Source organism: Bacillus sp. CIS52 (genome assembly GCF_053545315.1).
Genome location: NZ_JBIUFR010000006.1, coordinates 115,344 through 165,987 on the forward strand (window position 1 = coordinate 115,344; position 50,644 = coordinate 165,987).

41 protein-coding genes and 2 pseudogenes (1 of these 43 running past the window's edge) are annotated in these 50,644 nt (G+C 47.7%); 30 read left to right on the forward strand and 13 right to left on the reverse strand.

Going from position 1 to position 50,644, the window contains the following annotated elements:
* The 5 genes from ACH32G_RS17695 to ACH32G_RS17715 all read left to right on the forward strand — a co-directional run.
* Nucleotides 1–631, forward strand: partial view of a toxic anion resistance protein gene (locus ACH32G_RS17695; RefSeq protein ID WP_064777966.1) — the 3' portion only. It extends 458 nt beyond the left edge of the window; 631 of the gene's 1,089 nt are visible here — the last part of the coding sequence; its start codon lies off the left edge, out of view; the stop codon is at nt 629–631.
* Between the two features lie 114 nt (nt 632–745).
* A complete protein-coding gene (locus ACH32G_RS17700) occupies nt 746–1,948 on the forward strand; it encodes an MFS transporter (protein ID WP_448814660.1) in 1,203 nt (400 codons plus the stop codon).
* A gap of 365 nt (nt 1,949–2,313) precedes the next feature.
* Entirely contained in the window at nt 2,314–3,570 is a 1,257-nt protein-coding gene (gene opuAA, locus ACH32G_RS17705) for a glycine/proline betaine ABC transporter ATP-binding protein OpuAA (protein WP_016936830.1), read from the forward strand.
* Nucleotides 3,571–4,419 carry a glycine/proline betaine ABC transporter permease subunit OpuAB gene (gene opuAB, locus ACH32G_RS17710; protein WP_003156639.1) on the forward strand — a complete coding sequence of 283 codons (849 nt, stop codon included), beginning with the start codon at nt 3,571–3,573 and terminating at the stop codon, nt 4,417–4,419.
* Nucleotides 4,419–5,300 (forward strand): glycine betaine ABC transporter substrate-binding protein, encoded by an 882-nt coding sequence (locus ACH32G_RS17715; RefSeq protein WP_448814661.1) that lies wholly within the window; start codon nt 4,419–4,421, stop codon nt 5,298–5,300. The genes opuAB and ACH32G_RS17715 overlap by 1 nt, the downstream gene beginning before the upstream one ends.
* 34 nt (nt 5,301–5,334) lie before the next feature.
* On the opposite strand, the gene ACH32G_RS17720 is transcribed toward ACH32G_RS17715, so the two are convergent.
* Nucleotides 5,335–6,456, reverse strand: coding sequence for a M20 peptidase aminoacylase family protein (locus tag ACH32G_RS17720; protein WP_448814662.1), 1,122 nt, complete (start codon nt 6,454–6,456; stop codon nt 5,335–5,337).
* Between the two features lie 133 nt (nt 6,457–6,589).
* Between ACH32G_RS17720 and ACH32G_RS17725 the strand changes: the two genes are divergently transcribed.
* The 4 genes from ACH32G_RS17725 to ACH32G_RS17740 all read left to right on the forward strand — a co-directional run bounded on the left by ACH32G_RS17725 (nt 6,590) and on the right by ACH32G_RS17740 (nt 11,994).
* Complete coding sequence (locus ACH32G_RS17725) at nt 6,590–8,023, forward strand: YfcC family protein (RefSeq protein ID WP_016936827.1); 1,434 nt, start codon at nt 6,590–6,592, stop codon at nt 8,021–8,023.
* Between the two features lie 92 nt (nt 8,024–8,115).
* On the forward strand, nt 8,116–8,604 hold the full coding sequence (locus tag ACH32G_RS17730; protein WP_016936826.1) for a DUF6773 family protein: 489 nt from the start codon (nt 8,116–8,118) through the stop codon (nt 8,602–8,604).
* Nucleotides 8,605–8,819: 215 nt separating this feature from the next.
* Complete coding sequence (gene amyE / locus ACH32G_RS17735; protein ID WP_448814663.1) at nt 8,820–10,799, forward strand: alpha-amylase; 1,980 nt, start codon at nt 8,820–8,822, stop codon at nt 10,797–10,799.
* A 241-nt stretch (nt 10,800–11,040) separates the two neighbouring features.
* Entirely contained in the window at nt 11,041–11,994 is a 954-nt protein-coding gene (locus tag ACH32G_RS17740) for an L-lactate dehydrogenase (protein WP_016936824.1), read from the forward strand.
* A 41-nt stretch (nt 11,995–12,035) separates the two neighbouring features.
* On the opposite strand, the gene ACH32G_RS17745 is transcribed toward ACH32G_RS17740, so the two are convergent.
* Nucleotides 12,036–13,568, reverse strand: coding sequence for an MDR family MFS transporter (locus tag ACH32G_RS17745; RefSeq protein ID WP_016936823.1), 1,533 nt, complete (start codon nt 13,566–13,568; stop codon nt 12,036–12,038).
* Between the two features lie 113 nt (nt 13,569–13,681).
* On the opposite strand from ACH32G_RS17745, the gene ACH32G_RS17750 reads away from it, so the two are divergent.
* From ACH32G_RS17750 to ACH32G_RS17760, 3 genes are all read left to right on the forward strand, one after another.
* A complete protein-coding gene (locus ACH32G_RS17750; protein ID WP_016936822.1) occupies nt 13,682–14,143 on the forward strand; it encodes a MarR family transcriptional regulator in 462 nt (153 codons plus the stop codon).
* 63 nt (nt 14,144–14,206) lie between these two features.
* A complete protein-coding gene (locus tag ACH32G_RS17755) occupies nt 14,207–14,836 on the forward strand; it encodes a LysE family translocator (protein WP_014469715.1) in 630 nt (209 codons plus the stop codon).
* 67 nt (nt 14,837–14,903) lie between these two features.
* Nucleotides 14,904–15,659 (forward strand): YqcI/YcgG family protein, encoded by a 756-nt coding sequence (locus tag ACH32G_RS17760; RefSeq protein ID WP_448814664.1) that lies wholly within the window; start codon nt 14,904–14,906, stop codon nt 15,657–15,659.
* Here ACH32G_RS17760 and ACH32G_RS17765 read toward each other — a convergent pair.
* Nucleotides 15,654–16,982 (reverse strand): amino acid permease, encoded by a 1,329-nt coding sequence (locus tag ACH32G_RS17765; protein WP_099744962.1) that lies wholly within the window; start codon nt 16,980–16,982, stop codon nt 15,654–15,656. The genes ACH32G_RS17760 and ACH32G_RS17765 overlap by 6 nt on opposite strands.
* 123 nt (nt 16,983–17,105) lie before the next feature.
* On the opposite strand from ACH32G_RS17765, the gene ACH32G_RS17770 reads away from it, so the two are divergent.
* Nucleotides 17,106–17,702 (forward strand): DUF1989 domain-containing protein, encoded by a 597-nt coding sequence (locus tag ACH32G_RS17770; protein WP_011996295.1) that lies wholly within the window; start codon nt 17,106–17,108, stop codon nt 17,700–17,702.
* Nucleotides 17,703–17,836: 134 nt separating this feature from the next.
* On the forward strand, nt 17,837–18,655 hold the full coding sequence (gene nadE, locus ACH32G_RS17775; protein WP_016936819.1) for an ammonia-dependent NAD(+) synthetase: 819 nt from the start codon (nt 17,837–17,839) through the stop codon (nt 18,653–18,655).
* Nucleotides 18,656–18,705: 50 nt separating this feature from the next.
* On the opposite strand, the gene ACH32G_RS17780 is transcribed toward nadE, so the two are convergent.
* Nucleotides 18,706–18,990 carry an antimicrobial peptide LCI gene (locus tag ACH32G_RS17780; RefSeq protein ID WP_099744961.1) on the reverse strand — a complete coding sequence of 95 codons (285 nt, stop codon included), beginning with the start codon at nt 18,988–18,990 and terminating at the stop codon, nt 18,706–18,708.
* A gap of 131 nt (nt 18,991–19,121) precedes the next feature.
* Nucleotides 19,122–19,910, reverse strand: a complete 789-nt coding sequence (locus ACH32G_RS17785; RefSeq protein WP_448814665.1) for a sugar phosphate isomerase/epimerase family protein — start codon at nt 19,908–19,910, stop codon at nt 19,122–19,124.
* Between the two features lie 214 nt (nt 19,911–20,124).
* On the opposite strand from ACH32G_RS17785, the gene ACH32G_RS17790 reads away from it, so the two are divergent.
* The 9 genes from ACH32G_RS17790 (at nt 20,125) to ACH32G_RS17830 (ending at nt 30,893) form a co-directional block, all read left to right on the forward strand.
* On the forward strand, nt 20,125–21,435 hold the full coding sequence (locus ACH32G_RS17790; RefSeq protein WP_326351705.1) for an MFS transporter: 1,311 nt from the start codon (nt 20,125–20,127) through the stop codon (nt 21,433–21,435).
* A 94-nt stretch (nt 21,436–21,529) separates the two neighbouring features.
* Nucleotides 21,530–22,090, forward strand: a complete 561-nt coding sequence (locus tag ACH32G_RS17795) for a shikimate kinase (protein WP_003156609.1) — start codon at nt 21,530–21,532, stop codon at nt 22,088–22,090.
* Nucleotides 22,091–22,266: 176 nt separating this feature from the next.
* Nucleotides 22,267–23,223: a cephalosporin C deacetylase gene (gene cah, locus ACH32G_RS17800; RefSeq protein WP_016936815.1), complete on the forward strand. Its 957-nt coding sequence runs from the start codon at nt 22,267–22,269 to the stop codon at nt 23,221–23,223.
* Nucleotides 23,224–23,288: 65 nt separating this feature from the next.
* Nucleotides 23,289–24,074, forward strand: a complete 786-nt coding sequence (locus ACH32G_RS17805) for a nucleotidyltransferase domain-containing protein (RefSeq protein ID WP_095241790.1) — start codon at nt 23,289–23,291, stop codon at nt 24,072–24,074.
* 187 nt (nt 24,075–24,261) lie between these two features.
* The gene (locus ACH32G_RS17810; RefSeq protein WP_095241879.1) at nt 24,262–25,173 is read left to right on the forward strand and encodes a proline dehydrogenase family protein; all 912 of its coding nucleotides are present in this window, start codon (nt 24,262–24,264) and stop codon (nt 25,171–25,173) included.
* A 17-nt stretch (nt 25,174–25,190) separates the two neighbouring features.
* Nucleotides 25,191–26,738, forward strand: a complete 1,548-nt coding sequence (gene pruA, locus ACH32G_RS17815) for an L-glutamate gamma-semialdehyde dehydrogenase (protein ID WP_064777953.1) — start codon at nt 25,191–25,193, stop codon at nt 26,736–26,738.
* A 91-nt stretch (nt 26,739–26,829) separates the two neighbouring features.
* On the forward strand, nt 26,830–28,284 hold the full coding sequence (gene putP / locus ACH32G_RS17820) for a sodium/proline symporter PutP (RefSeq protein WP_095241788.1): 1,455 nt from the start codon (nt 26,830–26,832) through the stop codon (nt 28,282–28,284).
* 157 nt (nt 28,285–28,441) lie between these two features.
* Nucleotides 28,442–29,677 (forward strand): PucR family transcriptional regulator, encoded by a 1,236-nt coding sequence (locus ACH32G_RS17825; RefSeq protein WP_016936810.1) that lies wholly within the window; start codon nt 28,442–28,444, stop codon nt 29,675–29,677.
* Between the two features lie 205 nt (nt 29,678–29,882).
* Nucleotides 29,883–30,893 (forward strand): NAD(P)/FAD-dependent oxidoreductase, encoded by a 1,011-nt coding sequence (locus ACH32G_RS17830; protein WP_414831394.1) that lies wholly within the window; start codon nt 29,883–29,885, stop codon nt 30,891–30,893.
* A gap of 33 nt (nt 30,894–30,926) precedes the next feature.
* Here ACH32G_RS17830 and cobA read toward each other — a convergent pair whose 3' ends face one another.
* The 4 genes and pseudogenes from cobA to ACH32G_RS17850 form a co-directional block, all read right to left on the reverse strand.
* Nucleotides 30,927–32,366: a uroporphyrinogen-III C-methyltransferase gene (cobA, locus tag ACH32G_RS17835; RefSeq protein ID WP_448814666.1), complete on the reverse strand. Its 1,440-nt coding sequence runs from the start codon at nt 32,364–32,366 to the stop codon at nt 30,927–30,929.
* 47 nt (nt 32,367–32,413) lie between these two features.
* Entirely contained in the window at nt 32,414–32,734 is a 321-nt protein-coding gene (gene nirD, locus ACH32G_RS17840) for a nitrite reductase small subunit NirD (RefSeq protein WP_064777951.1), read from the reverse strand.
* Between the two features lie 20 nt (nt 32,735–32,754).
* On the reverse strand, nt 32,755–35,172 hold the full coding sequence (gene nasD / locus ACH32G_RS17845) for an NADPH-nitrite reductase (protein WP_448814667.1): 2,418 nt from the start codon (nt 35,170–35,172) through the stop codon (nt 32,755–32,757).
* Between the two features lie 119 nt (nt 35,173–35,291).
* A pseudogene (locus tag ACH32G_RS17850) lies at nt 35,292–35,420 on the reverse strand (hypothetical protein); the annotation flags it as partial.
* Nucleotides 35,421–35,567: 147 nt separating this feature from the next.
* On the opposite strand from ACH32G_RS17850, the gene ACH32G_RS17855 reads away from it, so the two are divergent.
* The 5 genes and pseudogenes from ACH32G_RS17855 to ACH32G_RS17875 all read left to right on the forward strand — a co-directional run.
* Nucleotides 35,568–36,770, forward strand: coding sequence for a GTP-binding protein (locus tag ACH32G_RS17855; RefSeq protein ID WP_415273296.1), 1,203 nt, complete (start codon nt 35,568–35,570; stop codon nt 36,768–36,770).
* 63 nt (nt 36,771–36,833) lie between these two features.
* Nucleotides 36,834–37,970 carry a zinc-dependent alcohol dehydrogenase gene (locus ACH32G_RS17860; RefSeq protein WP_029575240.1) on the forward strand — a complete coding sequence of 379 codons (1,137 nt, stop codon included), beginning with the start codon at nt 36,834–36,836 and terminating at the stop codon, nt 37,968–37,970.
* 16 nt (nt 37,971–37,986) lie between these two features.
* On the forward strand, nt 37,987–38,421 hold the full coding sequence (locus tag ACH32G_RS17865; RefSeq protein WP_448814668.1) for an RDD family protein: 435 nt from the start codon (nt 37,987–37,989) through the stop codon (nt 38,419–38,421).
* A gap of 72 nt (nt 38,422–38,493) precedes the next feature.
* A complete protein-coding gene (locus ACH32G_RS17870; RefSeq protein ID WP_448814669.1) occupies nt 38,494–38,817 on the forward strand; it encodes a YckD family protein in 324 nt (107 codons plus the stop codon).
* 54 nt (nt 38,818–38,871) lie between these two features.
* Nucleotides 38,872–39,014 (forward strand): annotated as a pseudogene (locus ACH32G_RS17875) (family 1 glycosylhydrolase); the annotation flags it as partial.
* Nucleotides 39,015–39,167: 153 nt separating this feature from the next.
* Here the strand turns inward: ACH32G_RS17875 and comJ are convergent.
* From comJ to hxlA, 4 genes are all read right to left on the reverse strand, one after another.
* On the reverse strand, nt 39,168–39,566 hold the full coding sequence (comJ, locus tag ACH32G_RS17880) for a competence protein ComJ (protein WP_047476185.1): 399 nt from the start codon (nt 39,564–39,566) through the stop codon (nt 39,168–39,170).
* Between the two features lie 21 nt (nt 39,567–39,587).
* Nucleotides 39,588–40,025, reverse strand: coding sequence for a NucA/NucB deoxyribonuclease domain-containing protein (locus ACH32G_RS17885; RefSeq protein WP_060963635.1), 438 nt, complete (start codon nt 40,023–40,025; stop codon nt 39,588–39,590).
* A 356-nt stretch (nt 40,026–40,381) separates the two neighbouring features.
* Nucleotides 40,382–40,939, reverse strand: a complete 558-nt coding sequence (hxlB, locus tag ACH32G_RS17890) for a 6-phospho-3-hexuloisomerase (protein WP_366969992.1) — start codon at nt 40,937–40,939, stop codon at nt 40,382–40,384.
* On the reverse strand, nt 40,936–41,571 hold the full coding sequence (gene hxlA / locus ACH32G_RS17895) for a 3-hexulose-6-phosphate synthase (protein ID WP_016936796.1): 636 nt from the start codon (nt 41,569–41,571) through the stop codon (nt 40,936–40,938). The genes hxlB and hxlA overlap by 4 nt, the downstream gene beginning before the upstream one ends.
* 232 nt (nt 41,572–41,803) lie before the next feature.
* Here hxlA and ACH32G_RS17900 point away from each other — a divergent pair, with 232 nt between their 5' ends.
* Both ACH32G_RS17900 and srfAA read left to right on the forward strand, forming a co-directional pair.
* Entirely contained in the window at nt 41,804–42,166 is a 363-nt protein-coding gene (locus ACH32G_RS17900) for a winged helix-turn-helix transcriptional regulator (protein ID WP_016936795.1), read from the forward strand.
* 591 nt (nt 42,167–42,757) lie between these two features.
* Nucleotides 42,758–50,644 (forward strand): surfactin non-ribosomal peptide synthetase SrfAA (gene srfAA, locus ACH32G_RS17905; protein ID WP_448814670.1); only part of this gene is annotated, 7,887 nt, incomplete at its 3' end.

A 50,644-nucleotide genomic window follows, 5' to 3' on the forward strand; every position in this document is an offset into this window, starting at 1 on the left:
GATGTACGAAAACAACATTAACTACTACATGGAGCTTGAAAAATATGTCGTTGCCGGGCAGATGAAGCTTGAGGAAATGCAGGCGCTCATTCCTTCTTATGAAGAAAAAGCGGCCGGCGGGAACCAGCTTGCGCAAATGCAGCTCGATACGCTGCGCGACGGGCTTCAAGCGCTTGAGGAACGTGTGTATGATTTAGATATGGCGCGGATGGTGGCGCTGCAAACGGCACCGCAGATCCGCCTCCTTCAGCGCGGGAATACGAAGCTCATCGGGAAAATCAATTCCGCATTCGTCATTACGATTCCGATTTTCAAAAACGGCATCATTCAGGCTGTCACCGTCAAACGCCAAAAGCTTGTGGCTGATTCAATGAGCGAACTGGACCGCCGCACGAATGAAATGCTGAAGCGCAACGCTGAAAATATTTCAAACCAAAGCGTGGAGATCGCCCGTATGGCAGGCCGTCCGAGCATTGACATTGAGACGATCGAAACGTCTTGGAATACGATTGTCAGCGGTATGCAGGAAACAAAACAGATCGAGGAAGAGAACAGACGTATCAGAGAAGACGGAGCGAAACGGATTCAACAGCTCCAGGATAATATTAAAAACGCAGTCTTAAAGAATTAATCTGCACCCCGCTTGCTTACGGCAAGCGGGATTTTTTTGTGAAAAAGATAATGACAATGTGTAAAGACAGATGTAAACTTATACGGTAATCATTATCGATTTGAGGTGCTGCTTATGAACAAACAACCTGCCGTTACTCCGCGCAAACTTCTGGCCATCGCCGGAATGGGCTGGCTGTTTGATGCAATGGATGTCGGAATTTTATCGTTTATTATCGCCGCGCTTCACGCTGATTGGAATTTAACGCCTGATCAAATGAAATGGATCGGAAGCGTCAATTCCATCGGTATGGCAGCGGGCGCCTTTGTATTCGGAATGCTGGCTGACAGGATCGGCCGGAAAAAAGTGTTTATGATCACGCTGTTGCTCTTTTCTGTCGGAAGCGGCATATCCGCTTTCGCAACGGGATTGACGGTTTTTCTCATATTGCGTTTTCTGATCGGAATGGGGCTTGGCGGGGAGCTGCCTGTCGCCTCGACGCTCGTGTCAGAAGCGTCCGCCCCTGAAAAGCGGGGGAGGATCATCGTGCTGCTTGAGAGCTTTTGGGCGGCGGGCTGGCTTCTTGCGGCGGTTATTTCTTACTTTGTCATACCGGCATTCGGGTGGCAGACCGCGCTGCTCTTAACGGCGCTGGCGGCGTTTTATGCGCTGTATTTGCGGAGAAGCCTTCCGGAATCACCCGCGCATCAGGCTTTATCGCAGAAAAAAAGTATACGCGGCCAGGCGGGAAGTGTCTGGGTGAAACCGTATATCCGGCCGACGGTGCTGCTGTCTGTCGTTTGGTTCTGCGTCGTCTTTTCCTATTACGGCATGTTTTTGTGGCTGCCGAGCGTGATGCTGATGAAAGGCTTCAGCATGATTGAGAGCTTTGAATACGTGCTGCTGATGACACTTGCTCAGCTTCCGGGCTATTTTTCCGCTGCATGGCTGATCGAAAAAGCGGGGCGGAAGACCATCTTAGTCATCTATTTGCTCGGAACGGCGGGCAGCGCTTATTTCTTCGGTGTCGCAGATTCATTGGGTATGTTATTGGCGGCCGGCATGCTGCTGTCCTTCTTCAATCTCGGCGCGTGGGGCGTGCTTTACGCCTATACACCGGAGCAGTATCCTGCGGCGATCCGTGCGACCGGCTCCGGGACAACGGCGGCCGTCGGCAGAATCGGCGGTATTTTCGGCCCGCTTCTCGTCGGATCTCTTGCAGCCCGGAACGTTTCGTTTACAGCTATTTTTGCCGTCTTTTGTGCGGCCATTCTGATTGCCGTCATCACCATTCTTATTCTCGGTAAAGAAACGAAACAGACAGAGCTTGCACAATGAGCACCCTTTTGGGGTGCTTTTTTTGGAGACCTATATTTTACCTTAATATTCCTTATTTTTAGGAGGAGGAAACTCCTTTAACTAGGACAATGTCTCAAAGAAATTCTTGTAATTGTAAAAAAAGGATAGGAAATCAGTTTGCAGCAGATTCGATGGAAACGTTCTCAAGCCTGATAAAAGCCCGGTTTCCTTTGTAATTTATCCTCATTAAGGAGGATTAGAGAGTATTTAGAAGCATACCAGAGGAAAATCAGACACATGGATGTTTTTAAAGTAATGATACAAAATAACAGGGATTATGATGTTTGTTTGACTTATTACAAACGTGTTACGGTATTAAGGATTGCTTATTATGGAGGGAAAATATGAGTGTAGATGAGAAACCAATTAAGATAAAAGTCGAAAATGTATCTAAAGTTTTCGGAAAACAGACAAAAAAAGCCATTCAGATGCTGTCCAGCGGAAAAAACAAAAAAGAGATCCTGAAAGCCACTGGATCAACCGTTGGTGTCAATCAAGCAAACTTTGATGTTTATGATGGGGAGATATTTGTCATCATGGGTCTATCGGGGAGCGGTAAATCAACTTTAGTTCGGCTGTTAAACCGGCTTATTGAACCGACTGCCGGGAATATCTATATTGATGGTGACATGATAACAAATATGTCAAAAGACCAGCTCCGGGAAGTGCGCCGGAAAAAAATCAGCATGGTCTTTCAAAAATTTGCGCTGTTTCCGCACAGAACGATTCTTGAAAATACGGAATACGGTTTGGAGCTTCAAGGCGTTGACAAAAAAGAGCGTGAGCAAAAAGCGCTTGATTCGCTTAAGCTTGTCGGTCTTGAAGGCTTTGAACACCAATTCCCCGATCAGCTCAGCGGAGGAATGCAGCAGCGTGTCGGCCTTGCCCGCGCATTAACGAATGATCCTGACATTCTTCTGATGGATGAAGCTTTCAGTGCGCTTGATCCGCTGATCCGTAAAGATATGCAGGATGAGCTTTTAGACCTTCATGACTCTGTCGGCAAAACGATCATCTTCATCACGCATGACCTTGATGAAGCATTGCGCATCGGCGACAGAATCGTGCTGATGAAAGACGGAAATATCGTTCAGATCGGGACACCTGAAGAAATTCTGATGAGCCCGTCCAATGAATACGTTGAAAAATTCGTTGAAGATGTAGATTTATCAAAAGTTCTGACAGCGGGCCATATCATGAAGCGCGCTGAAACTGTGCGGATTGACAAAGGGCCTCGTGTAGCGCTGCAGCTCATGAAGAATCTCGGTATTTCTTCCATTTACGCCGTTGATAAACAGAAACAGCTTCTCGGCGTCATTCATGCGGCGGATGCGAAAAAAGCGGTGGAATCCGACTTATCGCTTCAGGATATTTTAAATACTGAATTTACGACTGTGCACGAAAGCACCTACTTGACGGAAATTTTCGATGTCGTGTCTGATGCGAATATTCCAATCGCCGTCACGGACGATAAGGACCGCATGAAAGGCATTGTCGTAAAAGGCGCATTAATCGGCGCGCTTTCAGGTAATAACGATTATATAAATGTTGAAGATTCTGCTGAACAAGCTCAGGATTCTTCTGTTCAGGGGGTGAAGTAAATGGACAGATTGCCTAGAATTCCGTTAGCAGATATCGTTGACCGGTTTGTTGACTGGCTTACCATGACGTTCGGAGGTTTCTTTGACGGAATCTCAAACGGTTTGGCCGCTTTCGTAAACGCGATTGTGAGCGGATTGGGTTTCATCCCGTCTATTTTATTGACTGTTATTTTTGCAGCTCTCGCTTGGTGGATCAGTACGAGAGGAATTGCACTCTTTACGTTAATCGGATTCCTTGTTATTGATTATTTGGGTTATTGGTCGCCGATGCTGCAAACGCTGGCGCTTGTCGTCACATCTGTTTTGATTTCCATTATTATCGGGGTTCCGATCGGCATATGGGCGTCTCAGAAAGAAACGGTCCGCCGCATTGTCACACCGATTCTGGATTTAATGCAGACCATGCCGGCTTTCGTATACCTGCTGCCTGCCATTTTCTTCTTTAATATCGGGGTTGTGCCAGGCGTTGTGGCATCTGTTATTTTCGCGATGCCTCCGACGATCCGTATGACGGTTCTCGGTATTAAACAAGTTCCGGCTGATCTGATTGAAGCGACGGAAGCATTCGGTTCAACGACGTCTCAGCGTCTGTTCAAGGTTCAGCTTCCGCTTGCCACAAAAACCATTCTTGCCGGTATTAACCAAAGCATCATGCTTGCTTTGTCAATGGTCGTTATCGCGGCCATGGTCGGAGCGCCGGGTCTCGGTTCTGAAGTATACAGCGCCGTGACACAGTTGAAAACCGGTGTCGGAGTGGAAGCGGGTATCGCGATCGTTATCGTAGCGATTACACTCGACCGTATCACGCAAAACATTAAAGTGAAGAAGAAGAGCAGGGGGAATGCCTGATGCTTAAGAAAATCATCGGTGTCGGCGTTGCCGCTGCGCTGGCTCTTTCTTTGGCTGCCTGCGGTTCGCAGACTGATGGTCAGGCAACGGCTGCGGATCAGGTGAACAAAACCATTATCGGCATTGATCCGGGATCGGGGATCATGGCCCTGACGGATGAGGCCGTGAAGGATTACGGATTGAAAGACTGGAATGTCGTCACAGCATCAAGCGCCGCCATGACGGCGACATTGAAAAAATCATATGACCGGAAAAAGCCGATCATCGTAACGGGCTGGACGCCGCACTGGATGTTCTCCAGATATAAGCTGAAGTTCCTCGATGATCCGAAAAAAACGTACGGAACTGCCGAGCAGATTCATACGATTACAAGAACCGGTTTCAGTAAGGAACAGCCTAACGCGGCCAAGGTTCTCAGCCAGTTCAACTGGACGCAGGACGATATGGGAGAAGTCATGATTGCCGTTGAAGAAGGCGAAAAGCCGGCCAAAGCCGCTGCTGAATATGTGAAAAAACATAAAGATCAAGTAGCTCAATGGACAAAAGGCGCTCATAAAGTAAAAGGTGATAAAATCAACCTGGCTTATGTGGCGTGGGACAGTGAAATCGCAAGTACGAACGTGATCGGAAAAGTATTTCAAGACCTCGGCTATGACGTGAAGCTGACGCAAGTGGAGGCAGGCCCGATGTGGACTGCGATTGCGACAGGCAGCGCGGATGCGTCACTGTCTGCTTGGCTTCCGAACACTCATAAAGCATATGCGTCTAAATATAAAGGCAAATATGAAGATGTGGGAACGAGTCTGACAGGCGTCAAGATGGGTCTGGTCGTTCCTCAGTATATGAAAAACGTCAATTCAATTGAAGATTTGAAGAAATAACGAAGAAAAGCAGCCCTGTAACGGGCTGCTTTTTTTATGCTTCAAACGATGCGAGGACGGCGGCTGTTAATATCTCAACACCTGTAAAGATGGCGCTTCGGTCAAATGTCATATGAGGATGGTGAAGACCCGGCTGAAGTCCGCACCCGAGGCCGAGCATCGTCGTTTTCAAGTTCGGCACCTTCAGTCCGTAGAAATGAAAATCCTCTCCTCCGGTTGTCACGAGAGGCTCATCCACATGTTCTTCTCCGAGAATGCCGCTTATCGCAGACGCCATGATGGCTTCCGCTTCTTTGTTTCGCTCGGCTGCCGGGAGGCTGTGTTCTTTTTGCAGTTCGATCTTTGCGCCGAATGCGGCAGCTGCCGCCTCGCAGGCTCTTTCGGTTTCGGCGGTTAATTTCTCCATGGCGGCATTGGTTTGCGCGCGGAGATCAAGGCTGAAGGAGGCTTTTCCCGGGATGATATTGGAACTCTCTCCGCCTGCCTGAAGCTTTGTCATCTTCACCGAATGCGGAATGCCGGGATCGAGATGAATGAAGCTGAGTTTCTGCACGAGAAGGGCGGCGATTTCAATACTGTTAAGCCCGAGATGCGGTCTCGCGCCGTGGGCTTCTTCTCCGATAATCTGGCCTTCAATATGCTGGCTTGAGCCATGCAGAATGGAGGGGGCGCATCGGCCGTTTGCCGTTTCCTGTACGGGGCGTACGTGCACACCGTATAAGTAGTCAACATCATCAAGCACGCCTTTTTCAATCATTTTCAGCGCCCCGCCGCCTTTTTCTTCTGCCGGCTGAAAAATAAAGCGGATGGTTCCCTTCGGAAGCTTCGGCTGACTCTTTAAAAGCATCATCGTGCCGAGCGCCATCGTCATATGTGAATCATGTCCGCATGAATGGTTCGCCTGAAAAACACCGTCCACTTCCTGCCACAGCGCGTCAATATCCGCCCGGACCGCCACAACCGGGGAGCCTTCTCCGATTTCGCCGACAACTCCGGTACAATCATCAAACGTGCGGGTCCGGCAGCCGGCCGCTTTCAGTTTTTCAGCCAGATATTCAGTCGTTTGATATTCTTTCCAGCTTACTTCGGGATGGGCGTGCAGGTGGTTAAAAATATCCATAATGACTTGTTTGTCATGCTCTGTGAGTCTGTTCATGCCGTAAGTCCTCCTTCAAAAGCTGTCTGTTTTTTATTTTTGATATTGAAAACAGGCAATCGGTCTGTATATAATATAGCACATATCTGTATTTTCTGAATAGTTTATAAATTTAAAGCGGGATGGTGATGTTATGGCTGTGCCGAAGACCGAACCTGTATTGAAAAAGAAAAAAATGTTTGTCATGCCCGATGCTTATGTGCTGCTGTTCATTGTCGCTTTACTTTGCGCGATAGCGTCGTACATCGTTCCCGCTGGAGAATTCGACAGGGTGACAAAGGGAAGTGTGACGTCTGCCGTCCCTGGAAGTTATCATTCTCTGGATCAGTCCCCAGTCAGCCCGATCGCCTTTTTTACCGCGATTCAGGAAGGGATGACAAGTTCCGCACCGATTATCTTTCTGATCCTGTTTACGGGCGGCACCATTGCGATTTTAGAGAAAACGGGCGCCATCAATGGATTGATTAATAACGTGATCAGTACGTTCCGCACAAAACAGCTGCTGTTTATTGCGATTGTCGGATCTCTATTTTCGATTCTCGGCACAACCGGCATCGTCGTCAATTCCGTGATCGGTTTTATTCCGATCGGCCTGATCGTCGCCCGTTCGCTGAAATGGGATGCCGTGGCCGGAGCAGCCGTCATTTATATCGGCTGTTATGCGGGGTTTAACGCGACGATTCTATCACCTTCACCGCTCGGGTTATCACAAAGCATCGCGGAGCTGCCGATGTTTTCCGGCATCGGCCTGAGGATTGCCGTCTACATTTGTTTTCTGCTATCATCTATTTTATATATTTATCGGTATACGAGAAGACTCAGAAAAGCAAAGGACGCCAGTCTGCTGGGGAACGATTGGTTTCCGGCGGCAGGCTCAATCCGGCAGGTTTCTGATCAGGAGGACAAGCATGTCCCGTTTACTGTCCGCCATAAGCTGATTCTGGCTGTTGCGGCTTTGTCGCTTGCCGGCTTTTTGTACGGTGCGCTAACCCTTGGCTGGTCTGATTCAGAAATGGCCGCCGTGTTCATTTTCATCTCGATCGTCTCCGGACTGATTGCGGGGATGGCGGCAAATGATATCGCAAAAACGTTTATCACAGGCTGCCAGGGTCTCGTTTACGGCGCGCTGATCGTCGGAATGGCGAGAAGCATTTCCGTTATCCTTGAACACGGAAAGCTGCTTGATACGGTAGTCAATGGACTTGCGTCACTGCTCCACGGTTTCAGCCCGATGGCAGGCGCAATCGGAATGTATATTTCCAGTGCTCTGCTTCATTTTCTGATTTCATCAGGATCGGGGGAGGCGGTTGTATTTATACCGATTTTGGCTCCGCTTGCCGATCTGATGGGCATCACGAGACAGGTGGCGGTTGAAGCGGTCATGCTCGGAGAAGGCGTTGTAAACTGTGTCAATCCGACATCGGGCGTATTGATGGCCGTGCTGGCCGCAAGCGGTATTCCGTACGTAAAGTGGCTGCGCTTTATGGTTCCGCTGGCGCTGATCTGGTTTGTGATCGGCCTGGTGTTTATCTGCATAGGCGTTTTGATCAAATGGGGTCCCTATTAAACGTTTTTGTCAATGATATTTCGGTTTATCATTATGAATCGGCAAGATATAATGGGAGTTGTAAGCCATTCTTAAAAGTACGGGAGGAAGTCATGAATCAGCATCGGAACCGACTTTCAAACGTGAATGGAAAGAGTGAGAGTGTGAAAGAGAAAGAACGAATGATTTGGTCAGAAGTCGGAATGCTTGTGGGCACATTGTCTTTGCTTGATATCATTGTACGCGGGCTTGTCCTGAACTGTCCGTTTAGGGAATGGGCCGGAAGCTTGGCGGTTTTCTTCATTATAATTGTTTATTATTGTATCAGAGCAGGAGCGGCGGGAATGCTCATGCCGAGAATAGACACCAAGGAAGAACTGCGAAAACGAGTGAAGCAGCAGCGGATCGATTCAATTGCGGTCGCTTTTGCGGCAGCTGCGCTTACGATGTACGACAGGGGGCTGCCCCATACATTCTTTGCTTGGCTGAAAATGATCTTTCTTTTTATCGTCTGCGGAGGCGTTTTGTTTTTGCTTCGGTATGTCATTGTGAAGCTGTCTTACAGAAGAGCGATAAAAGAAGTGAAAAAGAAATCATCTTGATAGGTGGTTTCTTTTTTTGTTGATCTGATAGGAATATAGATTTGATTTCACTCTGACACGTTGCTTTGATAGAGAGTGTGTGATAAGTTGAAATGAAAGCGTTAACAAAATTCTCCAGTCTTCACAACATTCGAAAGGAGGAAGCTGAAGAAAGGGTAAGAGGAATTTTTGACTCCGCAGTCAGTCTTCAAAAAATCAAATAAGGAGTGTCAAAAATGTTTGAAAAACGATTCAAAACCTCTTTACTGCCGTTATTCGCCGGATTTTTATTGCTGTTTCATTTGGTTTTGTCAGGGCCTGCGACTGCAAACGCTGAAACCGCTGACAAATCAAATGAGGTGACCGCATCTTCAGTCAAAAGCGGAACCATCCTTCATGCCTGGAATTGGTCGTTCAATACGTTAACACAAAATATGAAAGATATTCGTGATGCAGGCTATGCAGCCATTCAGACGTCTCCGATTAACCAAGTAAAGGAAGGGAACCAAGGAGATAAGAGCATGAGGAATTGGTACTGGCTGTATCAGCCGACATCGTACCAAATCGGCAACCGTTACTTAGGAACTGAACAAGAATTTAAGGACATGTGCGCAGCCGCAGAAAAATATGGCGTAAAAGTCATTGTCGATGCGGTCATCAATCATACGACCAGTGATTATGGCGCGATTTCTGACGAGATTAAGCGTATTCCAAACTGGACCCATGGAAACACACAAATTAAAAATTGGTCGGACAGATGGGATGTCACTCAAAATTCACTATTGGGGCTGTATGATTGGAATACTCAAAATACTGAGGTGCAAACCTATCTGAAACGCTTCTTGGAAAGAGCATTGAATGACGGAGCGGACGGATTCCGCTATGATGCCGCCAAGCATATAGAGCTTCCGGATGACGGGAATTACGGCAGCCGATTTTGGCCGAATATCACAAATACAGCGGCGGAATTCCAATACGGAGAAATCCTGCAAGACAGCGCGTCCAGAGATACTGCTTATGCGAATTATATGAACGTGACCGCTTCAAATTATGGGCATTCCATCAGGTCCGCCTTGAAGAACCGCAATCTGAGTGTGTCGAATATTTCCCATTATGCATCTGATGTGTCTGCGGACAAGTTGGTCACATGGGTGGAATCACATGATACGTATGCCAATGATGAGGAAGAGTCTACATGGATGAGCGATGACGATATCCGTTTAGGCTGGGCAGTGATCGGTTCCCGCTCAGGAAGTACACCTCTTTTCTTTTCCAGACCTGAGGGCGGAGGAAATGGTGTAAGATTTCCCGGAAAAAGTCAAATAGGCGATCGCGGGAGTGCCTTATTTAAAGATCAGGCGATCACTGCGGTCAATCAATTTCACAACGAAATGGCCGGGCAGCCTGAGGAACTCTCAAATCCGAATGGCAACAATCAAATCTTTATGAATCAGCGCGGCTCAAAAGGCGTTGTGCTGGCAAATGCAGGATCGTCTGCCGTTGCCGTCAATACGTCAACGAAATTACCTGACGGCAGGTATGATAATAGAGCCGGCACCGGTTCATTTCAAGTAACGAACGGCAAACTGACAGGCACGATCAATGCCAGATCCGCGGCTGTTCTTTATCCGGACGATATCGGAAATGCGCCTCATGTCTTCCTTGAGAATTATCAAACGGGAGCAGTCCATTCTTTCAACGATCAGCTGACGGTCACCCTGCGTGCAAATGCGAAAACAACAAAAGCCGTTTATCAAATCAATAACGGGCAGCAGACGGGATTTAAGGACGGAGACCGATTAACGATCGGAAAAGGAGATCCAATCGGCACGGCATACGACATCAAGTTAACCGGAACGAACAGCGAGGGTGCAGCAAGAACCCAAGAATACACGTTTGTCAAAAAAGACCCGTCTCAAGCCAACATCATTGGCTATCAGAATCCGGACCATTGGGGCCAGGTAAATGCTTATATCTATAAACATGATGGAGGCAGGGCCATAGAATTAACCGGATCGTGGCCGGGGAAAGCCATGACTAAGAATGCAGATGGAATTTACACGCTGACGCTGCCTGAGAATGCGGATACGGCCAACGCCAAAGTGATTTTTAACAATGGCAGCGCCCAAGTGCCCGGACAGAACCAGCCCGGCTTTGATTATGTGAAGAATGGTTTGTATAACAATTCTGGTTTGAATGGCTATCTTCGGCATTAATGAATAGAGAAATCAGGATTTCTCAGAATGCCTGACTAAGCGCCGCCTTCAATGATTTTTAATCAAGCTGAAAAGATGACAGAATCCTAAAACCCAACCGTTTTAGGATTCTGTCAAAAATCTGGGGGGTTTTCAAGACAAAACTTTTCTCTTGCAAAAGTTTGTGAAATAGTGCACAATATAAATGTGAAATACTTCACAATAAAAACAGACACCACGAAACACTGGAGGATAAGCATACATGATGAACGAACGAGTGAACAAAGTAGCATTAATCGGAGCAGGTTTTGTTGGAAGCAGTTATGCATTTGCGTTAATTAATCAAGGGATCACAGATGAGCTTGTGATCATTGATGTAAATAGAGAAAAAGCCATGGGAGATGTCATGGATTTAAATCACGGAAAGGCATTTGCGCCTCATCCGGTGAAAACGTCTTACGGAACGTATGAAGATTGCAAGGATGCCGATATCGTGTGCATCTGTGCCGGAGCCAACCAAAAGCCGGGCGAAACGAGACTTGAGCTGGTTGAAAAAAACCTCGCCATTTTCAAAGGCATTGTCGGTGAAGTCATGGCAAGCGGATTTGACGGCATCTTCCTCGTTGCCACAAACCCAGTCGACATTCTCACTTATGCGACATGGAAATTCAGCGGTCTGCCGAAAGAACGCGTCATCGGCAGCGGCACGACACTGGATTCTGCGAGATTCCGTTATATGCTGAGTGAATATTTCGGAGCCGCTCCGCAAAACGTACACGCCCACATTATCGGCGAGCACGGCGATACCGAGCTTCCTGTATGGAGTCACGCTAATATCGGCGGAGTGCCGGTGCAGCAATTGCTGGAGAAAAATGCAGCTTACAAACAGGACGAGCTGGATCAGATCGTGGACGATGTGAAAAACGCCGCCTATCATATTATTGAGAAAAAAGGCGCGACATATTACGGAGTGGCGATGAGCCTCGCCCGCATCACAAAAGCGATTTTGCGTAATGAAAACAGTATTTTAACCGTCAGCACATATCTGGACGGGCAATACGGTGTAAACGACGTCTTTATCGGCATTCCGGCCGTCGTCAATCGGAACGGCATCGCCGGTGTGACGGAACTTGAACTGAACGAAACAGAACAGCGTCAATTCAGCCATAGCGCAAACGTGCTGAAAGACATTCTCGCTCCGCATTTCGCGGAGTAAACAAAAAAGCAGTACATGGCAAATGCCATGTACTGCTTTTTTTAATTCGCTTTTTTCGCCATTTCCTGAGAGGTTTTTACTCTCGCTTTTCCCATAAACAAAATGGTGATGGCTGCGATGACGATCGGCGCCAGAGCAAGCGTGAATACATACGTGATGCTCTGCGACATTGCGTCAATAATTTGGTCCAGAATGTGCGGCGGAATATGAGCGCGCGTGCCGGCCTGGAAAATGTCCTGAGGATTTCCGATGTTCTGCATCGCGCCGCCCGCTCCTTTCATGCCGCTGAATGAATCGGTCAGCTTGTTGGTAAACACATTCGTCTGGATGGTTCCGAAAATCGTCACACCGAGCGTCATGCCGAATGATCTCAAAAACGAGTTTGTTGAGTTGGCGCTCCCGCGGTAGCGCGGCTCGAGATCGTTCATGGACGCGGCCGGCAGCAGTGAAAAGTTGAAGCCGACGCCGAATCCTGAGATCAGCATGAATACCGTCAGCATCGTGCGCGCCGTATCCGGAGTCATATTGGAAAGCAGCAGCATTCCGATAAAGAAAGCGACCACGGAGATCAGCATCAAATTACGGAACCGTACTTTCGTCTGGAAAATTCCGCCGATCATACTTCCGATAACAGAACCGATCATCATCGGCGTCAAAATAAAGCCCGCGCTTGTCGCGGTGCTGCCGTACACAGCCTGAACGAAAATCGGGATAAATACCGCTAAAATCACAAATGTGGCTCCGTAAAGGAAAGCAAGAATCTGTGCCGTAGCAAATAAACGGTTTTTAAACATCCAAAAAGAAATAATCGGTTCTTCCGCTTTTCTTTCTACAATGAAAAAGGCGATAAAGAACACGGCGAACACAGCGAACAGACCGATGATCTGAACGGAGTCCCAATCATACGTTTTTCCGCCGAGCTCAAGAGCGAACATCAGACCGACAATGGAAACCACCAGCGTAATCGCGCCGGCCCAGTCGATTTTCTGTTTCTTGTGCTCAAGTGATTCTTTATAATAACGAAGAATGAAAAATAACGATAGAATGCCGATGGGCACGTTGATGTAAAATACCCAGTGCCAGCTGATGGAGTCGGTAATAAGCGCGCCTAAAAGCGGCCCGAGAACGCTGGACAGGCCGAAAACGGCGCCGAACATCCCCGACATTTTTCCGCGTTTTTCCGGCGGAAATAAATCAAAAATGATGGTGAAAGCGATCGGCATCAGCGCGCCTCCGCCGATTCCCTGAATGACGCGGTAAATAATGAGCTGGTCCATTGTTTGGGCAATTCCGCATAATGCCGATCCGATTAAGAAAAGAATGAGACCGAATAAAAAGAAACGTTTCCGCCCGTACATATCGGACAGTTTGCCGTAAATCGGCATACCGGCCATTACGGCTACCATGTATGATGCCGTCACCCATGCGAACTTATCGAAACTTCCGAGGTCCGCCACGATATTTCCCATCGCGGTGGCAACGATTGTATTGTCCATAGCCGACATTAAAATGCCCAGCAAAAGGCCGATGACGACAAACTTCGTCGAGGCGTCCTTCGCGGCTGTTTGTTCCATGCTTTTTCCTCCTATACTTACTTTTGATCATCAAATTTGCTATGATCATAATAGATTTGCCGAAAATTATCTTGATCGTCAAGATAAATTGATTTTATAGGGAGGCCTGTCAGTTGTCAACAAGAAATACCAGAAGCGAGACGGAGGAAACCGCGATACAGTTATTCCGGAAGATGGCCACAAGGACGATCCTGTTTCATCAGGCGGCCGCTCAATCTCTCGGTCTGTTTCCGACCGATTTGAAATCAGCTGATATTTTAAATGAAGCAGGCCCGATGACCGCGGGCGAGCTTGGGAAAAAAACCGGCCTCAGCACAGGTTCGGTAACGGCGCTCATTGACCGGCTCGAAAAAGCGGGATATGTCATGAGGAAAAAAGATCCTGAAGATAAACGGCGGGTGATCATTGTGCCGCTGACAGCCGGAAAAGCGAACGTGAAACAATTGTTCAGCTCCTTATCCCAGTCCACCATCAGCCTTTGCCGGCAATATAAAGAAGAAGAACTGCACCTGATATTCGATTTTCTCAAAAAAGTGACAGACATAATGGAAGATGAGCTTGAGAAATTAAAATAATATATCATAGCCCGGCCCATTCATGAATAATTTGTACAAGTTGCATGAATGAGGGGGAAGCCAATGAACATCTTTTTAAGCTACATCGTTCTCGGGCTGTCATTGTCAGCACCTGTCGGCCCGGTCAATGCGGCGCAAATTGACAAAGGCATCAAGAACGGCTTTTGGCATGCATGGATTTTCGGTCTTGGCGCCATGGCGGCAGACGGGCTGTATATGATTCTGATCTATTTCGGGCTGTCTCAATTTTTGACGGCGCCTTTCGTGAAAACGTTTTTGTGGCTTTTCGGTTTTTTCGTGCTGACCTACACGGGCGTCGAAACGTTAAAAAATATAAGGGAAGCCATGAACGTCAGAAGCGGAAAAGGAAAACCGGCTTTTTACAAAACATTCGGTGCGGGATTTTTTATTTCTCTTTCCAATCCGCTGAGCATTTTATTCTGGCTCGGCATATACGGCAGCATTCTCGCCAAAACCGCTGAATCCTTCGATGCAAACCAGCTTTTGATTTACAGCTCCGGCATTCTTCTCGGCATTTTGATCTGGGATTTCTGCATGGCGATTGCCGCAAGCACTTTCAGAAATCTTCTCCACGAAAAAGCGCTTCGCTGGCTGACGGGAGCGGCAGGTGTGTCTTTGATCGTTTTTGGTTTTTATTTCGGATGGCAGGGGATTCAAATGCTCATCTCATAAATAGAAGGACTGTCACCCATCGCCTATCCCCATCATAACGTATCATGACGATACTGGAGGTGGGGCGATGGCCAGCGGGCTGTACACAAAAAGTTGCCTTGAGGAAAAGTTATTGGATCTGCCAAATTGGCAGAGAATCGCTTTTGAGCTTCTATCAGAAAAAGTAGGCGATGAAGCGGACACCTTTCCGTGCATACCCGGACGTCAGGGATTTCTGACAGATCAGCTTCGGATATCCTTTGCGGGTGATCCCCGCGAGCAGGGAACCCCGGAGGAAGTGGGGCTGCTGCTGTCCGAATACGGAAAAATCTCAAGGGAAACCGGAAGATACGCGTCGCTGCTTGTGATTTTTGATACGCCTGAGGATTTAGCTGAGCATTATTCCATTGAGGCGTATGAAGAGCTGTTCTGGTCTTTTTTAAACCGGCTGAGCGGCTGCGACCCGAAAGACTGGCCGGAAGATATGCCGGAAGATCCTGAACATTATAAATGGGAGTTCTGCTTTGACGGCGAGCCGTATTTTATTCTGTGCGCAACGCCTGCGCATGAAGCGAGACAAAGCAGAAGCTTCCCGTTTTTTATGCTGGCGTTTCAGCCGAGATGGGTTTTCGAAGGGTTAAATGATTCAACCGCGTTCGGACGCAATATGAGCCGGCTGATCAGAAAACGTTTAGAGGCATACGACGAAGCCCCTCTTCATCCCCGATTGGGGTGGTACGGAGGAAAAGACAATTTAGAATGGAAGCAATATTTCCTCCGTGATGATGAGACGCAAGTGTCAAAATGTCCTTTTTCCTATTTGAAAAGATTGTTTAAGCTATGATCCGGCAGGGCTGTGTCCCTGCTTTTTTTGTACGATCCATGTCACGATCGCAATGACGGCGAGAAAACAAAGGCTGACCAGAAAACCGGGCCGGCTCGATTTCTCAAACAGCGTCCCGGAGACGGCGGCCGCAATCAGCACCAGGGCGATAAAAATCTGTGCCGTTCCCGATTTTGTCGGTTCGATCAGTTTCTTGCCTGAGAACAAAATGAACACCCATGTATACAGAAGCATGAGGCCTGCCGCGGTGGTCATGTGTTCATATATATTTTTCGGCAGCACCAAAGACAGGATGATGGAGACGATGAGTCCGGCGAATGTCAATCCGAGCGCAGGCCAGCAGATTTTTTTATTTTCCTTCAATCTGAAGCATTTCGGCGCATCTCCGTCATCAGCCATCGTACAAAGCAATGTCGTCACGGCAAACAGCGAGGCGACGAGCGTAGAAAACCCCGCAATAATAAAAATCCCGTTAAAAATATCAAGAATGACATCTAAATGAAAGCCTTTCAGAGATGTAATAAACGGGCTGTCCTGTTCGGTGAATTTACCCAGCGGCACTAACAATAACGCCAGGCCGAGAGAAATGACGTAAATCACCGCAAGAACGATAAGCATCAGTCTGCCTGATTTTGAGGCTTCCTCCGGCTTTTTCAAATGTACGGTCATCAGCCCCAAGACTTCAATTCCCCCGAAAGCGTAAAACGCATAAATCAGCCCCGTCCACAAACCCATCGCTCCGTGCGGGAACAAATCCTTTGATTCATTCGGCACCTGGACATCCGGTTTATGAGAAAATATACCGCACAGCGCCAAAATGGCGATGACGATAAACATAAAAATGGCCGCCGTCTTGACAACAGCGAGCACATTCTCCGTTTTTTGAAAAACGGACAGCCCCGTAAAAATAATTAAAAGACCGAGCACCGCATAGATGGAGGCGAGAATCCACAGCGGCATATTCGGAAACCAATGCTTCGTAAACAGCGAGATGGCTGTCAGCTGGCTTCCCGTAATCAGCATTTCAGACGACCAGTACACCCAGCCGTTGCTGAAACCGGCCCAAGAGCCGAAAGCCTTTCTCGCATAAGCGCAAAAAGACCCCTTTTCGGGCTGCTTAGCCGAAAGCTTCGCGAGCTGCTCAAAGACAAAATAGGTGCCGAGCCCGGCAATAAGAAATGAGATCAGCGCGGAATATCCGCTTTTGACAATAGCGATACTGGACCCGAGAAAAAAGCCCGTCCCGATCGTGCAGCCGACGCCGATTAAAGAGAGCTGCCACCAAGCGAGATTTCCTTTAGGCTGGTCCTGTGATTTACCCATGTAATTCAACCCCTTTATCAAAGCTTAGATTGCGGCCGGCAGAACGGGAATATACATCCAATAAATTGCTTTACATGAAACAAACGGCCGGGGTTCATAATAGAAGAAAAAAGGAGCAGTCTGATGACACAGCAATTTATCGTACCGCCGAAAAAAGGGCTCGGCCTGAAGGTTCACAAAGGGCAGATTATAAAAGTAGTCGATGTGGAAGGGCAGCAGGTGGCTGATTTTACGGCGTATCATGCCAAAGACTTTTATGAGCATCTTGATCAGGGCGCGACGATTGATGCCAATCAGTCCATTCATGTGAAAACGGGCGATCATATTTATTCAAATTTATATAAGCCGATGCTGACGCTGATTGAAGATACTGTCGGCAAGCATGACCTGCTGCTTCCCGCCTGCCGCCCGGATATGAACAGGCTTTTATACGGAAAGCATAAAGACGAGCTCCAGGATACGTGCTATGACAATATGAGCGGGGCGCTTGAACCATTCGGGGTGCCGCGGCCGCATATGCATTACCCGTTTGCCATCTTTATGAATACGGTGCTTGATGAGAAGGGGAACTTGTCAGTCGAAACGCCTCTGTCTGACGCGGGTGATTACGTACGGCTCCGTGCGGAAATGGATCTCGTCGTCGCGTTTTCATCCTGCCCGATCGAAAAAGGAAAATGCAACGGAGACAGCATTACGGCGCTGCGGGTGGAAATCAGCTGATCCCGGTGTATTTGATTCACTTAAAAACTGCACCTGTGCTATATTTAACAGAGAGTCGTACATAGTGGCATGATTCATTTTCAGCATGAACGGGAAATGAATCATAAAGAAACAATGCAGGAGGAGTGATTGGGATGAGCATCCAGAAACAAATTATGAATGATCTCCACGTAAAACCCTCAATTGATCCGAAACAAGAAATTGAGGACAGAGTGAACTTTCTGAAACAATATTTGAAAAAAACAGGTGCCAAAGGCTTTGTGCTCGGCATCAGCGGGGGGCAGGATTCCACGCTTGCGGGACGCCTCGCCCAATTGGCGGCTGAACGCATCAGAGAGGAAGGCGGAGACGCGGAGTTTATCGCCGTCCGTCTTCCGCACGGCGCACAGCAGGATGAGGATGACGCCCAATTGGCACTCAAATTCATTAAGCCTGATAAATCATGGACGTTTGATATTAAGTCCGCTGTCAGCGCGTTCGCCGATCAGTACAAAAAAGAAACGGGCGATCAGCTGACTGATTTTAACAAAGGAAATGTAAAAGCCAGAATGAGAATGATCGCGCAATATGCCATCGGCGGACAAGAGGGGCTGCTTGTCATCGGTACCGACCATGCGGCTGAAGCGGTGACCGGTTTCTTCACGAAATACGGTGACGGCGGAGCTGACCTGCTGCCGCTGACCGGATTAACGAAACGACAGGGCAGACGTTTATTAGAAGAGCTCGGCGCACCGGAACGCCTGTATTTGAAATTACCGACAGCCGATCTGCTCGATGAAAAACCGCAGCAGACGGACGAGACAGAGCTCGGCATCACATACAATGACATTGATGATTATTTAGAAGGCAAGGACGTTTCTTCCGAAGTGATTGAGGCGCTGGAAAAACGCTATCTCAGTACGGAACATAAGCGTCAGGTGCCGGCATCAATGTTTGATGATTGGTGGAAATAAAAATAAAAAAACCTCCCTTTTGAAAGGGAGGTTTTTTGTTTATCTTATTTTTATTTATCTACACTTTCATAAATGCCTACCCAATACCCCTTACTGCTGTCATAGTATTTGCTTTTGAAAATCCACTTTGTTCCGTTTAAAACGAAAGAAGCAGCGAAATTGCCGTCAGGGCTTTGAACGAGTTTGATAGCATTAATGCCGGCATCTGCTTTTGTTGAGATTGGGCTATTTTCCACGGATGACGTTGCTGTTGGTGATGAGGCAAAGGCAGGAGCGGCAGACATCAGTAAGGCAAGAGACAGCGCAGAACCGGTTAACACTTTTTTGAATTTCATTTCGAACACTCCCTTTTCAAAAGAAATGTATTACAGTGTTAATAATTAGACTATTATCCATAAAATTCCTTCTCTGTTTCTGAAATTTTTTTCTTAATTTGAAAAAAACATCCCTTCAAAGGGGATGTTTTTTATTTCTTAAAGCAGTGTCTGATCTCATTCAGAGATTCTTTCATATGCGCTTCAGCATGACGGCCGAAGTATTCGAGTGACACGAATCCGCCGTACTGCCTGTTCAACAGTTCTTTCAGAAAGGGTTCCTGCCGTAAGTCGCCCTGCAGAACAGACACCGGCCTGCTGAGATACCAGTTGTCAAAATTCCAGTGATAGTTTTTCAGGTGGATATGGCTGACGGTATGATACAGTTTTTCTAAAGCGGGCATTTGGTCCACATGATTGACGTGAAGGTTGGAGCCGTCAAAAATAATGCGGACCCGCGGATGTCCGATATCCTCTAAAAATGCCAGCGCCGCCTCCGGTGTATCCGCGTACGTATCGTAATGAATCTCAAGCCCGATATTGACGTCATAGTCATCTGCGAGCCGTGCCGCCTGCTGAAATTGATCAACGGCGCTCTGCCACTTCTCTGGTGATGTGCGGCGAGAAGCCAGGTTGCCCGCAAAGACTCTGATCAGGGGACTGTGAAGCTGCCGTGCCGCGCTTAATGCCCTTTGAACATCTTTTAACGCCTGCCTTTCATCCTGAGTGGCGAAGTCAGTGTACAAGCTGACAGCCGGCACCTCGAAGCCTTCCTCCTGAAGCTGCTGATCAAGCCTATCGAGCGGGCCGATTTCTTTTATATATTGTTGGGCGTGCCCGTACCACAGTTCGATTCCGTCAAAGGAGTGCTCTTTTGCGAAAGAAATGACATCGAGAATATGCTTTTTTTTAAACCCTGTCGTGCAAAAGCTCAGTTTCATCGGTAATCCTCCCGTTAACTGTCTATCCTATATGTGTTTTTTCCCCGGATAAGCTGCGGATAAACAGACGAAAAGGGTAAACACTTTTTTTATGGAAGCGGTGCATCCGGTCAGTATTGAACACAAATTGTTTAGTGCTTTTTTGCGTCAAAGTATTAAATAATTGCTCGAAGTGTTGTACAATTAATTTCATTCGAGTAAGGGGGAGAAGCCATTGAAAAATGAAACGGAGCTGACGGACTTCAGGCCCGTCCGCAATAAACCGACTCGCGCTCGTTATGTGATACTGATTCTTTTGTTTTTTATCACTGCGATTAATTATATAGACCGTGCAAGTGTATCCATCGCCGCCCCGTCCATTCAGACTTCGCTGAACATAAGCCCCGCTCTTTTGGGCGTCGTATTTTCCGCATTCAGCTGGACCTATACGGGTATGCAGATTCCCGGCGGGCTCATTTTGGACAAATTCGGGTCAAAACGGACGTACGGAGTTTCTTTATTTGTCTGGTCGGTTTTCACCGGAGTGCAAGCTTTTGCGGCCAGTTTCGGATTTTTATTCGGCTGCCGCCTGATTATCGGACTGGCTGAATCGCCTGCCTTTCCCGCAAACAACCGGATTGTCACGACATGGTTTCCGAGGAGGGAACGCGCCTTTGCGACTGGGGTTTACACAGCGGGGGAATATGTCGGGCTGGCATTCGCCACACCGGTTTTATTTTGGGTGTTAACGGCATTCGACTGGCGAGCCGTCTTTATTTCCTCAGGGCTGCTCGGGCTTGTTTTCTCCGTTTTCTGGTTTAAGATGTATCAGGAGCCGAACCGGTATCGAAAAGTGAACCGGGAAGAGCTTGAATATATTAAAGAAGGCGGCGGGCTGACAGAGGTGTCTGAATCAGCCGGCAGGATCACGTGGCGGGATTTCGTCCAGCTTCTTAAATACCGCAAGCTTGTCGGCTTGTATATCGGCCAATTCGCCGTAGCGTCCACGCTGTTCTTCTTTTTGACATGGTTTCCGACTTATCTGGCGGAGGCAAAGCACATGGCTTTCTTAAAAGTCGGCTTCGCCGCATCAATCCCGTATATCGCCGCCTTTTTCGGCGTATTGTTCGGCGGATTTTGGTCTGACAGCATGATGAAGCGGGGCGTATCGGTGAACGTTGCCCGAAAGACGCCCGTTATCCTCGGTCTTCTGCTGACGGGCTCCATCGTGCTCGCGAATGTTACGGATTCTTCCCCGGCGGTTTTGGCGATCTTATCCATTGCTTCTTTTGCGCAGGGCATGTCCAATATTTCCTGGACGATGCTGAGTGAAGTGGCGCCAAGCGAGACAATCGGATTGGCAGGGGGCGTGTTTAACTTTTTCGCCAATATGGCCGGTATTATTACGCCGCTTATCATCGGGTTTATCGTCTCTGCGACCGGTTCATACAACGGAGCGATTCTGTTTGTCGGCGCTGTCGCCTTTATCGGGGCGTTTTCTTATATTTTCATTGTCGGAAAGGTGGAACGCATTACGCTCCGGTAGATCGAAAAACTCATCGCATTATCTCTATATTTCAATATGGAGTTATCATATAATAAACATAACTTTTTCATTCCTTAGGAGGATTTCGCCGAAGATGAACGCAAAACGTGCCATTCCCGTAAGAGAAAGAAATATCGTACTGATCGGATTCATGGGTGTCGGTAAGACAACAATCGGCCAGCTGGTCGCTAAAAAATTATACAGAGACTTCATTGATATTGATTTGCAGATTGAGAAAGATTTCAACATGTCCATCCCGGAAATGTTTGAGAAAAAGGGTGAAGCCTTTTTCCGTCAGACTGAAAAGGACTATATATTAGATATTTGCCGCAATACGAAATTCAAGATCGTGTCTCTTGGGGGCGGTTCGTTTAAACAAGAGGAAATCAGACAATGCTGCCTGGAAAACTGTCTCGTGCTCCATCTTGATTTATCATGGGAGAATTGGAAGCAGCGGGCTGACCTGCTGATTGAAAGCCGTCCCGTTCTGCATAACCGTTCAATGGATGAAATGCAGCAGCTCTTTAACGAGCGCCAAAGCATCTATGATAAACATAATTCAAAAGTGGCAACGGATAATCTGGAACCTGAAGAAATTGCCGATTATATCGTTGAAACGTTAAAAATCGGCTGGGACCTGTATCAGCCGATGTAAAAGAGCTGTGCCGCTGTGAGCGCACAGCTCTTTTTTGTTTTCTGTTAAACAAACGTTTGATAAAAAGTGAAAGCGTCCGCCGATCATTTATAAAAATTTTTAGAAAATAAGTGTAAAATCGTGTTAAGATAGAGTCAGAAAATTAAATCTTATAAAACAAAGGAGAATAATCGGATATGCAATTATACGACTTGCCGCTTGACCAACTGCAGACCTATAAACCAAATAAAACTGCTCCTCATGACTTTGCGGATTTTTGGGCATCATCATTACATGAGCTTGCAAAAGAAGAGGCAAAGCCTGATTTGACGCCTGAAAGCTACCCGGCTGACGGCGTGAAAGTATTCCGGCTGAAATACCGAAGCTTCGGCAAGGCGGAAATTGAGGGATGGTACGCCGTTCCCGACCGAAAAGGCCCGCATCCGGCCATCGTGAAATACCACGGCTACAACGCAAGCTATGACGGGGACATACATGACATCGTCAATTGGGCGCTTCACGGATATGCCGCGTTCGGGATGCTTGTCCGCGGCCAGCACAGCAGCACAGATACAAGCGTCTCACCGCACGGACACGTTCCCGGCTGGATGACGAAAGGGATTTTAGACAAAGATACATATTATTACCGCGGTGTGTACTTAGACGCAGTAAGGGCTCTTGAAGTCATCAGCAGCTTTGATGAAGTGGATGAAACGAGAATCGCTGTCATCGGGGGGAGCCAGGGAGGCGGGCTTTCCATCGCCGCGGCGGCGCTTTCCGACATTCCGAGAGCGGTTGCGGCTGATTATCCGTACTTAAGCAATTTTGAGCGGGCGATTGACGTCGCACTTGATGAGCCGTATCTTGAGATTAACTCCTTTTTCAGAAAAAACGGCAGCCCTGAAACGGAGAAAGCCGCGATGAATACACTGGCCTATTTTGATATCATGAATCTGGCGGACCGCGTAAAGGTGCCGGTTCTCATGTCCATCGGGCTGATTGACCGGGTGACTCCGCCGTCGACGGTATTTGCCGCTTACAATCATCTGGAAACGGAAAAAGAATTGAAGGTTTACCGGTATTTCGGCCATGAATATATACCTTCTTTCCATACGGAGAAGCTGGCCTTTCTGAAAGCGCATCTGAAAGGCTGACAGCAGTGAAAAGCCCAAGTACTTGGGCTTTTTTCATGAATGATGACGGAAAAGGACGGATACAAATGAAACAAAGGATCATCGAAGAATTAAAACGAATTGAGGCAAAGCACGACGTTAAGGTGCTCTACGCCGTAGAATCGGGAAGCCGCGCATGGGGATTTCCGTCAAGTGAAAGCGACTACGATGTACGGTTTCTCTATGTGCCGAAAAAAGAATGGTACTTTTCCATTGAACCGCATAGGGATGTCATAGAAGAGCCGATCCATGACATGCTTGACGTCAGCGGCTGGGAACTGAGAAAAGCCCTGCGGCTCTTTAAAAAATCAAATCCGCCTCTTTTGGAATGGCTTTCTTCGGAGATGATCTATTATGAAGCTTTCACAGCGGCTGAAAAGCTCCGAGAACTGAAAACCCGCGCCTTTTCGCCCGAAGCATCCCTCTATCATTATCTTAATATGACAAAGCGGAATGAAAAAACGGAATTGCGGGGCAGTGCAGTGAAGATTAAAAAGTATTTTTATGTCCTGCGGCCTCTCCTTGCCTGCAAGTGGATTGAAACGTTCGGCACCGTACCGCCGATGTCATTTCCCGTACTGGCAGATGCCCTATTGACGGATGAAGCGCTCATTTCTGAAATCAGCACACTGCTTACAAGGAAAAAAAGCGGACAGGAACTGGCTCCGGAACCCGGAAATACGATTATTCATGCCTTTATAGAAGAGGAAATAGAACGCATCGGTCAGTATGCCAAAACGGTCAAAACACCGAAACCGGATATAACGGACGAACTGAATCATCTTTTGATTCAGACTGTCGAAGAGGCTTGGGAAGAAAAAGGCGGGAATTGACGATTTCTGTCATTTCCGCCCGCCTTTTTTCGGCATGATCCGCCTGCTCTCTAAGAAGCTGATTGTGGAAAAACCACAAAAATTTATCAGAATCTTTGTATTTTTAGAATATTGTGAGAGGATGTTTTGTCCATTTACAATAGACTCATACAAATACTTCTTAGATTGCGGGGTGTTAAGGTTGGAAGTGATTACAAGAGATTTTTTCTTATTTTTATCCAAGAGCAGCTTTCTCAATAAGATGGCGCGAGGCTGGGGAAGCCGTGTGGCAGCCGGCAAAATCATCGGAGGAATGGATATCCGCAGTTCTATCCCGACAATCCGACATTTGAACAGCCAAGGGCTGTCAGTTACTGTCGATCATTTGGGTGAATTTGTCAACAGCGGTGATGTCGCGAAAGAACGCACCGAGGAGTGCATGCAGACCATCGCTTTAATCGCTGATGAACAGCTGAATTCCCAAGTGTCATTAAAAATGACGTCTTTAGGTCTTGATATAGATCTCGATCTCGTCTATGAAAATATGACGAAAATCCTCCAGACAGCGGAAAAACATAAAGTCATGGTGACGATTGACATGGAGGATGAGACGAGATGCCAGAAAACGCTGGATATCTTTAAAGACTTCCGAAGCCGGTATGAATACGTAAGCACCGTGGTGCAGGCTTATCTGTACAGAACGGAGAAGGACCTTGATGATCTTGACCCGCTGAATCCGTTTCTGCGCCTTGTCAAAGGAGCCTATAAAGAATCGGAAAAGGTGGCCTATCCTGAAAAAAGCGATGTAGATGAAAATTATAAAAGACTCATCCGCAAGCAGCTTTTAAAAGGACATTATACGGCAATTGCCACGCATGACGACAAGATGATCGAATTCACAAAGCAGCTTGTCAAAGAGCACGGCATTCCAAACGACCGCTTTGAGTTTCAGATGCTGTACGGTATGCGCTCGCAAACCCAGCTCAGCCTAGTAGAAGAAGGATACAACATGAGAGTCTACCTGCCTTACGGCGATGATTGGTACGGCTATTTCATGAGACGGCTCGCTGAACGCCCCTCAAATATCGCATTCGCCTTTAAAGGGATGACTAAGAAGTAAAAAAGGGAGAGATGACAATGACTACACCTTATAAACACGAACCATTCACGAATTTCCAAGATCAATCGAACGTTGAAGAATTCAAGAAAGCGCTTGCGAAGGTAAGCGAGTATCTGGGAAAAGATTATCCTCTTGTCATTAACGGTGAAAGAGTGGAAACAGAAGCGAAAATCGTTTCAATCAACCCGGCTGATAAAGAAGAAGTCGTCGGAAGAGTGTCAAAAGCTTCTCAAGAGCACGCTGAGCAAGCGATTGAAGCGGCTGCGAAAGCGTTCGAAGAGTGGAGATACACATCTCCTGAAGAAAGAGCGGCTGTCCTGTTCCGCGCGGCTGCCAAAGTCCGCAGAAGAAAACATGAATTCTCCGCTTTGCTTGTAAAAGAAGCAGGAAAGCCTTGGAACGAAGCTGATGCGGATACCGCTGAAGCCATCGACTTTATGGAATACTACGCGCGTCAGATGGTTGAATTGGCAAAAGGCAAGCCGGTCAACAGCCGCGAAGGCGAGAAAAACCAATATGTCTACACACCGACAGGCGTAACGGTCGTCATTCCGCCTTGGAACTTCCTCTTTGCAATTATGGCGGGTACGACGGTGGCACCGATCGTAACGGGCAACACGGTCGTTCTAAAACCGGCCAGCGCGACACCGGTCATCGCGGCGAAATTCGTAGAAGTGCTTGAAGAATCGGGCCTTCCGAAGGGCGTTGTCAACTTTGTGCCGGGAAGCGGGGCGGAAGTAGGAGACTATCTCGTCGATCACCCGAAAACAAGCATCATTACATTTACGGGATCACGTGAAGTCGGTACGAGAATTTTTGAACGCGCGGCAAAAGTGCAGCCGGGACAGCAGCATCTGAAACGCGTCATTGCAGAAATGGGCGGTAAAGATACGGTTGTCGTTGACGAAGATGCGGACATTGAATTGGCGGCTCAATCCATTTTCACATCAGCATTCGGCTTCGCGGGACAAAAATGTTCTGCCGGTTCCCGCGCGGTTGTGCATGAAAAAGTATACGATGCCGTCTTGGAGCGCGTCATCGAAATCACTGAATCAAAAGTGACGGCAAGCCCTGACAGCGCTGACGTGTATATGGGGCCTGTCATCGACCAAGGCTCTTACGATAAAATCATGAGCTACATTGAAATCGGAAAAGAAGAAGGCCGTTTAGTAAGCGGCGGCACCGGCGATGATTCAAAAGGCTACTTTATCAAGCCGACGATCTTCGCTGACCTTGATCCGAAAGCCAGACTCATGCAGGAAGAAATTTTCGGGCCGGTCGTCGGGTTTTCTAAAGTATCAAACTTTGATGAAGCGCTGGAAGTGGCAAACAATACTGAATACGGTTTGACAGGAGCGGTCATTACAAATAACCGCAAACATATTGAACGGGCGAAACAGGAATTCCATGTCGGCAACCTGTACTTCAACCGCAACTGTACGGGAGCGATTGTCGGATACCATCCGTTCGGAGGCTTTAAAATGTCCGGCACTGATTCAAAAGCGGGCGGCCCGGATTATTTGGCCCTCCACATGCAGGCGAAAACAATCAGTGAAATGTTTTAAGAGGGACTGAATGGGCATCCTCCTCGCGGGGGGTGTCCATTTCACCATAAACATATAAAGCGGAGGAGGAAATGCCATAGCAAACATTCAGTTGATTATATCCATTTGTATTTATATGGCGGGCATGCTGTTTATCGGTTATTTCGCCTACAGACGGACGTCAAATCTGACGGATTACATGCTCGGGGGGCGTTCTTTAGGTCCTGCCGTCACAGCGCTCAGCGCGGGAGCGGCGGATATGAGCGGATGGCTCTTGATGGGGCTTCCGGGCGCCATGTTCTCGACGGGATTAAGCGGCGCTTGGATTGTCATCGGCCTTGTGCTCGGAGCATGGGCGAACTGGCTTTTCGTGGCGCCGAGACTGAGAACGTATACTGAAAAAGCGGGGAATTCCATCACCATTCCGGGTTTCCTTGAAAATCGTTTCGGTGATCATACGAAGCTTCTCAGACTGTTTTCGGGTCTTGTCATTCTCGTCTTTTTCACATTTTACGTATCATCGGGCATGGTCTCAGGAGGCGTCTTATTCAACAGCATTTTAGGGTTGGACTATCACACCGGCCTGTGGGTTGTGACAGGCGTCGTTGTCGCCTACACCTTGTTCGGGGGCTTTTTGGCGGTAAGCTGGACGGACTTTGTCCAAGGGATCATCATGTTTGCGGCGCTTATTCTCGTGCCGATTGTGACGATTTTTCATACGGGCGGCCCGGGAGAAACCGTTGCCGATATCCGTTCCGTCAACCCGGAACTGTTTAACATGTTCAAAGGAACGACCGTCCTTGGCATTATTTCTTTATTTGCGTGGGGGCTCGGCTATTTCGGGCAGCCGCATATTATTGTGCGCTTTATGGCGATCACATCTGTGAAAGAAATCAAACGCGCCAGACGGATCGGCATGGGATGGATGATTTTGTCTGCAATAGGCGCGCTGTTTACGGGTCTTGCGGGAATCGCGTATTACCATCAGAACGGACTGAAGCTGGCTGATCCGGAAACCATTTTTATTCAGCTCGGCAACATTCTGTTCCACCCGATTATTACGGGATTTCTCATTTCTGCGATTTTAGCGGCCATTATGAGTACGATTTCGTCTCAGCTGCTCGTTACGTCCAGTTCTTTAGTAGAGGATTTGTATAAGTCCATGTTCAGACGTTCGGCTTCTGATAAGGAACTCGTATTTCTGGGGAGAATGGCAGTGCTTGCGGTGTCAATCATCGCCTTGGTGCTCGCCTGGGAGAAAAACAACACGATACTAGGTCTTGTCAGCTATGCATGGGCGGGATTCGGCGCGTCATTCGGGCCGGTCGTACTGCTCAGTTTATTTTGGAAACGGATGACGAAATGGGGGGCACTCGCCGGCATGATTGCGGGAGCGATTACCGTAATCATTTGGGCGAATGCCGGTCTTTCAGACTTTTTGTACGAAATCATTCCGGGGTTTGCTGTAAGCCTTGCCGCTGTATTTGTCGTCAGCTTGTTGACACATGCTCCGTCAAAAGATGTCACAGATCAGTTTCATGAGTACCGTGATACACTTTCTCAATAAAAGCAAGGAACGAGAGGAAGAAGGGACCGCCCTTTTTCCTCTTTTCACGATACAGAATTCCGGATTATGCCGTTTTGGGAATATATGAATTTTTTTCTATACAAAAAGTCACCCCTCAGAGTATGATAAAGATAAAAAGAGCATAGGAGAAATAGGTATGGAAGAGCTTTTAGAGAGAGTTTTTTCATTTACGGACATTGATAAATTAATTGATTTCATCAGTTACGAATTGCAGAAGCCCGTCATTCTGGAAAGTGCGGATTTCTTTTTGCTTGCCTATAATTCTTATTACATTAATCACTTCGACTCCGCCAACCAGCAGACGATATTTTCAAAAAAATGCCCCGTGCAGATTTTTGAGAGGTTTCTGAAGGACGGGGTGATCGAAAAACTGAAAACCGTTCCTGAACCGTTCCGTGTTGAAAAAATAGACAGTATCGGGCTGAATCAGAGAGTGGTCGTAAGCGCAAAACATAAAGGGGAAGTGATGGGCTACATCTGGATTCAGGAGCTCGACCGCGACTTGACGGACGAGGAGCTCGACTTTTTATATGAAACCTCATTCCATGTCGGAAAAATCATCTATAAAACGAACCGGCTGAAACAGGAAAAGGAAGAGAGAGCGGAAGACCTGGTGAAACGGGCAATCTTTCAGCAATTCTCCTCTGAAAAGGAGTTCAGGCGGGAGGCGGAAAAGATGAACGCCGTGCTGCCGTCGGTTTTCTCGGTGGTTGTCCTGCATGCCGCAAATGGGGATGGGGAGGCAGTCGAAGATTTGAAGGAAAATATCAAATCGTACTTGAATTTGCGGGATAAAGTCAGTCACGTCTTAACCATTGATTCCAATATTGTCATCGTCGTCGCAAGCTTCTCGCAAAAAAGCTCCGGCACTTCGGCAGCATCTGAATTCATCCACAAACTGCTGACTCATTTTCACTTTCAGAAGATCCCCACTCCCATCTATATCGGAATCGGCAATGAATACAGCAGCATCCTGAAGCTCGGGAAAAGTTATATAGAAGCCCTTGAAGTCATAAAGGCTGCAGAAATTACCGGAAACCAGGAAAATATCCCGTATGAATACAGCAAGCTCGGGATCTACCGCTATCTTGAAAGTATCGAAGAAAAAAACGCCTCACTGGAATATGTAAACCATGATTTAGCTTTATTAAAAGCCAAGGATAGAGAAAGCAGCACCGAACTGCTGAAAACGTTAGAAATCTATCTCCTCAATAACTGCAAAACAAAACCAGCCGCAGAACAGCTTTTTATTCATCAAAACACATTGAACTACCGTATCAAACAGATTCTTGACATGACATCAATTAATTTAAACGACTTCAGGACAAGGTGCCAGCTGTATCTTGATATCATGCTGATGAAAAAGAAATAAAAAAGAAACCAGTCTCCGTACTGGTTTCAGCTTTAATACCCTCCTCAACCTCAACATCTCATTGGACCGTGCTTCTTGAATCTCCATCCTTTTCCGCAAGATGAGAACTGAACAAACACTGTTTCCCGATGTATGGTATACTTTTATTGATATTGATTCTCAATTGAAAATGTTTGAAGTATAGATATAAACGGGAGGCAGAATAATGGCGGAAAATCATGAGGTGTATGACGTCACGATTATAGGCGGGGGCCCGATCGGCCTGTTTACGGCTTTTTATTGCGGGATGCGCGAGCTGAAAACGAAAGTGATTGAATTTTTGCCGCGGCTCGGGGGGAAAGTGTCTATGTTTTTCCCGGAAAAAATCATCCGTGATATCGGCGGAATTCCGGGGATCGCCGGGGAACAGCTGATTAAGCAGCTGATGGAGCAGGCGGCGACATTTGAGCCGGATATCGTGTTGAATCAGCGGGTGACCGGATTTGAGCGGCTGAATGACGGGACCATTGTGCTGGAAAGTTCCGAAGGGGAAAAGCACTATACACGCACCGTGATTTTGGCTGTCGGCATGGGAACGCTTGAGGTCAATGAGCTCAACAGCGCGGATGCGAGCCGTTATTCAGGGAAAAACCTTCATTATAAAGTGGAGAAGCTGGATGCGTTTGAAGGTAAGCATATCGTGATCTCCGGAGGGGGAGATACCGCGGTTGACTGGGCGAATGAGCTGGAACCGATTGCGGCGTCTGTTACCGTCTTGCACCGCCGTGAGGAGTTCGGCGGTTTAGAAAGCAGCGTGGCGAAAATGAAGCGGTCTTCCGTGCGGGTGTTTGCGCCGTATCGTCTGAAGCATCTCAACGGCACCGGGGAACGGATCGAGAGCGTCACCGTTTGTCATACTGAGTCTGGCCATTCTGAAGACATCAAGGTTGATGAGCTCATTATCAATCACGGGTTTAAAATTGATCTCGGCCCGATGAAGGATTGGGGGCTTGAGATAGAAGAAGGCCGGATTAAAGCCGACAGACATATGCGGACGAATCTTCCGGGCGTGTTTGTTGCAGGTGACGCCGCCCATTATGAAAGCAAGCTCAGATTGATTGCCGGCGGCTTCACGGAGGGACCGACCGCCGTGAACAGCGCCAAAGCCTATTTGGACCCGCAGGCGGATCAGATGGCGATGTATTCGACTCATCATAAGAAATTGGTGACACAATAAAAAAGGGAATGGCCCCCGATGTTGAGCCGGGGGTCAGCTGTGAACGAGCATGTCTTTCATTTCATTTTGTATAAACGCAAATAACTGTTCCTGATTTTTCACGGCGGTAAATCCGTAACCGGCGGGTATGTCTTCACCGATGCAGATGACGGGAGGGCGGTTTGCTGTCGGATTCGGTGATATGCCGATCTGTTTTCCGGCGCTGAGCAAATGCTGAGCGGATTCTTTGCCCGGACAGATAATCATTTGCAGAGGAGACTCACTGATTGTGCGTTCGATCATCGAAGTGAACCGCTCATCTGCGATATGTTCATGAGTGATATAAAACGGGCATGATACTGAGTCTGGCATATTTTCTGCTGCTTGACGGCTTCCTACAATGAGCGAATGCGGAGAATCACCTTGATGGCCGGATAGGCGGAAGCCCCGTTTTGTCAGTTCCGTCTTTGCCGCTTCAGTCGCTGCATTCAGGCTTGCTGTCACCCGGCGGATGTCAATCTGCTTGAAAGCCAGTGTGTCAAAAAATTCACAGACCGCGTGGCGTGATGTGAAAAAGATCTGTTCAAAAGTGCTGATCCGCTTCAGGATGTTTTCGTTAGCGGGCATTTTTTTAACAATCCGCTTCGGCCATTCGATAACATCAGCGCCATACTCGCGCAGCTTGCCTGTCAATGTATGTTCATCATCGCCATGAGTGATCACCATGATATGCCGCCCGATGAACGGTTTGCTTTCAAACCAGCTATATGTTTGAAGATTTACGATATCTCCGATGACGATAATGGCGGGGTTGGTGATGTTTTGGCTTTGTACTTTTTCATAAATATCCTGAAGCGTTCCTTTTACGCTGCGCTGGCGGCCCCATGTTCCCCATTGAATGACGAGTACGGGGACGGAGGGGGATTTCCCGTGCTCCATAAGCTGCCGGCATATAAATGACAGATTTTTAACCCCCATGTAAAACACAAGCGTTTGAACGCTTCGAGCCAGCCCTTCCCAATCGAGATTCGGCCGGCCTTGTAATGATGTATCATGAGCAGTGATCATGGCGAAGGACGAAGCGCAATCACGATGGGTGACGGGGACGCCCGCATACAGCGGCGCCGCGATTCCCGAGGTGATGCCGGGCACCATCTCGTAGCGGATGCCGTGCCGATGAAGCGCCTCCGCTTCTTCGCCGACTCTGCCGAACACGCTTGGATCTCCGCCTTTCAAGCGGACTACGGTGAAGCCTTCCGCCGCTTTTTCAATCAGCAGGGCATTTATCTCCGACTGTTTCATAAAATGGCGGTCGGGCAGTTTTCCGCAATAAATGAACCGGCAGTCTGGAGAGGCATATTCAAGAAACGTTGGGTTTGCAAGCCGGTCATACAAAATGATATCCGCTTTCTCCAGAACCTGTTTCCCTTTTACCGTAATCAGCCCCGGGTCTCCAGGTCCGGCACCGACAAAATATACAATTCCGTTTCTCATGATGACGTCATCCCTTCATCTGTTTAAAAAGTGATCCGACCCTTTGATCAATACAGGAGGTATACATTCTCTCCTTCGATCAGTGTTTCGTATGTTTTAATACAGCCATGATCCGGCTCTTGGACTTTTCCGTCTTCTAAGGAAATTTTCCAGTCATGCATCGGGCAGAAGACGTATTCTCCGCTGACGATGCCTTCAGCCAGGACGCCCCCTTTATGAGGGCAGCGGTTTTCGACGGCGCGGACGCTTCCGTCAGAAAGCTTAAATACAGCAAGTTCTTTCTCTTCTATATATACGGTTTTTCCTAACTCCTCAGGAAATTCGTTTAGCCTGCCTAAGCAAACCTTTGTCATATCTTTGTTAACCATGTCCGTTCCTCCTTACTGTTTTATGAAGTCGTGACGACATTTTCAAATAAATCTTTAGAAGCTTTTTTATCTTTAAGGAAATATTGCCACGGATCTTTGTGAACAGAGAGTGTTTCATTCATTCTGCCGTTGAGCTCCTGCCGTTTTTCCGGATCGTTCAATACAGATTGGACATGGGATAAACCGATGCGCTCAAGCCATGCGGATGTGCGCTCCAGATAGTTAGCCGTTTCTCTGTAGTACTGAAGGTAAGCGCCCGCGTATTCTAAGACTTCTTCATTCGTTTTCACTTTCATCAGCAAATCACCGGCTCGCAAATGTGTTCCGCCGTTCCCGCCGGCATAAAGCTCCCAGCCTCCGTCGATGCCGACAACACCAAGGTCTTTAATGCCGGACTCCGCACAGTTCCGCGGGCAGGCAGACACGGCCATTTTGACCTTATGAGGCGTATTGAGCCCTTCGAATTTTTTCTCAAGCGCAATGCCCAGTGCCATGGAGTCTTGCGTGCCGAAGCGGCAGAATTGTTCGCCTACGCATGTTTTTACCGTGCGGAGTGTTTTTCCGTACGCGTAGCCTGAAGGCATATCAAGCTCGGCCCATACTTTCGGCAGGTCTTCTTTTTTGACGCCGATGAGATCAATTCGCTGGCCGCCTGTCATTTTAACGAGCGGGATCTCATATTTGTCGACGACATCGGCGATCTTGCGGAGATCCTGAGAGTTGGTCACGCCGCCGTACATCCGGGGCACGACAGAGTATGTTCCGTCTTTTTGAATATTGGCGTGCATCCGTTCGTTCACAAAACGGGATGTTCTGTCATCCTCGTATGTAGACGGATTGATCATGCCCAAGTAGTAGTTGAGGGCAGGCCGGCATTTGGAGCAGCCCTCCGGCGTTTTCCAGCCGAGCACGTTCATGATTTCTCTCGTATGTGATAGCCCATTGGCTTTGATTTCTTCTACGACTTCATCTCTCGAAAGCGAGGTGCAGCCGCAAATCGCTTCTTTTTGCGCGGATGCGTCAAATTCTGAGCCCAGTGTATATTGAAGAATGTCTTCCACGAGCGGTTTACAGCCTCCGCAGGAACGGGATGCCCCAGTGCATGCTTTGATTTCGTCCGTTGATGTACAGCCTTTTTCCTGAATGGCTTGAATAATCGCGCCTTTTGATACACCGTTGCAGCCGCAGATGATTTCATCGCCGCTCATCGCCGCGGTCATGCTTGCGCCTGCTTCCTGGTCAAGAGGCTGTAAGATGGATATCTTGGAAGTTTCGGAGATATCGGCTTCTTTTTGAATCATTGAAAACAGGCGGCTGCCCTCGCTGCTGTCTCCGAATAAAACAGCGCCGACAATTTGATTGCCTCTCAGGACGATTTTTTTATAGATGCCGTCCTGCTCATCAAAAACTTTAATCGCTTTTTTCTCCTCTGATTCGTTAAAGTCACCGGCAGAGAATACCTCGACGCCTGATACCTTTAATTGAGTGGAGAGAACGGAGCCTTCATACGGTTTTGTTTCAATGCCGCAAATATGTTTGGCCAGCACTTTTGCCTGTTCATAGAGCGGCGCCACAAGACCGTATGCGATTCCGCGGTGCTCGGCACATTCACCGACAGCGTAAATGTGCGGGATTTCAGTCTGCATATAATCGTTAACAATGATTCCGCGGTTAACCGGAATGCCGCTTTCCGCGCCAAGCTGTGTATTCGGGCGGATGCCGACCGCCATGACGACTAAATCAGCTTCGATGCTTGTGCCGTCTTTAAAGCGTACGCCTTCGACACGGTCAGTACCGACAATTTCTTCGGTTTGCTTTTCAAGTAAAAAGGTCATGCCTTGTTTTTCTAATTCGTTTTGCAGCAGGCGCCCTGCAGTTGGATCAAGCTGGCGTTCCATTAGGTATGGAGAGAGGTGGATGACAGACACGTCCATTCCGAGATTCAGCAGCCCGCGAGCGGCTTCTAAACCAAGCAGTCCTCCGCCGATGACGGCTGCTTTTTTATATTGTTTTGACGCGGCGAGCATCGTGTCGGTATCTTTTATGTCCCGGAATGCCGTGACGCCTTTTTTATCTGCGCCCGGAATCGGAAGGATAAAAGGGACAGAGCCTGTCGCCAGGATGAGTTCATCATAGGGCTGGATTCTGTCTGCATCTGTAATGACGGTTTTGCTATCCTGGTCCACTTTGATGACTGTTTCACCGGTATGCAGCTGAATGTTGTTTTCTTTGTACCAGTCCCAATCGTTTAACGTAATATCTTTAATATCTGTATCGCCTTGAAGCACTTTTGACAGAAGGATTCGGTTATAGTTGGGATGAGGTTCGGCCCCGAATATTGTAATCTCGAATTCGTCTTTTGAAACACGCAGTATTTCTTCAATCGCTCTTACCCCGGCCATTCCATTTCCAACAAGGACTAGCTGTTTTTTTTCCATCAGATGATCCGCTCCTTATCTATGTTTTCTTTAGCGTAGCACAGCGAAAACAGATATTTAAGATACATGTTATGAGATGTAACAAAAAATACTAAAAAATCTAAAAATTTTATGAAAAATTATATTAGGCTGATACGTGCAGCGCACATCTTAAAACCGGGCATTTTACAGTCCGGATCCAAGGCTTCACCAATTAAATCGTTGACGTTTTGCGTGTCAGACCAATGGAAGGGGGCAAACAGTGTATGATGTCTGACTTTTACTTGATTTTAAATAGAGAATGCATCAGAATAAATAGTAACGATTACGATTTAATACACTGTACATATTAGTTGAACAGAGACAGTCACAGATAATAAATCGTAATCATTCTATTTTGTTGGGAGGCTATTTTTATGGTGAAAATTCCGGTTACAGTATTGAGCGGCTATCTTGGTGCTGGAAAGACGACAGTTTTGAATCATATTTTACAAAACCGCAACGGTTTAAAAATTGCCGTCATCGTTAATGACATGAGCGAAGTAAACATAGACGCTGGCCTGGTGAAACAGGGAGGGGGCTTATCACGGACAGACGAAAAACTCGTAGAATTATCCAACGGCTGTATCTGCTGCACGCTGCGTGAGGATCTATTAGTCGAAGTTGAGAAACTCGCCAAAGACGGCAGATTTGATTATATCGTGATTGAATCAACAGGGATCAGTGAACCGATTCCCATTGCCCAGACATTTTCTTATATAGATGAAGAAATGGGCATTGATCTGACAACATTCTGCAGGCTGGACACAATGGTTACCGTGGTAGATGCAAACCGATTCTGGCATGACTTCCAGTCCGGTGACAGCCTTCTTGACCGGAAAGAAGCTGCGGGAGAAGAGGATGAACGGGAGATTGCCGACCTATTAATTGATCAAATTGAGTTTTGTGATGTGCTTATTTTAAATAAGTGCGACATGGTGGGCGAAAAAGAGCTTGAACAGCTTGAAACAGTTCTTCGCGCATTACAGCCCCGTGCCAAGCTGATCCGATCCGTCCGCGGAGAAGTGCCTGCCGAATGCATTTTGAATACCGGTTTATTTGAGTTTGAAGAAGCGAGTTCATCAGCAGGATGGATAAAGGAGCTGACGGCAGGCCATGAAGCGCACACTCCGGAAACAGAAGAGTATGGAATCACTTCGTTTGTGTATTCACGGCGTCTGCCGTTTCATACCGTTCGTTTTGACAGCTGGCTGCATCACTCAATGCCTGACAGCATTGTGCGCGCAAAGGGAATTGCCTGGTGCGCAACCCACAACAGCTTCGCGCTGCTGATGTCTCAGGCGGGTCCGGCGGTCTCAGTTGAGCCTGTCTCTTATTGGGTGGCGGCGATGCCGAAACTTGAGCAGGAGCAGATCAAACAGCAGGAACCGGAGATTCTGGAGGATTGGGACGCTCAATTTGGAGACCGTCATACGAATCTGGTATTTATCGGGATTGATTTAGATGAAGCAGCCATTACAAAGGAATTAGATCAGTGTCTGCTCACGCCGTCTGAGTTCGATTCTGACTGGTCTCAATTTGAAGATCCTTTTCAATGGGACATTCAGCGGGCTGAATAACATACCAGCCAAGTTTAGAAGCATGTGAGAAGGGAAGGAGTGATGAAAAAGGAGCTGAACAATGTGAAAGCACTGACATACCAAGGAAAAGAACATATGGAAGTGAAAGAAGTCCCTGCACCCGTCATTCAAGATGAGAGGGATGTCATCGTTCGAATCACCGCAACCGGAATTTGCGGTTCAGACCTTCATTTATATAAAAACGGAATACCCGCTGATCCGGGTTACATCGTTGGACACGAGCCAATGGGAATCGTTGAAGAAACGGGCAGTCAAGTGAAAAAGCTGAAAAAAGGCGACCGGGTCGTGATTCCTTTTAACATCGGCTGCGGAGAATGTCATTATTGCAAGCACCAGATGGAAAGCCAGTGTGATGAATCAAATCCCAATCCTCATACAGATGCCGGCGGCTTATTCGGTTTCTCGGAGTTTAACGGTAATTATCCCGGCGGGCAGGCTGAATATTTACGAGTGCCCTATGCTGATTTCTCTTCTTTTCTGGTTCCGGCAGACAGCGAGCTAGAAGATGAACAGGTACTGCTTCTGTCAGATGTCATGCCGACCGCCTTTTGGAGCGTCCAGCACAGCGGAGTGAAAAAAGGGGACACAGTCGTTATTCTGGGCTCAGGTCCGATCGGTTTAATGGCGCAAAAATTCGCTTGGAAAAAAGGCGCAAAGCGGGTCATCGCAGTCGATCAAGTCCCGCACCGCCTTGAACATGCGAGACGCATAAACGGAGCAGAGACCTTCAATTTTTCAGAGCATGAAGAGATCGGGAAACTGCTGCATGAACAAACGTCAGGGGGCGCGGATGTTGTGATTGATTGTGTCGGAATGGACGGCACGCCGCTTTCAAAAGAAAAAGAAAAGCAAAAACCGAATCAGTTCGGAACCATCAGTCCGATTCTGACAGCGTCAGAAGCCGTTAAGAAGTTCGGTACTGTTCAGCTCACAGGCGCATATATTTCCGAAGCGGACGGTTTTCCGATCGGTGATTTTTTCACGCGCAACGTTTCTCTAAAAATGGGCCAGGCACCCGTTATCCATCTGATGCCGATGCTGTATCAAATGGTCGAACAAAATGAAATTGATCCGACGGATATTATTACGCACAAAATGAGTCTTGCGGAAGCCCCTGCTGCATATGATATATTTGACAAAAAAGAAGATGGCAACATTAAAGTGATTTTGAAGCCATAGAGCGAGGGGAAACACAATGAATACTTACAGACCGGCGGGATTTTGGATCAGATTGGGAGCCGCAGTACTCGACTATTTAATTATTTCAGTGCCTTTGGCGATTATTTATATGCTGGCAACGGGAAAAGATCCGGAGGAGAGCGCAATGATCAGCATCATTTTGACTCTTTATTCTATCTTGCTTCCTGTATACTGGAACGGTTATGTTATCGGCAAAAAGATCTGCGGTATCCGCATCGTCAAAAAAGACGGCACTCAGGTAGGCTTTCTCACTATGATTTTAAGAGTGCTTGTGGGCGCCTTAATTTATGGTGTGACGTTAGGAATCGGTGTGATCGTGAGCGCATTTATGGTCGGAATGAGAGAAGACAAACGGTCGATCCATGATTTTGTGGCAGGAACGTATGTTACATACGCATTGCCGGACGAATCGATTGAAAAGAGCGAATAATTTCGCTCTTTTTTTTGCATAAAAACTGGATGGAGGCACAACATATAACAAACGCTAAAGGAGGAAAAAGTCATGAAAAAAGCTGCGTTATCATTGGCTGCGTTTTTCATTACGGCAATGGTTTTCATAGTGCCGGCACATGCCGCTGAAACAAAAATGCCTTCAACAATGTCACTTACGGTACAGCAGAAAAAAGAAATTGAATCTCTTGAAAAGGAAATACTCAAAAAACGTAAACATGTCATTTCCAAATATGTTGAATACGGTGTCCTGCCGAAAGAAAAAGCAGAGCATATTAAACAGCATATGGACAGGCGCTTTAACATGATGAAACAAAATGGCTTTATCCCCAAGCCTCCCCCTCATAAATTGGAGAAGCGGCATCATCATTCTTAAGCATCCGGCAAGATGGGTGCTTTTTTTGTTTTATCGGGATTGCTCTGGAACGCAAAAATAACAGGTAAAACGTTTAAAGGCTCAAACGGCGATACAGCAGCCGGCCGTTATGAACGTTATAAAGAAGATGTCGCCTTGATGGCAGAAATGGGTTTGAAAGCTTACCGCTTTCTGTCAGCTGGCCGAGGATTTTTCCGAGCTTCGATTATTCACCGGCTTATCCGCTTACAAGTCACCCTGAAGACAAAATTGCATTTGAAGTTTTTACTGGTATCGGAACGTGATCGAAATAAACGGTAAGAGTTTATAAGAGTTCCCTGAGAGAAATATGTTTCTCTCAGGGTTTTCTTTTACATTGCGGCCGCATCGATAATATACGTATCTGCATGCAGATCGGATAATTCGGCAGGCACTGAATAACAAGTAAGGCTGTATCGGCCTTTCGGAAGATCGAAGAAAAGCCGTTTTGACATCACGCTTTCAATCTCAATTCCATCTTTTACAGCTTCAAAGGAAACAGCCGCTTTTTTCTCATAGGATGGTACCGGTTCATTTGTATTAAGCCTGAGGACAATAAATGCCTTCGTATTTCTCCTTGCTTCAAATGAAACAGCTCCGTCAGCCTCCGCAAATCCTTTTTCAATGGCTTCATCCGTCCAATCGATAACAGGCGGTTCGGAATCTTTTTGGAAGATTGTAAATTGATGATAAGAAATGATAAGTTCTTGCGGTTTCCATGATTTAATCAATGCGCTGCTCCTCCTGTTTCGTTACTTGATTTTAAATAATACTCTCGTTCCATCTGGATCATTGGTAAGCTGGTGTCCGACCCAAGAGCCGGCCCCGCGGTTGTCTGCCGGAGAAATATATTCTACGGAGGCATTGTTTCCGCCCTGTTTACAAACCGCCATCGGCCATTCATCTCTGTCGTACCCCGTTTTTACAGGCACATGTTTAAGAGATTGCTCACGCCGCTTATGTACTCCGTCTCTGTCAATGGTGCAAATGCTGGGATGTCCTTCTTTTATCGCGTCCTTAATATGCTTTGCTGTTTCCGGATATCGATCGGACGGAAATAGGATTACTTTGTCGTAATCGCTTTTCTGAACGGTCTGCTCGTTATCTGAGAAAATATCACCCTTGATCAGGGCCGCAACTGCTCCGGCAATGATGATAAGAACAAGCAGCAGTGCTTTTAATGTTTTCAAGAGTATCAATCACCTCCAGTTTTAAATTGCTGTAAAGCTGGTCCAAGAATAAAGCAGAATCGGCCCGCTGTAAAGCTGTTAAAATATATTTTTCAGCCTCAATTCAACTGAATATCTGTAAAACCGTCTGCACAAATTAGTTTTATCCAATAAAAAACCGGTCAGAAAGTCTTTTTTGCAGTTTCTCTATTCAGAAATGAATGATTGCGGCCGTCTGAATAATTGGCTATTATAGCGATAAGCTCACCAGCAGGGTATCTTCGTCAGCGAGTTTCCGGATGAAAACCTGGCCGGATGTAATCGAGCGCCGCAGGACGATAAAAAGACGGCCATCTGATAAGAAGGCCGCCAGTATATCATTCCAGATTTGCATGATTTGCAAACATGTCTGCCGAATTCAGTTCTTTTTTCTCCATGATTTTTAGAATAACCGCATCGTAAAACAGCAGGAGAGTCTGTTCAAATAAAGAACCCATCGGCTGAATCGTCTTTCTGTCTCCGCCGGTCTCATCCTTAGGAGAGCCGGGAATCGTTATCGTAAGATCCGCAAGTCTGCCGAGACTCGAGTCAGGATTAATCGTTAATGCAGTGATGATGCCATTAAGGCTTTTGGCTTTTTCAGCGGTATGAAGCAGGCTTTTTGTTTCGCCTGAGCCTGAGCCGATGATGACGAGACCGCCTTCTTTGAGGGGAGGGGCAAGCGTCTCACCGACGATGTAAGCGTTCAGCCCGATATGCATCATCCTCATGGCGAACGCTTTAGCCATAAAACCAGAACGGCCCGCTCCGGACGTGAAGATCTGATCTGCAGCTAAAATCTGATCCGCAAGCTTGTCAGCTTCATTGTCGGCTATTAACGCTGCAGTACGGGATAATTCATTTAGGATTTCATGTAAGTATTCCGTCGTTTTCATGATCCTTGTGTGATCAGCTGTTTCATTTTAGAAGCAGTATCCGCTTTATTGTCAGCTCCCGTAATGCCTCCGCCGACAATGATTAAATCTGGGTTTTGTTTGATGGCTTCAGGAAGCGTATCAAGTTTAATGCCTCCGGCAATTGCGGTTTTAGCGCTCTTGACTGCTTTTTTAATCGCCGTCAGTTCCTCGAATGAATTTTTTCCTTCTGCTTGAAGATCATAACCTGTGTGGACACAAATATAATCAACACCGAGTTGGTCAATTTCTTTTGCCCGTGTTTCAAGGTCTTTTACGTTGATCATATCGACGAGGATTTTTTTCTGCTGTTTTTTTGCTTCGGCAACAGCTCCTTTGATCGTCGAATCATCTGTCGCCCCTAAAACGGTGATGATGTCGGCGCCTGCTTCTGCCGCTTTCATAATCTCGTAACCGCCTGCATCCATGATTTTAAGATCGGCAAGCACTTTCAGGTGAGGAAAGGCTGTTTTCATTTCCTGCACGGCTTTCAGTCCTTCATTAATGACGACGGGAGTGCCGATTTCTACAACATCTATATATTGTTCGACCTCTTTCACAAGTTCAATTGCTTCAGGGATATTCACTAAGTCTAATGCCAGCTGTAATTCCACTGTATATTCACTCCTCTTCTTAATGTATCTACATTCTATAGAGTGCCCTGCATGTTGAAAAGTACGCACTTTAAAGTCTAATAGTTACTTTGAGGATACTGTCCCCCGCAGGCAATGTGTTTTGTCTCAGCAAAACTGCGTGGTAGTATAAATGGATGAAAGCTCTGTGAAAAAGTAAGCAAGTGTTTATAGATGATCAACGTACGAAAAGTAAGAGGAAGGAGAATAGCCCGTGAGCCGAATGGATAAGAAAACGTTTAATTGCGAAAAGGAATTGACGCTTGCCGTGATAGGCGGGAAGTGGAAAATGCTGATTATGTGGCACTTGGGAAAAGAAGGGACAAAACGATTTAATGAGCTGAAAGCTTTAATTCCTGATATTACGCACAAAATTCTTGTGAATCAGCTCAGGGAGCTGGAGCAGGATCTGATCGTTCATAGGGAAGTTTACCCTGTTGTTCCCCCGAAAGTGGAGTACTCATTAACGGAGCAAGGAGAGACCCTTATGCCGATTTTGGACGCTATGTATAAGTGGGGAAAAGAATATATGGAATTAATCAACATTGATAAAACTGCAATAAAGGAATCTTTTTGAAGCGCTCTATGTAAAATAGGGCGCTTTTTTTTGCGCGGTTTAATGAAATCATATTGCGAACGATTAAATCTCCTGTTTCGGTTCTTGCGCTGTTTTTTCCCCGTCAGCTAATATATGAAAACTATTTTCATTCTGCCATAACTGGATATTCGAAAGATTTATACTATAGTTTAAAGATTTTTAATTTTACATAAATAATATTTTTAAAAATAAATTGCGGGATGCCGCAAAATACCCTCTGGAATTGTCGGAATTTTTTTCGGTGTGCCGCATGAAACTTTTCACCCATTTTTCGGTGATAAAAACAATAATTTCATATAAAGTGAACGTAAGTAGATATATAGTAATTCATGAAGAAATAGGTAAACCCTGTTGCTTACAAACATTGGATTCTTGTCTTGATTTCTCATAAATTTGAGCCGAATTTCGGACTGTGCGGGTGAATGGATTGCGGATTTCGGCGGTGATTAAATCGGGATCGTTTTGGAGGTAAGTGGTTCTTTTGGCTTGATAATGAGTTAGGGACATTGAGGGAGGCTGTTTCTAAGGGAGAATTGACAAATTTATCTTAAAAAGGGGAGGCGCACACATATGGAAATAACTTTTTATCCTTTAACAAATGCACAAAAACGTATCTGGTATACAGAAAAATTCTATCCGAACACAAGTATTTCAAATCTTGCGGGTTTCGGAAAGCTCATTTCTGAGGACGGCGTACAAGCTCATATCGTTGAGAAAGCGATACAGGAATTTGTCCGTCGCCATGAGTCGATGAGAATCCGTCTTCGGCTTGATGATGAGGGGGAGCCTGTTCAATATGTGAGCGAATACCATCCGCTGACGATCGAGCATACAGACATCAGGCAAGCCGGCTGCTCTGCGGAAGAGCTGTCAAAATGGGGACGTGACGAGGCAAGCAAACCTCTGGCGTTATATGATCAGGATTTATTCCGTTTTTCCGTGTACACCATCAGCGAAAATGAGGTCTGGTTCTACGTTAATGTGCATCACGTTATTTCAGACGGAATTTCCATGACCATTCTGGGCAATACGATTACTGATATTTATTTGGAGCTTTCGGGCGGAGCAAGTGAGAACGAGGCGGAGATTCCTTCCTTTATCGAGCATGTGCTGACAGAGCAGGAATATGTGCAGTCGAAGCGGTTTAAAAAGGATCGGGATTTTTGGAACGGACAGTTTGAGACCGTACCGGAGCTTGTGTCTTTAAAACGGAGCCAGGCAGATGCGGGTCTTGATGCGAAACGGTTTTCTCAAGAAATTCCTCATGACCTGTACGGCCGGATTCAATCATTTTGCGGGGAGCATAAAGTCAGCGTTCTTTCCTTGTTCCAGTCAGCTCTGATCGCTTATCTCTACAAAGTGACAGGCCGGGATGATGTCGTCACGGGTACGTTTATGGGAAACCGGACGAATGCGAAAGAAAAGCAGATGCTCGGGATGTTCGTATCCACGGTGCCTGTGCGGACAAGTGTTGACGGAAGCCAGCCGTTCTTGGAATTCGTCAAAGGCCGGATGAAGGATCTGATGAAAATTCTTCGCCACCAAAAGTATCCGTATAACCTGCTTGTCAATGATTTGCGTGCTTCAAAAAGTTCGCTGAGCAGATTGTTTACGGTGGCTCTGGAGTATCAAGTGATGCAGTGGCAGAAAAAAGAGAATCTGTCCTTCCTGACGGACCCGATCTTCAGCGGAAGCGGAACAAATGATATATCGATTCACGTGAAGGAACGATGGGACACCGGGAAATTGACGATTGATTTTGACTATCGCAGTGACATATTCAAGGCGGACGAAATTGCTTCTGTTTCTGAACGTTTGATCACGCTGATTGAAGATGCGATATCATCTCCTGACCGTGTAATTGATGAGCTGGCTCTTCTTTCAGAATCCGAGAAAGAGCTGCTTCTGAAGCGTGCCTCCGGCAATCCGGTCGCTTATCGCAAGGAGATGACGATTCCGGCGCTGTTTGAAGAGAAAGCGAAGGCACTGACTGACAAACCCGCGGTTGTATATGAAGGCCGGACATTGTCCTATCGCACATTGCATGAACAGTCAGGCCGTATCGCCGGACGCCTTCTTAAAGCCGGGATATCAGCCGATTCTCCTGTCGCTGTGCTGCTTGGCCGATCTGACCGTGTTATTGCGGCAATATTGGGAATTTTGAAAGCGGGCGGCGCATATGTGCCGATTGATCCTGACTTTCCGGCGGATCGGATTCAGTACATCTTGGAGGACAGCGGAGCGAAGGCTGTTCTGACAGAGGCGGGAATACAGGCGCCTGAAACGAATGCCGAACAGATTGATTTTGATGAGGCCGTTCAGTATGAGACGGCCGCTGACGGTGTCTGCACACAATCAGACCGGCTGGCTTACATTATCTATACGTCCGGTACAACAGGGCGGCCGAAAGGCGTGATGATTGAACACCGGCAAGTTCATCACCTGGTTCAATCACTGCAGCAGGAGATTTATCAGTGCGGTGAACAGACATTAAGAATGGCGCTTTTGGCCCCGTTTCATTTTGATGCGTCCGTTAAACAGATTTTCGCCTCGCTTCTTTTAGGTCAGACGCTTTATATCGTGCCGAAAACAACTGTTACAAACGGCTCGGCACTGCTGGACTATTATCGTCAAAACCGGATTGAAGCCACTGACGGAACGCCTGCGCATCTGCAGATGATGGTCGCAACGGGAGATGTCAGCGGAATTGAACTGCGCCACATGCTCATTGGGGGAGAAGGCCTGTCCGCCGCTGTTGCTGAACAGCTGATGACGCTCTTTCATCAATCGGGCAAAGCGCCGCGGCTGACAAATGTCTACGGGCCGACGGAAACGTGCGTAGATGCGTCCGTGTATGAGGTGTCACAAGATAACGGAATGAATCAGCAGGCGGCGTACGTTCCGATCGGAAAACCGCTCGGCAACGCCCGGCTGTATATATTGGATAAGCACAAACGGCTTCAGCCTGACGGTACGGCTGGTGAGCTGTATATCGCGGGAGACGGTGTAGGCCGCGGCTATTTAAATCTTCCGGATTTGACCGCAGAGAAGTTTTTGCAGGATCCGTTCAACGAGAGCGGCCGCATGTACCGCACGGGTGATATGGCGCGCTGGCTGCCGGACGGAACAATCGAATATATCGGCCGAGAAGACGATCAAGTGAAAGTCCGCGGCTACCGTATTGAGCTGGGAGAAATTGAAACGGTGCTCAGAAAAGCTCCGGGCGCGGCGGAGGCCGTCGTACTGGCACGGCCGGATCAGCAGGGCAGCTTAGATGTTTGCGCATATATCGTTCAAGAAAAAGGAACTGAGTTTCATCCTGCCGAGTACCGGGAGTATGTGTCCAAACACCTTCCTGATTACATGGTGCCCGCTTACTTTACAAAAACGGATAAAATTCCGCTTACGCCGAGCGGGAAGGCAGACCGCAAAAAGCTGTTCGCGCTTGATGTGCAGGCTGTCAGTTCGTCAGAGTATGCGGCGCCGAGAAATGAGACGGAGAAAACGCTCGCCGTCATCTGGCAGGAAGTCCTCGGAATGGACAAGGCGGGTATTTATGACCATTTCTTCGAGTCTGGCGGTCATTCCTTAAAGGCAATGACGCTTTTGACGAAAATTCATAAGCAAATGGGCGTGGAAATCCCGCTGCAATACTTGTTTGAGCATCCGACAATCGCGGCGCTTGCCGATTATGCGGTAAGCCGAAACGAAGGGCCGGATTACAGTGCGATTAAGCCGGCTGAGAAGCAGGAGAGCTATCCGCTTTCGCTCGCCCAGCAGCGCATCTATATCGCGAGCCAATTTGAAGATGCGGGGGTCGGGTATAACATGCCGGCAGCAGCCGTTATCGAAGGCGCGTTAGACCGTGAAAAACTTGAGCGTGCATTTTCTGTCTTAATCAGCAGGCATGAAGCGCTCAGAACATCGTTTCAATCAGAGGACGGCACGCCGAGACAGGTGATTCACGAGCATGTTCCGTTTCATATTGAAATGATCGAAGCGAGCGGGAGAACGAATGAACAGGTAATGAAGGATTTTGTGCGCCGTTTTGAGCTGGCGGAGGCGCCTTTGTTCAGAATCGGCCTGCAAACGCTCGGTCACAATCGCCATATGCTGCTGTTTGATATGCATCACCTGATTTCAGACGGAGTATCAATTTCCATCATGCTGAAGGAACTGGCAGAGATCTATAGCGGAAAACAGCTGCCTGACTTGCATATTCAATATAAAGATTACGCCGTCTGGCAAGCGGAACGGGCGGAAGAAGGCTACAAGAAAGAGCGGGCGTATTGGAAAGAAGTCTTTAGCGGCGAACTGCCGGTGCTTCAGCTGCTCCCTGATTACCCGCGGCCGCAGGTGCAAAGCTTTGAGGGTGACCGCGTATCAGTCAAGCTGCCGAAAGAGCTGCGGGACCGGCTGCAGAAGCTCGCCGGGAAAAACGGAGCCACCCTTTATATGGTGCTGTTATCGGCATATTATACGCTGCTTTCTAAGTATTCAGGACAGGAAGACATCATCGTGGGAACACCATCGGCGGGAAGAAATCATTCCGATACCGAGGGACTGATCGGGATGTTTGTCAACACGCTTGCGCTGCGAAGCTCCGTGAAGCAGGATCAGACATTTACAGACTTGTTAGGTCATGTTCGCAAGCAGGTGCTGGACGCGTTTTCTCACCAGGACTATCCGTTTGAGTGGCTGACCGAGGAGCTGAATGTGCCCCGGGATATGAGCAGGCATCCGATATTTGATACGATGTTCAGTCTGCAAAATGCTTCGAACGGAATTCCGGAGATCGGCAATCTTACGCTGTCTCTTCATGAAACCAACTTCAATATCGCCAAATTCGATCTGACAATGCAGGCCCGGGAAACAGCGGAAGGCATTGCGCTTGATTTGGATTATTGCACGAAGCTGTTTAAGCGCTCGACGGCGGATCGCCTGCTTGCGCACTATGTCCGCCTGCTGGAGAGTGCGGCAGCTCAGCCGGATGCGAAAATCAGAGAATATGACCTGCTTTCTGAACGGGAGGCTTTGAATCAATTACAGCGGTTCAATCCGGAACGCACAGTGTACCCGAAAGAGCAAACGATCGTGCAGATCTTTGAAGAACAGGCCCGAAAGAACCCTGACCGGACGGCTCTTCAGTTCGAAGGGGAAACCCTGTCGTATCAGCAGCTGAATGAACGCGCCAACAGGCTTGCGCGGCATATTCTTTCGGTCGGTGGCGGCGGGAAAACCGCGGCTGTTTTATGTGAACGGTCAATGGACATGATTGTTTCCATTATGGCTGTGTTAAAAGCGGGGTCTGCCTATGTGCCGATTGATCCTGAGCATCCGGTTCAGCGGATTCAGCATTTCTTCCGCGACAGCGGGGCGAATGTGCTCCTGACTCAGCAAAGCCTCAAGCCGCTTGCGGAAAAGGCCGGTTTTCAAGGCGTCATTGTGCTTGCTGATGATGAGGCAAGCTATGAAAAGGACTCTCACAATCCAGCATTGCCGTTTGATTCCAAGACGATTGCCAATCTCACTTATACATCAGGAACGACGGGTACGCCGAAAGGAAACATCGTCACACATGCCAACATTTTGCGGACGGTAAAGAACACGAACTATTTGACCGTTTCTGAAGAAGATACTGTGCTCGGACTGTCAAACTACGTCTTTGACGCCTTTATGTTTGATATGTTCGGTTCGCTGTTAAACGGTGCAAAGCTTGTGATCGTCCCGAAAGATACGGTGCTGGACATGACGCGCCTGTCCCGCGTGATCAAACGGGAGAATGTAAGCATTCTGATGATTACGACGGCCCTGTTCCACCTGCTTGTTGATATGGAGCCGTCCTGTCTGACGACGCTTCGGAAAATCATGTTCGGGGGCGAAAGGGCGTCTGTTGAGCATGTCAAAAAGGCGCTGGCGGCAGTCGGAAAAGGAAAGCTGCTTCATATGTACGGTCCGTCTGAGAGCACGGTGTTTGCGACATACCATCCGGTGGATGTGATTGAAGAGGATACGCTCTCTGTTCCGATCGGAAAACCGGTCAGCAATACGGAAATCTTCATCATGAACACGGCCGGACGAATGCAGCCGGCAGGTATCCCGGGCGAGCTGTGCGTCAGCGGGGAAGGTCTCGTGGAAGGCTATTACAACCGTCCTGAACTGACGGAAGAAAAATTTGTAAAGCATCCGTTTAAGGAAGGGGAACGGATGTATAAAACGGGCGACTTGGCCAGATGGCTGCCGAATGGCGATATTGAGTTTATCGGACGTATCGACCATCAGGTGAAAATCCGCGGCCAGCGGATTGAGCTTGGCGAAATTGAGCACCAGATCCAAAGCCATGACCAGATTCAGGAATGCATCGTGCTCGCTGTGGACCAGGGAGCGGGTGACAAACTTCTTTGCGCGTATTTTGTCGGCCTCCGAGAAATCTCTTCCCGGGAGCTGAGGGAGCATACGGCGAAGGATCTTCCGGCTTATATGATTCCGGCCGTCTTTATTCAAATGGATGAACTGCCTCTTACAGGAAACGGGAAGATCGACAGACGGGCGCTGCCGATGCCTGATGTGACCGCAGCGAATGCTGTGTCATATACGGCGCCGAGCAATGAAACAGAACAAAAACTGGCGGATATTTGGGCTGAGGTGCTGCAAATGGAGCGGGTCGGCGTGCACGATCAGTTCTTTGAGATCGGAGGCCATTCGTTAGCGGGAATGAAACTGCTTGCTCTCATCCAGAAGACCTTCAGCGTGCAGCTTACATTAAAGGATCTGTTCACTTCTCCGACGGTTGCGGGACTGACGCAGCTGATTGAAGGCGCTGAGCGGAAGACGGCTGAAAGCATCGTACCGGCGGCTGTGCAGGAAACGTATCCGGTTTCTTCACCGCAGAAGCGGATGTTCGTGCTTCAGCAGCTGGAAGGCGCTGAAACAAGCTATAACATGCCGTCTGTGCTCCGCTTAAAAGGGAAGCTTGATGCAGAAAAGCTGAAATTTGTCATGAAACAGCTGACAGAACGCCATGAAGCCTTCAGAACGACGTTTGACATAAAGGATGGAGAAACAGTTCAGCGTATATGGGCCGAAGCTGATATTGACATGGAATATTACGAAGCCTCTGAGGAAGACGCTGGACAAATTATTCAGAGCTTTATCCGGCCGTTCCGCCTGGATCAGCTTCCTCTCGTCAGAACGGGGCTGGTTAAGCTGGCTGAACATGATCACCTGCTGCTGTTTGACATGCACCATATCATTTCAGACGGCGCTTCAGTCGGCGTGCTGATAGATGAACTGTCCCGCCTGTATGGCGGCGAAACGCTTGAGCCGCCGCGGATTCATTATAAAGACTATGCGGTATGGCAGCAGAAATTTATTCAATCAGAGCAATACCGCAAGCAGGAGGAGCATTGGCTTCGGGAGCTTGACGGCGAGCTTCCGGTATTGACGCTGCCGGCTGATTACAGCCGTCCGGCTGTGCAAACCTTTGAAGGAGACAAGCTGGTCTTTTCACTGACTGAAGAACAGACGTCGGCTCTTCGCAGTCTTGCGAAACAAACGGATTCTACCATGTACATGGTGCTGCTGGCGTCATACAGCGCTTTTCTCTCAAAATTGAGCGGACAGCATGACATCATTGTCGGCTCTCCGGTTGCGGGACGGTCACATGCGGATCTCGCTAACGTCATCGGTGTGTTTGTGAATACACTCGCGCTTCGGTCGTATCCGGAAGCGGACAAAACGTTCACAGATTATCTTGAAGAAGTAAAACAAACCGCTTTACGTGCATTTGATGCGCAGGATTATCCGCTTGAGGACCTTCTGCAAAAGATTGAGGTGCAGCGTGATACGAGCCGAAATCCGCTGTTCGATGCGGTATTCTCCATGCAAAACGCAAATGCTGAAGATCTGGTCATGGAAGGAATTGAGCTGAAGCACCATCCGTTTGACAGAAAAACAGCCAAGTTTGACCTGACGATGACGGCTGATGACACAGACGGAGGCTTAACGTTTGTGCTTGAATATAACACTGCGCTGTTTAAACCGGAAACGGCAGAGACGTGGAAGCATTATTGGCTTCATCTGTTAGAAGCCGCCGCGGAAAATCCGGCCGCGAAGCTTTCTGAGCTTTCATTGGTGAATGAAACAGAAAAACAAGCCCTTCTTGACGCATGGAAAGGAAAAACAATTTCCGTGCCGCGGGACAAAACGGTTCACCGTCTCTTTGAAGAAACGGCCGCCCGCCACGCGAACCGTCCGGCCGCGGCATACAACGGCGCGAAATGGACGTACGGCGAGCTGAACGCAAGGGCGAACCGCATCGCGCGCATTCTCATGGACTGCGGTGTTACAGCTGACGAACGTGTCGGCATTTTGACGAAACCGTCCTTGGAAATGGCTGCGGGCGTACTCGGCGTCCTGAAAGCGGGCGCGGCATTTGTGCCGATTGACCCGGATTAC

Excerpts from the sequence above, each read along its gene's own strand:
- ACH32G_RS17755 (WP_014469715.1), top strand. The coding sequence starts at position 14,207 with ATGAACATCTTTTTAAGCTACATCGTTCTCGGGCTGTCATTGTCAGCA.
- ACH32G_RS17730 (WP_016936826.1), top strand. The coding sequence starts at position 8,116 with ATGAATCAGCATCGGAACCGACTTTCAAACGTGAATGGAAAGAGTGAG.
- opuAA (WP_016936830.1), top strand. The coding sequence starts at position 2,314 with ATGAGTGTAGATGAGAAACCAATTAAGATAAAAGTCGAAAATGTATCT.
- ACH32G_RS17805 (WP_095241790.1), top strand. The coding sequence starts at position 23,289 with ATGAAACAAAGGATCATCGAAGAATTAAAACGAATTGAGGCAAAGCAC.
- ACH32G_RS17780 (WP_099744961.1), bottom strand. The coding sequence starts at position 18,990 with ATGAAATTCAAAAAAGTGTTAACCGGTTCTGCGCTGTCTCTTGCCTTA.
- ACH32G_RS17865 (WP_448814668.1), top strand. The coding sequence starts at position 37,987 with ATGAATACTTACAGACCGGCGGGATTTTGGATCAGATTGGGAGCCGCA.
- nasD (WP_448814667.1), bottom strand. The coding sequence starts at position 35,172 with ATGGAAAAAAAACAGCTAGTCCTTGTTGGAAATGGAATGGCCGGGGTA.
- ACH32G_RS17770 (WP_011996295.1), top strand. The coding sequence starts at position 17,106 with ATGACACAGCAATTTATCGTACCGCCGAAAAAAGGGCTCGGCCTGAAG.
- ACH32G_RS17760 (WP_448814664.1), top strand. The coding sequence starts at position 14,904 with ATGGCCAGCGGGCTGTACACAAAAAGTTGCCTTGAGGAAAAGTTATTG.
- nadE (WP_016936819.1), top strand. The coding sequence starts at position 17,837 with ATGAGCATCCAGAAACAAATTATGAATGATCTCCACGTAAAACCCTCA.
- ACH32G_RS17725 (WP_016936827.1), top strand. The coding sequence starts at position 6,590 with ATGGCTGTGCCGAAGACCGAACCTGTATTGAAAAAGAAAAAAATGTTT.
- amyE (WP_448814663.1), top strand. The coding sequence starts at position 8,820 with ATGTTTGAAAAACGATTCAAAACCTCTTTACTGCCGTTATTCGCCGGA.
- ACH32G_RS17740 (WP_016936824.1), top strand. The coding sequence starts at position 11,041 with ATGATGAACGAACGAGTGAACAAAGTAGCATTAATCGGAGCAGGTTTT.
- ACH32G_RS17765 (WP_099744962.1), bottom strand. The coding sequence starts at position 16,982 with ATGGGTAAATCACAGGACCAGCCTAAAGGAAATCTCGCTTGGTGGCAG.
- cah (WP_016936815.1), top strand. The coding sequence starts at position 22,267 with ATGCAATTATACGACTTGCCGCTTGACCAACTGCAGACCTATAAACCA.
- ACH32G_RS17795 (WP_003156609.1), top strand. The coding sequence starts at position 21,530 with ATGAACGCAAAACGTGCCATTCCCGTAAGAGAAAGAAATATCGTACTG.
- nirD (WP_064777951.1), bottom strand. The coding sequence starts at position 32,734 with ATGGTTAACAAAGATATGACAAAGGTTTGCTTAGGCAGGCTAAACGAA.
- ACH32G_RS17700 (WP_448814660.1), top strand. The coding sequence starts at position 746 with ATGAACAAACAACCTGCCGTTACTCCGCGCAAACTTCTGGCCATCGCC.
- hxlB (WP_366969992.1), bottom strand. The coding sequence starts at position 40,939 with ATGAAAACGACGGAATACTTACATGAAATCCTAAATGAATTATCCCGT.
- ACH32G_RS17715 (WP_448814661.1), top strand. The coding sequence starts at position 4,419 with ATGCTTAAGAAAATCATCGGTGTCGGCGTTGCCGCTGCGCTGGCTCTT.
- pruA (WP_064777953.1), top strand. The coding sequence starts at position 25,191 with ATGACTACACCTTATAAACACGAACCATTCACGAATTTCCAAGATCAA.
- ACH32G_RS17830 (WP_414831394.1), top strand. The coding sequence starts at position 29,883 with ATGGCGGAAAATCATGAGGTGTATGACGTCACGATTATAGGCGGGGGC.
- ACH32G_RS17745 (WP_016936823.1), bottom strand. The coding sequence starts at position 13,568 with ATGGAACAAACAGCCGCGAAGGACGCCTCGACGAAGTTTGTCGTCATC.
- cobA (WP_448814666.1), bottom strand. The coding sequence starts at position 32,366 with ATGAGAAACGGAATTGTATATTTTGTCGGTGCCGGACCTGGAGACCCG.
- ACH32G_RS17785 (WP_448814665.1), bottom strand. The coding sequence starts at position 19,910 with ATGAAACTGAGCTTTTGCACGACAGGGTTTAAAAAAAAGCATATTCTC.
- ACH32G_RS17825 (WP_016936810.1), top strand. The coding sequence starts at position 28,442 with ATGGAAGAGCTTTTAGAGAGAGTTTTTTCATTTACGGACATTGATAAA.
- ACH32G_RS17870 (WP_448814669.1), top strand. The coding sequence starts at position 38,494 with ATGAAAAAAGCTGCGTTATCATTGGCTGCGTTTTTCATTACGGCAATG.
- ACH32G_RS17855 (WP_415273296.1), top strand. The coding sequence starts at position 35,568 with ATGGTGAAAATTCCGGTTACAGTATTGAGCGGCTATCTTGGTGCTGGA.
- ACH32G_RS17720 (WP_448814662.1), bottom strand. The coding sequence starts at position 6,456 with ATGAACAGACTCACAGAGCATGACAAACAAGTCATTATGGATATTTTT.
- opuAB (WP_003156639.1), top strand. The coding sequence starts at position 3,571 with ATGGACAGATTGCCTAGAATTCCGTTAGCAGATATCGTTGACCGGTTT.